This window comes from Streptomyces sp. YS415, from assembly GCF_023544665.1.
In the GTDB taxonomy this organism is placed as follows: domain Bacteria; phylum Actinomycetota; class Actinomycetes; order Streptomycetales; family Streptomycetaceae; genus Streptomyces.
The window spans coordinates 1-56,233 of sequence record NZ_JAMJFL010000036.1 but is presented as its reverse complement, the minus strand read 5'-3'; the positions used below and the strand labels follow the sequence as shown (position 1 = coordinate 56,233).

Genomic DNA, 56,233 nt, shown 5'->3' with positions numbered 1-56,233 from the left:
GAAGCGGGCGGAGACGGCGTCCAGGAAGTGCACGGAGACGTCGGCTGCGGCGAGTTCGCGGTAGAACTTGGCGCCGTGGAAGTCGTCGGGGCCCACCAGGTCCGCGCGCAGCACGGTGCGGGAGATGAGGCCGGAGACGGTGGAGTTGAGGCAGGCGGAGGGGATGAGGTAGTCCTCGCGGGTGCCGTAGGTCCGTACGCAGGAACCTGGGTCGGCGAGGACGGCGATCTCGGGGTCGAAGCCGGTGATGCCCTCGGTGGCCTCGAACTCTTCGATGGCGGCGGCGAGTTCGCGGGTGATCGCGCCCTTGCCGGTCCAGCCGTCGACGAAGACGACGTCGCGGGGGTCGTGGTGGGCGGCGAGCCAGCGCAGCGCGTTGGCGTCGATGCCGCGTCCGCGCACGATGGAGACGGCGTAGTGCGGCAGGTCGAGGCCGTGGCGGTGCTGGGCCCAGCGGCGCATCAGGACGCCGACCGGGGTGCCGGCGCGGGCCAGTGAGACCAGTACCGGGCGCGGGGACCGCTCGGCGAGCACGATCTCGGTCACCGCGCCGACCGCCTGGGCGAGCCGGGTGCCGGACTCCTCCAGTGCCGTGTGGAACAGCTGCTGGTACTGCTCGGTGGGCTGGTACTCCACCGGCAGGGACTCGGCGTAGTGGGCGCCGCCGCTCTGGATGGCTTCCTCGCGCTCCTCGGTCGGTGCCTCCAGGGTCACGTCGGACAGGTCCTGGAGCAGCCAGCCGACGTCCTCCGGGGCGTACGAGGAGAAGGCGGGGCCGCGGAGGGGCTCGGGCAGCATCGAGGGCCTTTCGGGTACGTACGAGGGGACGACCGCGAGGAGGACCTGCGGGGTGTGGGCGGTGAGCTGTGCGAGCAGGCCGTCGGGGGCGTGCAGGTGGGGGGTGTCGGCGGTCGAGTCGACCACGGCGATGACGGCGTCGAAGCCGGCGCCGGCGACGTTGTAGGCGTAGCGCTCGCCGGGGCCGTCGGCCGGATTGTCGTGGGCGGGGAAGACGAGGCGGCTGCGGATGGCGTAGCCGGGGTCGTCGACGGCGAGGACGGGTGAGCGGGTGGTGGTGGAGAAGCGGACCTCGGCGCCGGTGATCCGCTCCAGTTCGCGGGCGAGGCGCAGGGGGGCGTACATCAGCTCTTCGCAGCCGAGGACGTGCACGCGGCGCGCGTCTGCCGGGAGCGCCTCGGCCAGGCGGGCGGCCATCTGCGGCAGCGCGCTCTCCAGGCGTATTCGGTGGGCGGGGGTGAAGCCGTGCCGTCCGCCGTCGGGGAGTCCGTGGGGCCATTGCAGGTCGATGCGCTTGATCGTTGGCTGCGGGTCGGTGGGGGCTGGTCGCGCAGTTCCCCGCGCCCCTGGGACGCCTTCGTACTCGGCGACCAATCGTTGCCCCTTCTCCAGCACTCCCTCCGGCAGCCGCACCGTGCCCGAGGCCGCCGCCACCAGGTCCACCCGCGCGCCGATCTCCCGCGCGAACTCCTCCAGGCGCCCCGCGTCCGCCGCCGAGCGCATGTCCACCAGGGCCACGACCACGTACCGCCGCCTGGGGTAGCGCTGGTGCAGGTCGCGGATCGTGTTGAGGACGGTGTTGCCGGTGGAGAACTCGTCGTCGACCAGGACCAGCGGGCCGTCGCCGGCCAGCAGGGCCGGGTTCTCGGGCAGGAGCAGGTGGGAGGTGGCGTGGCTGTGGGACTCCTCGAAGCCGCCCGCCGGGGTGATGCCCGGGACCGGGCGGCGGGTGGAGTGGAGGTAGGGCGCGAGGCCGATGCCGTCGGCCACCGAGTGGCCGAGGCCGGTCGCCGTCTCGGCGTAGCCGAGGACGACCGCGGCGGCCGCTTCCTGGTCGCCCAGCAGGTCCCGCACCCGTCGGCCGAGGGCGACGCCGTGGCCGTGGACCACGGCCGGGGACTGCGGTACGTGCTTGCCGAGGACGTGGGAGACGAGCAGATGCGCCCGCTTGGGGTTGCGGCGCAGCGCCAGTCCCAGCAGCTCCTTCAGCGTGTCGTCGCCCTCCAGTTCGACCCCGAGCCGCTGTGCGACCCAGGTGCCGGACCAGACCCCGTTGTTCACTGCCTTGTTCATGCGTCCCTTGGTTTGTCAGGTGTCAGCCGGGGATTCCGGCGGCGAGCAGCTCGACGAAGCCGACGTCCTCGTTGGCGACCCCGAAGACCTCGGCGCGCAACAGGGTCCGCTCGGCCCAGGCGCGGTGCGGCTTCACCTCGTTCATCTTGTTCGTGTACGCCGAGCGCAGCACGCCCCCGCCGCCGCGTTCGGGCCGCAGGATGTCCTGCGCGTCGCTGTACTCCTCGTGGCTGACCACGGACAGCGCGTGCACGGGCAGGACGTGGGTGGGGTGGATGCAGGTCTTGCCGGTGAGGCCGTTGGCCTGGTCGAGGGCGATCTCGCGCAGGAGGCCGTCCATGGCGTGCTCGATGAGGGCCGCGCGCAGCTCCTCGGCCTGGCCGTCCAGGAAGGGGCTGCGCCGCAGCTGGGGCTTGAACATACGTTCCTGCACGCGGAAGTACTCCCACACCGGGCCGGTCACGGTGAAGCCGGTGCCGTCGGCACGGCCGAGCATGTTGACCACGTCGGCGATGACGGAGGCGACGATCTGGACGTCGTACGCCGTCATGTCGGGAGCCCGGCGCAGACCGTAGGAGGAGCAGAAGTCGGTCACGCCGAGGCGCAGCGCGAGCACCCTCTCACGATACTTGTCGACCGCCCGGGAGATCCCTTCCAGCGTCTCCACCCGGGACTCGCGGAAGAGCAGCTCGGGCGACTCCAGCACGGGCATGGCGAACAGCCGCCGTCCGCTCGCCGCCTCGGCGCCGGCCAGCGCCTCCAGGAAGGGGATGCCGCGTTCCTCGGTGAATTTCGGCAGCACGAACCCGGAGAGCAGCCGTACGGCGGGCCCGAGGCGTCGTACCAGGTCGGGGATCTGTTCGGGGGCGCGGACCCGGATGAACAGCAGGGGCAGCTCGGGGCGCTCGCGGGCGGCGAGGTCGGTGAACTGCCGGACGAGGTTCTCCTCGCCCGCCGCGACGTCCTCGTCGCCGATGGAGTCCTCCAGGCACAGCACCATGGAGACCACGCCGCGCGCCGCCTGCTTGAGGACGTCGTCGGCGAGACGGGGCCGGGTGGCCGGGCTGTACAGCGTGGCGCCCAGGGCCGTGGCGAGCAGCCGGGCCGAGGAGTCCGAGTCGAACTCGCACGGTTCCCGGTGGAACAGGCGCTTGCGCACCGCAGGGGCGATGTGCCCGAAATGACGCATAAAACTCCCCCGTGGTGATGGAGCGGCCCCTGTGATGTTCGCAGGTGGCCGGTAATAGTACGTAGATTCCTGTGTCAGGGGTTCCCGGTGGGCATGAATTCCTGGTAACGCGGATGCGGACACCCACCAGCTGATCATGTACCCCGCGTTGTCGTGATCACTACCGAGAGGGCAGGATGACCGCATGACGCACGCGATGCTGAAGGGGTCGAACGTCCCGCTCGAAGCCACGACCGTACGTGCCGTGCTCCGCTGGACGCCCGGGCAGGGGGTGCCGGATGTCGATGCCTCGGCGCTGCTCCTCGGCCCCGACGGCCGTGTGCGGTCCGACGAGGATTTCGTCTTCTACAACCAGCCCCGGCACCCTTCCGGCAAGGTCTGGCGGCTCGGCAAGAAGCGTGTCACCGAGGGGCTCACCGACACGATCCAGACAGATCTGTCCGGTGTCGAGTCCGACGTCAGCCAGATTTATCTGGTCGCTTCGGCCGATGGCGCCACGTTCGACCGCGTACGGTCCCTGTGCATTCTGCTGTACGACGCCTCGGTGGCCGACGGCGAGCCGCTGCTGCGCTTCGAGATCAAGCCGGAGACGGGCGAGGAGACGGCCCTGATCTGCGGCGAGCTGTACCGCCGCGGCGAGGGCTGGAAGTTCCGCGCGCTGGGCGAGGGCTACTCCAACGGTCTGGAGGGCCTGGCCACGGACTTCGGTATCTCGGTGGAGGAGGCGGAGCAGGCGGCCGGGCATGAGCCGCCGGAGGAGCCGAGGGCCCAGCCGCTGCCTCCCGAGCAGCCGACCACGGCGGTCCCCCCGCAGGCGTCGTACGGCTACCCGCAGTCCCCGCCTCCGACCCAGCCGGTCTACGGCTACCCCCAGTCGGCGGGCCGGCCCCCGCAGGGCGGCTACGGCTACCCGCAGCCGGTGACCCCGGTCCCGGCCCCGGCAGGCGAATTCCGCCTCCCGCCGCAGGGCCCGCAATTCGTCGGCCGGTAAGGACAGCGTCCCACCAGGGGACGGCCCGGCTGCCGGGCGGAGCTCACCGTCCCGACTTCGCCTTGTACCCCCGCCCCCACTGCAGCCCCCACCCGTACAACCGGTCGAGCTCGCCCTGGAAGCCGTAGACGAACTTGACCTCGCGGCGGACGAGGATCTCGCCCTTCACGTTCTCGATCATCACCACCGCGCAGGACCGGGCCTGCGGCTGCCGTTCGTCGAGCTGGATCTCGATCCGGGGCCCGTTGCTCGGGTAGAGCGTGACCATGGCCTGGGTCCGGTCGAACGCCGGCGTCTGGTCGTAGATGTAGACGAAGATCAGCAGCCGCTTGATGCTCTCGCGCTGGTCGAGGTTGACGTACATCGTCTCCCCCGACGCCGACCCGAACCGGTCGTCCCCGCTGAGCTTGACGTACGGCGGCGCGTTGACGTCGCCCAGGAACCCGCCCAGCGGCTGGACCACGCCCTTGGTGCCGTCGGTCAGCTCGTACAGGCACCCGAGGTCCAGGTCGACGTTGACCATGCTCATGCTGTGCCCCACGACCTCCGGCGGCTTGAGCGCCTTGAAGGGATGCCGCAGCAGGCTCTCCCGCTGCGGCCCGCCTATGTCGGAGGTACGCATCCGCCAGTTCAGGTTGATGCGCAGATGCCCGGTGGCCGCGTCCTGCTTGCTGAGGGAGACCTGGCCGTGCCGCTTGGTCAGCTCGATCGCGTTGGACGACGCGCTGCCCGAGTCGAACTGGCCGGCGCCTCCGCTCCGGAGCAACCCGTCGAACAAGCCCATTCCCGCCCCCACATGCCGTTGGACATTCCGACGGGGCGGCCGGAGACCCGGCCGCCCCGCTCAGAAGCGTTCCCTCACGAGGAGGTCGGTCACACCCCGGACGAGACCTCAGTCTTGTCCGGGTTCGAGGCTTTTCCCTCTGCCGCCGCCAGCGCGCGGTTCCGGCGCACGGAGGAGATGAAGGACCAGCCGATCAGGACGACACCGATACCACCGGTGATCAGCTCGCTGATCTCGTACTGGATGGTGACCAGCAGGATCACCGCGAGGGCGCCGATGGCGTAGTGCGCGCCGTGCTCCAGGTAGACGTAGTCGTCGAGGGTGCCCTGGCGGACCAGGTAGACCGTGAGCGAACGGACGTACATCGCGCCGATACCCAGACCCAGCGCCATCAGCACGATGTCGTTGGTGATGGCGAAGGCGCCGATCACGCCGTCGAAGGAGAAGGACGCGTCCAGGACCTCGAGGTAGAGGAACATGAAGAACGCGGCCTTGCCGGCCATCGCCACCGCCGAGCGGGGCTTGCCCTCGCGCTCGGCCGCCTCTTCCGCCTCGTGCTCGCGCTCCTCCTCTTCCTCGAGCTTGTTCTCGAAGTAGCCGGAGAGACCGCCGACGACCATGTAGGTGATCAGGCCGCCGATGCCGGAGAGGAGGACCGTCTCGGCCTTGTCCGCGCTGCCCGCGTGCAGGTGGGCGTGGGTGGCGAAGGTCATGGCGGTGCCCAGCAGCGCCGCCAGCGCGACGCAGACCGACAGCATGTCGACCTTGCCGAGCTTGGACAGCGGGCGCTCCAGCCAGCCCAGCCACTTGATGTCGCGGTCCTCGAAGATGAAGTCGAGGAAGATCATCAGCAGGAACATGCCACCGAAGGCCGCGATCGCCGGGTGGGCGTCGGTGACGAGCTGCTCGTAACGGTCCTTGTCGGTCAGAGCGAGGTCGACGGCCTCGATCGGACCCATCGACGCGCTGATGGCGACGATGACGACAGGGAAGACCAGTCGCATACCGAAGACGGCGATCAGGATGCCGATGGTGAGGAAGATCTTCTGCCAGAAGGCATTCATCTTCTTCAGGATTCCGGCGTTGACCACCGCGTTGTCGAAGGACAGCGAGATCTCGAGCACGGAGAGGATCGCCACGATGCCGAAGGCGGTCCACCCCCCGAAGAGGACCGCTGCGACGAGGCCGAGCGCGGTGACCGCGAACGACCAGCCGAAGGTTTTCAGAACCACTGGCTACCCAATCCTGTATGTACGGGTCTCCCCCGCTGCCGTACTCGGCTTTACGAACTTTTGAAGCCGAAGTCTAGTCGGAGCCCCCTGGTACCCCACGCGGCCCCGGCTTTTGCTCATATCGCGTTATGAAACATTGACCCCGAAGTCCAGCGCGATGCCCCGCAGGCCCGAGGCGTAGCCCTGGCCCACCGCGCGGAACTTCCATTCGCCCTGGTATCGGTAGACCTCGCCGAAGATCATCGCCGTCTCGGTGGAGGCGTCCTCGCTGAGGTCGTACCGGGCGAGCTCGGCGCCGTCGGCCTGGTTGACCACCCGGATGAAGGCGTTGCTCACCTGTCCGAAGGTCTGGCCCCGCTCGTCCGCCATGTGGATGGAGACCGGGAAGACGATCTTGTCGCACTGGGCGGGCACCTTGGAGAGGTCGATCACCAGCGACTCGTCGTCGCCGTCCCCCTCGCCGGTGAGGTTGTCACCGGTGTGCTCGACGGAGCCGTCCGGGCTCTTGAGCTGGTTGTAGAACACGAACCACTCGTCCCCCATCACCCGTCCGCCGGTGCACATCAGCGCACTGGCGTCGAGGTCGAAGGGGGCTCCGGTGGTGGAGCGCGCGTCCCAGCCGAGCCCGATCTTCACCTGGGTGAGGTTCGGTGCGGCCTTGGACAGGGAGACATTGCCCCCCTTGGCGAGCGTGACGCCCATGATGCTGTTCCTCCCCAGGTCAAGCTTCTTTGGTTGTTTCCCTGCGCGTCCGGCGCCGCACGCAAACCGTGCGGCGCCGGGCGGTTGGAGCGCGGTGGTGGCGGGCTCAGACGTTCACGCCGAAGTCCTGCGCGATGCCGCGCAGGCCCGAGGCGTAGCCCTGGCCGATGGCGCGGAACTTCCACTCCGCGCCGTGGCGGTAGAGCTCACCGAAGACCATGGCGGTCTCGGTGGAGGCGTCCTCGCTGAGGTCATAGCGGGCGATCTCGGCGCCGCCGGCCTGGTTGGCGACGCGGATGAACGCGTTGCGCACCTGGCCGAAGGACTGCTGGCGGTTCTCGGCGTCGTAGATCGACACCGGGAAGACGATCTTCTCGACGTCGGCCGGGACGTTCGCCAGGTCGACCTTGATCTGCTCGTCGTCGCCCTCGCCCTCACCGGTGAGGTTGTCACCGGTGTGCTCGACGGAGCCGTCGGGGCTCTTGAGGTTGTTGAAGAAGATGAAGTGCGCGTCGCTCGCGACCTTGCCGGACGAGTTCAGCAGCAGCGCGCTGGCGTCCAGGTCGAAGTCGGTGCCGGTCGTGGTGCGGATGTCCCACCCCAGACCGACGATGACCGCGGTAAGGCCGGGGGCCTCCTTGGTCAGCGATACATTGCCGCCCTTGCTGAGGCTGACTCCCACGAGTCCTCCATTGGTGTCCAGGGGCGGGGAGCCCCGCCATGCGTTTGGTACCGGATCAACGAGTCGATCCTAGTAAGGGGTTCCCGTGGGCCGCAGGCCCTGGGGCCCAAGAATCACAGGGTGTCGAGCGCCTTGACGTACTCGTTGAGGTCGCGGGCGTCCGGCAGGCCGTTGACGACGGTCCAGCGGACGAGGCCCTCCTTGTCGATGACGAAGGTGCCGCGCACCGCGCAGCCTTTGTCCTCCGCGAAGACGCCGTAGGCGCGGGAGACCTCCCCGTGCGGCCAGAAGTCGCTGAGCAGGGGGTATTCAAAGCCCTCCTGCTCGGCGAAGACGCGCAGGGTGGGGACCGAGTCGTTGGAGACGGCGAGCAGCTGGGTGTCGCGGTCGGTGAACTTCGGCAGGTTGTCCCGCAGCTCGCACAGCTCGCCGGTGCACACGCCGGTGAAGGCGAACGGGTAGAAGAGCAGCACCACGTTCCGCTGACCGCGGAAGTCGGACAGCCGCACGGCGCGGCCGTGGTTGTCCTTGAGTTCGAAGTCGGGGGCCTTTTCGCCGACCTGGAGGGCCATGTCCGGCTCGTCCCTTCGATGAGGCTGTTCGGGTGGTCGGGGCCACCCTACGCAGGGGTCACGAAGGGCCCCCGGACGGGGCCGACGGAAGTCGGCTGCCCGTCCGGTGCCTGGTGGAGGATTACTTCTTCGTGGACTTCGCCGCCTTCGGCGTCACCAGCCGGCTGCCGCTCCAGTCCTTGCCGACACTGACGCTCTTGGACGCCGACAGTCCGGCCGTCGTCGAGGCTTCGGAGATGTCGCTCGGCTCTACGTAGCCGTCGCGTCCGGTCTTCGGCGTCAGCAGCAGGATGGAGCCGCCCTCCTCGATGTACGTGGTGGCGTCCACCAGCGCATCTGTCAGGTCGCCGTCCTCGTCGCGGAACCACAGCACCACGGCATCGGCAACGTCGTCGTAGTCCTCGTCCACGAGATCGCTGCCGATGACTTCCTCAATGGCCTCGCGGAGTTCCTGGTCTACGTCCTCGTCGTAGCCGATCTCCTGGACCACCTGCTCGGGCTGGAACCCCAGCCTGACGGCAGGGTTCGTCCGCTCCTCCGCGTGGTCCGCGGTCGCGCTCACGGGTTGCCTCCTGATCATGTCTTCGGGAATAACTCAGCCACGCGCGTGCGCGAAGCATTGGCCGTAGTCCACACGGGCGGGGCGGATCGCGCAAGTACCCGGCCGCCGAGACCGCCGAAACGGTGACGTTCCGGGCCGTGTCGCCGCGATTCCCGCCATGGCGTCACACTCCAAGGTGACACACGCCACACCGTTCTGCCCTCTTTGCGCTTTTGGGAACCCTCAGGGAGGACCAGGCTTGGATTACCTCGCAGTAGAGATGACGTTTGCCGTCCCGAGGTACACGATGGGGACGGCGCAGGCAGTGCAAAACCCCAGAAACATGCCCCGAAGCAAGCCCCGAACACCAGCCCTCTGACAGGTAAGGACCAGCGTGGCTTCCGGATCCGATCGCAACCCGATCATCATTGGCGGCCTTCCGAGTCAGGTTCCTGACTTCGATCCCGAGGAAACCCAGGAGTGGCTCGACTCCCTCGACGCCGCTGTGGACGAGCGCGGCCGGGAGCGGGCCCGCTATCTGATGCTCCGGCTGATCGAGCGGGCGCGCGAGAAGCGCGTGGCCGTGCCCGAGATGCGCAGCACGGACTACGTCAACACGATCGCGACCAAGGACGAGCCGTTCTTCCCCGGCAACGAGGAGATCGAGCGCAAGATCCTCAACGCGACCCGCTGGAACGCCGCGGTCATGGTGTCCCGGGCGCAGCGCCCCGGGATCGGCGTGGGCGGCCACATCGCCACCTTCGCCTCCTCCGCCTCCCTGTACGACGTGGGCTTCAACCACTTCTTCCGGGGCAAGGACGAGGGCGACGGCGGCGACCAGGTCTTCTTCCAGGGGCACGCCTCGCCGGGCATCTACGCCCGCGCCTTCCTGCTGGACCGGCTCAGCGAAGAGAACCTGGACGCGTTCCGCCAGGAGAAGTCCAGGGCGCCGCACGGGCTGTCGTCGTACCCGCATCCGCGGCTGATGCCGGACTTCTGGGAGTTTCCGACGGTGTCGATGGGCCTCGGCCCGATCGGCGCGATCTACCAGGCGCGGATGAACCGCTACATGGAGGCGCGCGGGATCGCGGACACCTCCAAGTCGCACGTGTGGGCGTTCCTCGGGGACGGCGAGATGGACGAGCCGGAGTCGCTCGGCCAGCTGTCCATCGCGGCCCGGGAGGGCCTGGACAACCTGACCTTCGTCGTCAACTGCAACCTGCAGCGGCTCGACGGCCCGGTGCGCGGCAACGGCAAGATCATCCAGGAGCTGGAGTCGATCTTCCGGGGCGCCGGCTGGAACGTCATCAAGCTGGTCTGGGACCGCACCTGGGACCCGCTGCTGGCCCAGGACCGGGACGGCCTGCTGGTCAACCGGATGAACACCACCCCGGACGGGCAGTTCCAGACGTACGCCACCGAGACCGGCGCTTACATCCGCGACCACTTCTTCGGCGACGACCACCGGCTGCGCGCCATGGTCGAGAACATGACCGACGACCAGGTCCTGCACCTGGGCCGCGGCGGTCACGACCACAAGAAGATCTACGCGGCCTTCTCGGCGGCCAAGGCGCACAAGGGCCAGCCGACCGTGATCCTGGCCAAGACGATCAAGGGCTGGACGCTGGGCCCGAACTTCGAGGGCCGCAACGCCACGCACCAGATGAAGAAGCTGACGGTCGACGACCTCAAGCGCTTCCGGGACCGCCTCCACCTGCCGATCTCCGACAAGGAGCTGGAGTCCGGCGCGCCGCCGTACTACCACCCGGGCCGGGACACGGAGGAGATCCAGTACATGCACGACCGCCGCCAGGCGCTGGGCGGGTACGTCCCGACCCGTGTCGTGCGCGCGAAGCCGCTGCCGCTGCCCGAGGACAAGACGTACGCGACCGTGAAGAAGGGCTCGGGTCAGCAGTCGATCGCGACGACCATGGCCTTTGTCCGGCTCCTCAAGGACCTCATGCGGGACAAGGAGATCGGCAGGCGGTTCGTGCTGATCGCGCCGGACGAGTACCGCACGTTCGGCATGGACTCCTTCTTCCCGAGCGCGAAGATCTACAACCCGCTCGGGCAGCAGTACGAGGCGGTCGACCGCGAGCTGCTGCTGGCCTACAAGGAGGCGCCGAACGGGCAGATGCTGCACGACGGCATCTCGGAGGCGGGCTGCACGGCCTCGCTGATCGCGGCGGGTTCGGCGTACGCCACGCACGGCGAGCCGCTGATCCCGGTCTACGTCTTCTACTCGATGTTCGGTTTCCAGCGGACCGGCGACCAGCTCTGGCAGATGGCGGACCAGCTCTCGCGCGGCTTCGTGCTGGGCGCGACCGCCGGCCGCACGACGCTGACCGGTGAGGGGCTGCAGCACGCCGACGGCCACTCGCAGTTGCTGGCGTCGACGAACCCGGGCTGTGTGGCGTACGACCCGGCCTTCGGGTTCGAGATCGCGCACATCGTGCAGGACGGTCTGCGGCGGATGTACGGCCCGACGGCGGACGGCAGGCCCGGCGAGGACGTCTTCTACTACCTCACCGTCTACAACGAGCCGATCCAGCACCCGGCCGAGCCGGAGAACGTGGACGCCGAGGGCATCCTCAAGGGCATCCACCGCTTCAGCGCGGGCACGTCGGGCTCGGTCCCGGCGCAGATCATGGCGTCCGGTGTCGCGGTGCCGTGGGCCGTGGAGGCGCAGCGGATCCTCGCCGAGGAGTGGAACGTGAAGGCCGACGTCTGGTCGGCGACCTCCTGGAACGAGCTGCGGCGCGAGGCCGTGGCGTGCGAGGAGCACAACCTGCTGCATCCCGAGGAGGAGCAGCGGGTGCCGTACGTGACCCGGAAGCTGGCCGGGGCGCAGGGCCCGTTCGTGGCGGTGTCCGACTGGATGCGGTCGGTTCCGGACCAGATCGCGCGGTGGGTGCCGGGGACGTACCAGTCGCTGGGCGCGGACGGCTTCGGGTTCGCGGACACCCGGGGCGCGGCCCGGCGGTTCTTCCACATCGACGCCCAGTCGATCGTGCTGGCCGTGCTGACGGAGCTGGCCAAGGAGGGGAAGGTGGACCGCTCGGCGCTGAAGCAGGCGATCGACCGGTACCAGCTGCTGGATGTCTCGGCGGCCGATCCCGGCGCCGCGGGCGGCGACGCGTAGCGTTCCGCTCGCGGACGACTGGAGGGCCGAGGGGCGACTGCCCCCCGGCCCTCCCGCGTTTCCTACGATGCGGGCATGAAGGAGAGACCCGCGCAGGTCCGCTGGGAACAGCGCACACAACGGCCACTGCTGGCGCTGGCGGTGCTGTTCGCCGTCGCCTACGCCGTGCCGATCGTGGACAGTTCGGCGGGCAAGGGGCTGACGCGCGCCTGCACGGTGGTCGAGTGGGTGGTGTGGGCCGCCTTCGCGGCCGACTACCTGGTCCGGCTCAAACTCGCCGAGAACCGGCGTGAGTTCGTACGGCGGCACTGGCTGGACCTGTGCGCGGTGGTGCTGCCGCTGATCCAGCCGCTGCGGCTGCTGCGGCTGGTGTCGACGCTGATGCTGGTCGGGCGGCGGGCCCGGATGGCCTCGCAGGTCCGGCTGACGACGTACGTGGTCGGCTCGGTCGTCGGTCTGCTGATGTTCGGCTCGCTGGCCGTGCTGTCCGTGGAGCGGGACTCCCCGGACGGGAACATCAGGACGCTGGGTGACGCGGTGTGGTGGTCCTTCACCACCATGACCACGGTGGGGTACGGGGACCACGCCCCGACCACCGGTCTGGGCCGGGTCCTCGCGGTGGGCCTGATGCTGTCCGGCATCGCGCTGCTCGGTGTCGTGACGGCGAACATCGCCGCCTGGTTCATCGCCCGCTTCGAGATGGACGACGTGGAGGAGCGCCGCCAGACGGAGGCGATCCACCTGCTGACGGAGGAGGTCCGTCAGCTGCGGGCGGAGGTCGCGGCGCTGTCGGACGGGCGCCGTGACAGGTCAGAACAGACCGCCGCCGGGTGCGCCCGTACCCGCCAGCCAGACCAGGGCCAGGAGGGTGTCGATCGCACCCAGCACCACGGCGATCAGTGCCGGGACCGGGCGGGCGCCGGACCAGGATCGGTTCATCGCGAGCCAGCCGCAGACGATGGCCACCGGTCCCAGGATGATGCCCAGGACGAAGAAGCCGGCCACCGCGCAGATGGTTCCGACGATGCCGAGTGTCGCGCGGTCCGGCCCGGACCGTGACCACGTCCGGCCACGCGTGCGGGGGTGCCTGCGCGTTCCATGTCCGAAGCCCGCCATGCTGGACTCAACTCCCGGGAACCGTCGATTCGTTGGATTCGGTTCCCCGGTCGGGTACCCCGTCTTCCGGGTCTATTCCTCCGAGTCCGTTCCGTTTCGGGCCGCCGGCGCGCTGCCCCCCTCCGGCAGCGCGCCGCAGCACCGGTCGCCCTCCGTGCCGTACGAACGTGCCCGAGGAACATGCCGTACGGAGGGCTTGACCCACTGTGACCCGCGGCGCGTGCCGAGGACGAGGAATCTTTAGCCTTGTCACCCTGATAGGGGAAAGCGGGGCCGGTCTCCTTGCCGCGTCAGATGTGCGCGGCCCCCGCTCCCGCCTCCGCGTTCTCGCCCCGCTTGGTCAGGAACGCGACGGCGACGGCCACCGCCGCCACCCCGGCCGCGACCAGTGAGGCGAGGCTCATCCCGGAGATGAAGGTGTCGTGCGCGACGTCCGTGATCTTGGCGGCGATCGCGTCCGGCGTGCCCGGGGCCACCGGTGCCACACCCACCTGCACCGCCTCGGCGGCCCCTGCCTCCTGAGCCGCCGTCAGTTCCGGCAGCCCGGCGTCCGTCCAGTTGCCGGCCAGGTCGCTGTCGACCTTGGAGGCCATCACGGCGCCCAGCACGGCCGTACCGAGGCTGCCGCCGATCTGCATCGCGGCCTGCTGCAGACCGCCGGCCACACCGGAGAGCTCCAGGGGCGCGTTGCCGACGATGACCTCGGTGGCGCCGACCATGACCGGCGCGAGGCCGAGACCCAGCAGGGCGAACCAGATCGACATCACCAGGCTGCCGGTGTCCGTCTCCAGGGTGGACATGCCGTACATGGCGACGGCGGTGAAGGCCATGCCGCCCGCCAGCGGGACCCGCGGGCCGAGCTTGGTGATCAGCACGCCCGCCAGCGGCGAGCCGACGATCATCATTCCGGTGAGCGGGAGCAGGTGCAGGCCGGCGTCGATCGGGCTCATGCCGTGCACGTTCTGCAGGTAGAACGTCACGAAGAACAGGCCGCCCATGAAGGCGATGGCCATCAGGACCATCAGCACCACACCCGCCGACAGCGGGACCGAGCGGAACAGCCCGAGCGGGATCAGCGGCTCCTTGACCTTCGTCTCCCAGAACGCGAAGAGCCCGAAGAGCACCACCGACGCGACGATGAACGCCCACGTCCGGCCGTCGCCCCAGCCCCACTCCGGTGCCTTGATGAGCGCCCACACCAGGCAGAACATCGCGCCCGAGAGCAGGCCGATGCCGAGGAGGTCGAAGGAGCGCGGGGCGTTCTCGGCGCGGTGGTCCAGCAGGATCAGCACCCCGAGGACGACGGCGAGGATGCCGACCGGCACGTTGATGAAGAACACCGACTGCCAGTTGACGTGCTCGACGAGGACACCGCCGAGGATCGGGCCGCCCGCGGTGGAGGCGCCGATGACCATGCCCCAGATGCCGATCGCCATGTTGAGCTTCTCGGCCGGGAAGGTCGCCCGCAGCAGGCCGAGCGCGGCCGGCATCAGCAGGGCGCCGAACAGACCTTGCAGCACCCGGAAGGCGACGACCAGTCCGATGCTGCTGGACAGGCCGATCGCGCCGGAGGCGGCCGCGAAGCCGACCACGCCGATGAGGAAGGTCTGCCGGTGCCCGAACCGGTCGCCCAGCTTGCCGGCGGTGATCAGGGCGACCGCGAGGGCCAGGAAGTAGCCGTTGGTGATCCACTGCACCTCGGCGAAGGTGGCGCCGAGGTCCTTCTGGATGGCCGGGTTGGCGATGGCCACGATGGTGCCGTCCAGGGCCACCATCATGACGCCCACGGCGACGGTTATGAGCGTGAACCAGGGGTGCCCGCGCAGTCCGGAGGACGGGCCGGCGTCCTGGGGCGCCTTGTCGACGACGGTCTGACTAGTCATGCCGCGAGGCTAATGACAGCCTCTGACAATTGACAAACCGTTTCACAAGTCAGTAACTGACGGATATGCAAACACTGCGTGACCGCAAGAAGCAGCGCACCCGTGACGCACTGCTGCGCTCGGCCCTGGAGCTGTTCACCACCCGCGGATACGACGAGACGACGGTCGACGACATCGCCGACGCCGTCGAGGTCTCCCAGCGCACCTTCTTCCGCTACTTCACCAACAAGGAGGAGGCCGCCTTCGCCGTACAGGAGATGGCGGAGGCGCACTACGTCGAGGCGGTGCGGCTGCGGCCGGCCGGGGAGGCGCCGATGCGGGCGCTGCGGCAGGCCGTGGTGGAGGGCTGGGACGGGCTGCACGAGGTCATCGAGTCCGTGGTGCCGGTGGAGCTGTATCTGCGGATGTACCGGGTGATGGAGGCGACGCCCGCGCTGCTCGCCGCGCATCTGCGGCGCTCGGCGGAGACCGAGGAGCGGATCGCGCGGGTGCTCGCCGAGCGGGAGGGCGTCGACGTGGACGCCGATCCGCGGCCCCGGCTCGCGGTCGCGGTGTTCGGCGGGGTCATGCGGGTCACCGGGCGGCAGTGGAGCATGAGCGAGGACGTCAGCCTGGAGGGCATCCGGGCGCTGACCGTCGCCTATCTGGAGCAGGTGGAGCCCGCTCTCACCCAGAGCTGGCGCAAAACGTGATCCCCGTCACTCGGTTACCGCGAGACACGTTCGTTCTCCTAGTGTGTCCTCCCAGTGACTTCCTTCGACACGTCCCCGCAACTGAACGTGTGGCGCGTTCTGCTCGCGCTGGCCGTGGTGTTCGTCATGCTGGCGACCACCGGCTGGACCGCGCTGCGCGACCAGCGCCCCACGCCCGCGCTCGAGGTCTCGCGTTCCGCCTGGGAGCACGGCCGGATCGGCGGCCGCGAGCTGCCGGACACGGACTCCGCCCCGGCCCGGCTGACCCGCTTCTTCGCCTCGCTCACCGCTGACCAGCGCACCGCCCTGGTGCGCCGCTATCCGCTCGCGGTGGGCAACATGAACGGCGCCCCGGTCCGGCTGCGCTACCGCGCCAACCGCCTCGCGCTGGCGCAGGCCCGCAAGCCGGAGCGCAAACGCCTGCACGACAGCCGGCTCACGCCCGCGGGACAGCGCGAGGCCGGCCGCCGGATGGACCGCTACGAGGCCCTGATGAGCCCCGGCCGGCGCATCCTCGCCTTCGACCCGGCGGGCTCCGGCCGGGTCGCCGAGGTCTTCGGCAACCTGGACCGGGCCGAGCGGGTCTCGGTGGTCGTCCCCGGCGTCGACACCGATGTGCTCACCTTCCAGCGCACCTACCGCAAGTACTCGGCGCCGGTCGGCATGGCGAAGTCGCTGTACGCGGCCGAGCGCCGGGCGGACCCGTCGACGCGTACGGCCGTGATCGCCTGGGCCGACTACACCGCCCCCGGCGGCCTCGGCCTCGACTCGGCCACGGCGGGGCGCGCCCACGGCGGCGCCGTACGGCTGAACGCGCTGGTGCGGGCGCTGCCCGGCAGCTCGCCGGTCTCCCTGTTCTGCCACAGCTACGGCTCGGTGGTGTGCGGGGTCGCGGCGCGGACGCTGCCCGGCCGGGTCGCGGACATCGCGGTGGCGGGCAGCCCCGGCATGCGCGTGGCGAAGGCGGCCAACCTGGGCACCTCGGCGCGGGTGTGGGCGATGCGGGACGCGGACGACTGGGTGCAGGACGTGCCGTACCTGGAGCTCGGCGGGCTCGGGCACGGGGCGGATCCGATGTCCTCGGCGTTCGGGGCGCGGGTGCTGTCGGCACGGGAGGCCGAGGGGCACAGCGGGTACTTCGAGCCCGGCACGGACAGCGTGCGCAACCTCGCGCAGATCGGGGTCGGCGCGTACGACGCGGTGGCCTGCGCGGGCGATGACGAAGCCTGCCGGGAGGGTTTGTCCGGCACCACACCGGTCGGACGCGCGTAGAGGGCGCAGAAACTACGGTCTGCGCGGGGAGGCGACGGAGGAGCTCGTGCCGCATACGATGAGCCGCATGGGTGACGTACTGGCCGGATTTCATGCCGCCTGGGAGTTCGAGTCCGACTCCGTGCTCATCCGTTACGAACGGGGGATTCGGACACCCAAGCTGTTCCAGGCGCTCGGGGAGCGGCGGGTGCCGCTGGCGGCGATCTCGGCGGTGACGCTGACGCCCGGCCGACGCGGGACCGTGGTGCTGCGCGCCGAGCCGAGGGCCGGGGCCGATCCGCTGATGGAGGCGGCCGGCGGGCAGCTGAAGGAAGGCTGCGATCCGTACCGGCTGGTGCTGCCGGCCGAGCGGGAGACGCTCGCCGAGTACTACGCCGACGAACTGCGGGCGCAGCTGAAGGAGTCCGGTCCGGCGGACCGGTTCCTGGTGGCGGCGCCGGAGGCCCCGCGGTCCTTCAAGGCCTACGACGCGAAGGCGTCCTTCGACGGGCGGACGGTGGCGTTCCGCTGGTTCTGGACGGGCGCGTCCTCCGCGAAGTGGAAGGCGGGGGACCAGTCCTTCACGATCGGCGACCTGAGCGGGGTCGAGTGGCGCTCCCCCGAGGTCTTCGAGGGGCATCTGCGGCTGCTGCGGCGCGACGTGGCCGCGCCGCCCGCGCAGGTCGACCAGGACCCGGCCGCCGTGGTGTTCGGGCTGGGATACGGGCCGGTGCACGAGTCGCTGCCGTTCGCCGCGGCCGTGCTCGCCGCGGTGCGCTCGGCGGGGCCGGCCGTCCCGGCGGTGGCCGCGCCGCGCCGGGACCCCGCCGACATCGCCGAGCGGATCCGCCATCTCGGGGAGCTGCACGAGGCCGGGCTCGTCACCGACGAGGAGTTCTCCTCCAAGAAGGCCGAGCTGCTGGCCGAGCTGTAAAGAACTACGCGCGTCCCGCGGACGTGAACGTCATGTCCGCGTACCGGTCGCCCGCCACCCGCTCCGCGATCGGCTCCAGCCGCCCCAGTTCCTCCTCCGTCAGGACGATCCGGGTGGCCGCCGTGTTCTCCTCCACCCGGCTCGGCTTGCGGGTGCCCGGGATCGGGACGACCGGGAGGGCGTGGACCGTCGCCTGCTGCTGCACCCAGGCCAGGGCGATCTGGCCCAGAGAGGCGCCGTGGGAGTCGGCGATCTCGCGGATGGGCGCCAGCAGGGCCGCGTTCGCCGCGGCGTTCTCGCCGGTGAAGCGGGGCTGCGCGCGGCGGAAATCGTCGGCCGTGAGGTCCTTGTCGGCGGAGCCGAAGGAGCCCGCGAGGAAGCCCCGGCCGAGCGGGGAGTACGGCACCAGCGCCACGCCCAGCTCCCGGGTCGCCGGCACCACCTGCGCCTCGATGTCCCGGCTGAACAGCGACCACTCCGACTGCACGGCGGCGATCGGGTGCACGGCGTGCGCGGCCCGCAGTTCGGCGGCGGTGACCTCGCTCAGGCCCAGGTGCTTGACCTTGCCCTCGCGCACCAGCTCGGCCATGACGGCGACGGTCTCCTCGATGGGGACGTTCACGTCCCGGCGGTGCATGTAGTAGAGGTCGATGACGTCGACGTCCAGGCGCTTCAGGCTCGCCTCGACGGCCTGGCGGACGTAGGGCGCGTCGTTGCGGATGATCCGGCGCGTCGGGTCGTCCGGCGGGATCGACAGGGCGAATTTGGTCGCGATGACGACCTCGTCGCGGTGGGCGTTGAAGAAGGGGGACAGAAAGCGTTCGTTCTCGCCGGCGCCGTAGGCGTCCGCCGTGTCGTACAGGGTGACGCCCAGTTCCAGGGCCCGTTCCAGGGTGGCCCTGGACTCCTTCGCGTCCGAGGGGCCGTAGGCGAAGCTCATGCCCATGCACCCGAGGCCCTGGACCCCGGTCTCGGGGCCGGTGTCGCCCAGGCGTGCGGTCGCGATCGTGCTGTTCTCGGTCATCGGGGCCTCTCCGACGCCAGGGCGCGCCCGGCGTCGCCGTAGAAAGCGATCTTGCGGTCGAGCACGGCGAGCGTGTCCTGGAGTTCCGCGATCCGGGCCAGGACGTCCCGGCGGGTCTCCTCCAGCAGTTCGTAGCGCGCGCCGTAGGTGTGGTCGCCCTCGCGCACCAGCTCGGCGTACCGGACCATGTCGGCGACCGGCATACCGGTCAGCCGCAGCTTGCCGACGAGGTCGAGCCAGTCGAGGTCGCGGTTGCTGTAGCGGCGCTGGCCGGTGTGCGAGCGGTCGATGTGCGGCATCAGGCCGATGCGCTCGTACCAGCGCAGGGTGTGCGCGGTCAGGCCGGTGAGCGCGGCGACCTCGCTGATCGTGTAGCTGTCCTGGCCGTCCGGGCGCCGGTCGGACTGCGGCGGTCCCGCGCAGGTGTCGGCCTGGGTGCCCGTGGTCTCCATCACCGTCATGGCCTCAACGCTATGGCCTTCGAGTGCACTCCAAGCAAGCGGAACAGGGCAGAAAACCACGGGACATGACGTGATCGCCGTGACTAGCGTGCCGGCCATGAGTCTCGTACGCCGTGCCACCGCCGAGGACGCCGCCGAGGTGCTCCGGCTGCGCCAGGTGATGATCGATTCGCTGCCCGGAGCCGACACCTCCACCGATTGGCACCCGGCCGGGCTGGCGGGCCTGCGGGCGCGGCTGGCCGAGCCGGACGGCGGCTTCGCCGCCTTCGTCGTCGATCATCCGGACCGGCCGGGCGCCCTCGCGGCGCTGGTGGCGGGGACGGTGGAGTACCGGATCGGCAAGCCGGCCAACCCGCGCGGAGTGTCCGGATACGTCTTCAGCGTGGCCACCGATCCGGACGCCCGCCGCCGCGGCTACGCCCGCGCCTGCATGGAGGCACTGCTGGAGTGGTTCCGCGAGCGGGGCGTCGGCCAGGTCGACCTCACGGCCTCCCCCGACGCCGAGCCGCTGTACGCCTCGCTGGGCTTCGGGCGTACGCCGGACCCCTTCATGCGGCTGATGCTCTGAGCCCCTTTAGGCTCGGTGCCATGAAGAGCCTCGCGTTGATCGACAACTGGCCGGTCACCACCGCCGCCGCGGCCGTCGTACGGGCCGACGGAACGGTCCTCGGGTCGCACGGTCCGGGCGCGCACCGCTTCCCGCTCGCCTCGGTCACCAAGCCCTTGGCGGCCTACGCCGCGCTGGTGGCGTACGAGGAGGGGGCGGTCGAGCTCGACGAACCGGCGGGTCCGGCCGGCTCGACGGTCCGTCACCTCCTCGCCCACACCTCGGGCCTGGCCTTCGACGAACACCGGGTAATGGCTCCTGCCGGGGAGCGGCGGCTGTACTCCAACGCCGGTTTCGAGCAGCTCGGGGACCACATCGCGAAGGCCACGGACATCCCGTTCGCGGAGTACCTGCGGCAGGCGGTGCTGGAGCCGCTGGGGATGACGTCGACGTCCCTGGAGGGCTCTCCGGCGAAGGACGGCGTCTCCACGGTGGACGACCTGGCCCGCTTCGCGGCGGAGGTGCAGGCGCCGCGGCTGCTGGACCCGCGGACGGTGGCGGAGGCGATGACGGTGCAGTACCCGGGCACGAAGGGCGTGCTTCCGGGGTACGGCCACCAGAACCCGAACGACTGGGGCCTCGGCTTCGAGATCCGCGACGGCAAGTCCCCCCACTGGACCGGCTCCTCCTCCTCGCCGCGCACCTTCGGCCACTTCGGCCAGTCCGGCACCTTCCTGTGGATCGACCCGGCGGCCGGGGCGGCGTGCGTGGCGCTCACGGACCGGGCGTTCGGGCCCTGGGCGGTGCAGGTGTGGCCGGAACTCACCGACGCGGTCCTGGCCGAGCTGCGCTAACCGGCCATGTCCCACATCAGCAGCTCCGCGCCCGTCAAACCGACCGCCTCCACGTCCTTCGCCCCGCTGATCCGCGCCGCGTCCCCCGCCCCCAGCGTCTGCCCGGCCAGCCGTACCTCGCCGCGGACCACGTGGACGTAGACGTACGCCCCGTCCGGGACCGCGGTGCGCTCCCCCGCGGCCAGGCGGCGGACGTGCAGCATCGCTCCGGCCTCGGGGATCGCGTACGGCGTGGAGTCCGCGATGCCGTGGACGATCTCGTACGCCGGGTCGCCGCCCGGGGCCAGCGGGGCCAGCCAGGTCTGGACGAAGGTGAGGGGGACGGTGCCGTCGTTGCGCTCCACGTGGCGGACGCCCGCCGCCGCGCTCAGCCGCTGCACGTCCCCGGGACGGACGACCGTCTCGTGGCCCGTGGAGTCGCGGTGGGTCAGCTCGCCCTCCACGACCCACGTGACGATCTCGGTGTGGCTGTGCGGGTGCTCGTCGAAGCCCGCTCCGGGGGCCAGCCGCTCCTCGTTGCAGGCGATCATCGTGCCGAAGCGGAGGTTGCCGGGGTCGTAGTGCGGGCCGAAGGAGAAGGCGTGCCGGGAGTCGATTCCTGCCGCCGGGTCGCCGCCTGGGTAGCGCTCGTCGGCGCGCCGTACGTCCATCACGGATCCCACCGTAGACCCCGCCAGCGCACGCTCCCGTCCGGATAAGGCACTCTTGTCCCCGTGCCCGAACCCGAAGCCCACGAGCCCGAAGCCGCAGCGCACGCCGCCCACCCGCACCCCGCCACCCTGAAGCGGCTGGAGAAGTCCTCCGGCAGCCTCGCCGCGCAAGCGATCACGCGCATGGACGAGACGCTGCCGTGGTACCGGGCCATGCCCCCGGAGAACCGTTCCTGGATCGGTCTCGTGGCGCAGGCCGGCATCGCCGCCTTCACCGAGTGGTTCCGGCACCCCGACGCCCCGCAGGCCATCTCCACCGACGTGTTCGGCACCGCCCCGCGTGAGCTGACCCGGGCGATCACCCTGCGGCAGACCGTCGAGATGGTGCGGACGACGATCGAGGTCATGGAGTCCGCCATCGACGAGGTGGCGGCCCCGGGCGACGAGTCGGTGCTGCGCGAGGCCCTGCTCGTCTACGCCCGGGAGATCGCCTTCGCCACCGCCCAGGTCTACGCCCAGGCCGCCGAGGCACGCGGTGCCTGGGACGCCCGCCTGGAGTCCCTGGTGGTCAACGCCGTGCTCAGCGGCGAGGCCGACGAAGGCGCCGTGTCCCGGGCCGCCGCCCTCGGCTGGAACTCCCCCGAGCATGTGTGCGTCGTCCTCGGGACCGCCCCCGACGGGGACTCCGAGCTGACGGTGGAGGCCATCCGGCGCGCCGCCCGGCACGCCAAGCTCCAGGTGCTCACCGGGGTGCTCGGCGACCGGCTCGTCGTCATCGCCGGCGGCAGCGACAATCCGCTCGCCGTCGCCAAGTCGCTGATCGGCCCTTATGCCGCCGGACCCGTCGTGGCCGGGCCCATCGTGCCCGATCTGCTGGCCGCCACCCGCTCCGCGCAGGCCGCCGCGGCCGGCCTCAAGGCCTGTTCCGCCTGGCAGGACGCGCCGCGCCCGGTCCTGGCGGACGACCTGCTTCCGGAACGTGCCATCGCCGGGGATCCCAGTGCGCGCGAGCAGCTGGTGGAGGAGATCTACAGACCGCTGGAGGAGGCCGGGTCCGCGCTCCTGGAGACCCTCGCCGTCTACCTGGAGCAGGCGAGCAGCCTGGAGGGCGCCGCCCGGATGCTGTTCGTCCATCCCAACACCGTGCGCTACCGGCTTCGACGTGTGACTGACGTCACCGGGTGGTCGCCTTCCGATGTACGTTCCGCGTTCACGCTGCGGATCGCGCTCATCCTGGGGCGTCTGGTCGACGGCGATCTCCAGTCGTAGGGTTTTGTCGGGGTTCCACAAAACCCCCTGCTGTTCTTCGTCCTTGTCCCCACGGGCGGCCGTGGCCGTCCCCAAGAGAGAGTGTGAGAGTGCTCGTACTCGTCGCTCCCGGCCAGGGCGCCCAGACGCCCGGCTTCCTGACTCCCTGGCTCGACCTGCCCGGCGCCGCCGACCGCGTCGCCGGCTGGTCCGACGCCGTCGGCCTCGACCTCGTCCACTACGGCACCAAGGCCGACGCGGACGAGATCCGGGACACCTCCGTGGCCCAGCCGCTCCTCGTCGCCGCCGGAATCCTCTCCGCCGCGGCACTGGGTGCCGTCACCCCGGGCGCCGTCGCGGGCCACAGTGTCGGTGAGATCACCGCCGCCGCCTTCGCGGGCGTGCTGGACGACACCGCCGCCCTCACCCTCGTCCGCAAGCGGGGCCTGGCCATGGCCGAGGCCGCCGCGATCACCGAGACCGGGATGTCGGCGCTGCTCGGCGGCGACCCGGACATCTCCGTGGCGCACCTGGAGAAGCTCGGCCTGACCCCGGCCAACATCAACGGCGCCGGGCAGATCGTGGCCGCGGGCACCATGGAGCAGCTCGCCGCGCTCGCCGAGGACAAGCCCGAGGGCGTGCGCAAGGTCGTCCCGCTGAAGGTCGCCGGCGCCTTCCACACGCACCACATGGCACCCGCCGTGGACACCCTCGCCGAGGCCGCCAAGGCGCTCTCCGCGGGTGACCCGACGGTCCCGTACGTCTCCAACAAGGACGGCCGGACCGTCGCCACCGGCGCCGAGGTGCTCGACCGGCTGGTCGGCCAGGTCGCCAATCCGGTCCGCTGGGACCTGTGCATGGAGACCTTCAGGGAGCTCGGCGTCACCGCGCTGCTGGAGGTGTGCCCCGGCGGCACCCTGACCGGCCTCGCCAAGCGCGCGCTGCCCGGTGTGAAGACGCTCGCCCTGAAGACCCCCGACGACCTCGACGCGGCTCGCGAGCTCATCGCAGAGCACAGCGGCTGACAAGGAGCCCGAAGAGCATGTCGAAGATCAGGCCCAGCAAGGGCGCCCCGTACGCGCGGATCCTCGGTGTGGGCGGCTACCGCCCCACCCGGGTCGTGCCCAACGAGGTGATCCTCGAGAAGATCGACTCGTCCGACGAGTGGATCCGCTCCCGCTCCGGCATCGAGACCCGGCACTGGGCCTCCGACGAGGAGACCGTCGCCGCCATGTCGATCGAGGCGTCCGGCAAGGCGATCGCCGACGCCGGGATCTCCGCCGAGCAGATCGGCGGCGTGATCGTCTCGACCGTCTCGCACTTCAAGCAGACCCCGGCCGTGGCCACCGAGATCGCCGACAAGCTCGGCACCGCGAAGGCCGCCGCGTTCGACATCTCGGCCGGCTGCGCGGGCTTCGGCTACGGCCTCACCCTCGCCAAGGGCATGATCGTCGAGGGCAGCGCCGAGTACGTCCTCGTCATCGGCGTGGAGCGGCTCAGCGACCTGACCGACCTGGAGGACCGCGCGACGGCCTTCCTGTTCGGCGACGGCGCGGGCGCGGTCGTCGTGGGCCCCGCCAAGGAGCCGGGCATCGGCCCCACCGTCTGGGGTTCCGAGGGCGACAAGTCCGAGACGATCAAGCAGACCGTGCCGTGGACGGACTACCGCACCGGCGAGGTCGACAAGTTCCCTGCGATCACGCAGGAGGGCCAGGCGGTGTTCCGCTGGGCCGTGTTCGAGATGGCGAAGGTCGCCCAGCAGGCGCTGGACGCGGCCGGGATCAGCTCGGACGACCTGGACGTCTTCATTCCCCACCAGGCCAACGAGCGGATCATCGACTCGATGGTGAAGACGCTGAAACTGCCGGAGCACGTCACGGTCGCCCGCGATGTGCGCACCACCGGCAACACCTCGGCCGCCTCCATTCCGCTCGCGATGGAGCGGCTGCTGGCGACCGGCGAGGCCAAGAGCGGCGACACCGCGCTCGTCATCGGCTTCGGGGCGGGTCTCGTGTACGCCGCCACTGTCGTTACCCTCCCCTAGGCACTCCGTGCCGGATCATGCGATCCGGCACGGCTGTACTTACCCGCCGCTTCCGCGGCGGGGACTGCCAAACCCTCTGGATCACTAAGAAGGAGCGCCTCACATGGCCGCCACTCAGGAAGAGATCGTCGCCGGTCTCGCCGACATCGTGAACGAGATCGCCGGCATCCCGGTCGAGGACGTCCAGCTGGACAAGTCCTTCACCGACGACCTGGACGTCGACTCCCTGTCCATGGTCGAGGTCGTCGTCGCCGCCGAAGAGCGCTTCGACGTCAAGATCCCGGACGAGGACGTGAAGAACCTCAAGACGGTCGGCGACGCGACCGACTACATCCTCAAGCACCAGGCCTGAGTTTCCGCTTAGGCCGGACGTGCCCGGCCCCGCCACCCGGCGGTGGCGCCGCTGAATCCTCGTATCCCGTTGGAGAAAGAATTCCCGTGAGCTCGACCAATCGCACCGTGGTCGTCACCGGTATCGGCGCAACCACACCGCTGGGTGGCGACGCGGCCTCTACCTGGGAGGGCCTCGTCGCCGGACGTTCCGGTGTCAAGTCCCTGGAGCAGGAGTGGGCCGCCGACCAGGCCGTCCGCATCGCCGCGCCGGTCGCCGTGGAGCCGACCGAGGTGATCGCGCGCCCGCAGGCCCGCCGTCTGGACCGCTCGGCGCAGTTCGCGCTGATCGCGGCCAAGGAGGCCTGGGCCGACGCCGGGTTCACCGACAAGGCGGGTGAGGACGGCAACGTCGACCCCGACCGGCTCGGTGCCGTCATCGCCTCCGGCATCGGCGGCGTGACGACCCTGCTCGACCAGTACGACGTGCTGAAGGAGAAGGGCGTCCGCCGCGTCTCCCCGCACACCGTCCCCATGCTGATGCCGAACGGCCCCTCCGCGAACGTGGGCCTGGCCGTGGGCGCCCGCGCGGGCGTGCACACGCCGGTCTCCGCGTGCGCCTCGGGCGCCGAGGCCATCGGCTACGCCATCGAGATGATCCGTTCCGGCCGTGCCGACGTGGTCGTCGCCGGCGGCACCGAGGCGGCGATCCACCCGCTGCCCATCGCCGCGTTCGGCAACATGATGGCGATGTCCAAGAACAACGAGAACCCGCAGGGCGCGTCGCGTCCCTACGACGTCGACCGTGACGGCTTCGTCCTCGGCGAGGGCGCCGGCGTGGTCGTCCTGGAGTCCGCCGAGCACGCCGCCAAGCGCGGGGCGCGGGTGTACGCCGAGGCGGTCGGCCAGGGCGTCTCCGCCGACAGCCACGACATCGTGCAGCCGGAGCCGGAGGGCCGCGGCATCGCGCACGCCCTGCAGAACCTGCTGGACCGCACCGACCTCGCGCCGTCGGAGATCGTGCACGTCAACGCGCACGCCACCTCGACGCCGGCCGGTGACATCGCCGAGCTGAAGGCGCTGCGGAAGGTGTTCGGCGACGACGCCGACCACATCGCGGTGTCCGCGACCAAGTCGATGACCGGGCATCTGCTCGGCGGCGCGGGCGGTGTCGAGACCGTCGCGACCGTGCTCGCCCTGTACCACCGGGTGGCGCCGCCGACCATCAACGTCGAGAACCTCGACCCCGAGGCCGAGGCCCACGCGGACGTGGTCCGCGGCGAGGCCCGCAAGCTGCCGGTCGAGGGCCGCATCGCCGCGCTGAACGACTCGTTCGGCTTCGGCGGGCACAACGTGGTGCTGGCGTTCCGCACGGTCTGAGCGGCGCCGGTACGAACCCGAAGGGCCCCCGCCTCGTGAGGCGGGGGCCCTTCGGGTGTCCGGGTCTCAGAGGGTGTCCGGGTCTCAGACCACCTGGTGCAGCCAGCGCACCGGGGCGCCCTCGCCCGCGTACCGGAACGGCTCCAGTTCGTCGTCCCAGGGCTTGCCGAGGAGCTTGAGCAGTTCGGCCTCCAGGTCCGTCTCCCCCCGCTGGCTGCGCAGCAGCGCGGCGCGCAGCCGGTCCTCGGGGATCAGGATGTCGCCGTGCATGCCGGTGACGGCGTGGAAGATGCCGAGGTCGGGGGTGCAGCTGTAGCGCTCGCCCTCGGCGGTGGGGCAGGGCTCGGCGGTGACCTCGAAGCGCAGCAGGTGCCAGCCTCTCAGGGCCGACGCCAGCTTGGAGGCCGTCCCCACTTCGCCCTTCCAGGAGAACTCCGAGCGCCAGGTGCCGGGCGCGGCGGGCTGCCGGATCCAGTCGAGGCTGACGCGTGTGCCGAGCACCCCGGCGACGGCCCACTCGACGTGCGGGCACAGCGCGCGCGGCGCGGAGTGCACGTACAGAACTCCACGTGTCGTCACCGGGACCTCCGGGCAGAGCGGGACATCTTGCGAACTGCGGACGGCAGTGGCCGGGCAGCCACGCTGATGGCGAGGCTACCGTGCGGCGGCGCAAGGAGTGTGACGTACCGTCGGTCCCGGTGCCGGGAAACGCCCGCCATTCACCCGGCAGGACCCCTGTGGGGGGTGGATCCGTCGCCTCGCGCGCGCTCGGGAACTCCCACGCGTTGTATGGGGAGGGGAGCAGTAGCCGACGAGCGAGGGGATCAGCAGCGGATGCGGAAGACCGGTCGCCGCTCACGAGCCGTGCTCGCCGTGTTGTCCGCGGCCGTCCTGGGCCTCACCGGCTGTGATGCCGTGGGGGGCAACTCGCCGGGGCCGTCGGGGACGGACGCGCAGCGCGTGAAGCCGAAGCCGACCCCCGTGTGGGACCGCAGCCCGGAGTCGGTCGCGGCCGTCGGGGACTCCATCACCACCGGTTTTGACGCCTGTTCGGTGCTCTCGGACTGCCCCGAGGTGTCGTGGGCGACCGGCAGCAGCGAGAAGGTGGACAGTCTCGCCGTACGGCTGCTGGGCGAGTCGCGGGCGGCCGGGCGGAGCTGGAACTATGCGGTGACCGGGGCCCGGATGGCGGACCTGCCCGGGCAGATGGCGCAGGCGGCGACCCGCAGGCCGGAGCTGGTCACGGTGCTGGCGGGGGCGAACGACGCCTGCCGGGCCACCACCGCGGCGATGACGCCGGTGGCCGACTTCCGGGCGCAGTTCGAGGAGGCGATGCGGACCTTGCGCGGGGCGCTGCCGAAGGCGCAGGTGTATGTGGCGAGCGTGCCGGACCTGAAGCGGCTGTGGTCGCAGGGGCGGACCAGTGCGCTGGGCAAGCAGGTGTGGGAGCTGGGCATCTGCCCCTCGATGCTCGGGGACGCGGACGCGCTGGACGCGGCCGCCACCCTGCGCCGGGAGACGGTGCAGAAGCGGGTGGAGGACTACAACGCGGTGCTGAGGGAGGTCTGCGCGAAGGATCGGCGGTGCCGGTCCGACGAGGGCGCGGTGTACGCGTACCGGTTCGGGACGGACCAGCTGAGCCGCTGGGACTGGTTCCACCCGAGCGTGAACGGCCAGGCGCGGCTGGCCGAGATCGCGTACCGGGCCGTCACGGCGAGAACCCCGTGATTTAGGGTTCCGCACATGAACGAACTCTTCGGCACACTTCCCGACGGAACGGCCGTGCACCGCTGGACGCTGGAGCGGGCCGGGGTGCGGGTGCGGGTGCTGACGTACGGCGGGATCGTGCAGTCGCTGGAGGTGCCGGACCGGGACGGGGCCGCCGGGAACGTGGTGCTGGGGTTCGCCGACCTGGACGGCTACCCGGCGCATCCGGGGCCGTACTTCGGGGCCCTGGTGGGGCGGTACGCCAACCGGATCGCGGGCGGCCGCTTCACGCTGGACGGGCGGACGTACGCGCTGCCGCGCAATGACGGCCCGAACTGTCTGCACGGCGGGGAGCGCGGCTTCGACGAGCGGGTGTGGGACGCGGAGCCGGTCGAGCACGGGGTGCGGCTGAGCCGGGTCGCCGGGCACGGCGAGGAGGGCTTCCCGGGCCGGCTGGAGGTGTCGGCGACGTACACGCTGGAGGACGGCGGGGCGCTGCGGATCGCGTACGAGGCGGTGACGGACGCGCCGACCGTGGTGAACCTGACGAACCACAGCTACTTCAACCTCGCCGGGTCCGGGGCGGGCAACGCGGGCGGGCACGAACTGCGGATCGCCGCCTCCCGGTTCACGTCCGTGGACGGGGACATGATCCCGGTCGGCGTGGAGCCGGTCGAGGGCACCCGGTTCGACTTCCGCGCGGCGCGCAAGGTGGGCGCGGGCTACGACCACAACTACGTCCTCGACAAGGGCGTGACCGAGTCCCCGGTGGAGGTGGCCGAGCTGCACGACCCGGCGTCCGGCCGGGTCCTCACGGTGTCGACGACCGAGCCGGGACTGCAGCTCTACACCGCCGACCACCTCGACGAGCCCTGCGCGCCCGGCGACGGCATCGCCCTGGAGACCCAGCACTTCCCCGACTCCCCGAACCGGCCGGAGTTCCCGAGCACGGTGCTGCGGCCGGGCGAGGTGTTCCGCTCGGCGACGGTGTACGCCTTCTCCACCAGGTAGGCGTGAGAGTTCTCCACCAGATAGGCGCGAGAGGCAGGGGTGAGCCCCGGTCCGGGCGTCAGGTCCCGGACCGGGGCTGTCCGTGGGGAACGTGTCCCGTTCAGACGTTAATCGTCCCGGTGAGCCTGCGGTCGGCGATCGAGCGACCGGCCTGGATCTCGTACGAACCCTTCACAAACGACCACGAGTTGGTCTTCTCGTCCCAGACCTCGAAAGCGCGGCGCGGAATCTCCACGACGGCCTCGGCCGTCTCCCCCGGCTCCGCCGCCACCTGCGCGAATCCGGCCAGCACCCGCGCCGGCCGCTCGGCGTCGCGCTCGACCGGGGCCAGATACAGCTGCACGACCTCGCGCCCGGCCCGGTCACCGGTGTTGCGGACGCGGATCCTGGCGGTCCTGCCGTCGAGCTCCAGCGACTGGTAGGCCCACTCGGTGTAGCCGAGGCCGTGCCCGAAGGCGTACGAGGGCGTGCGGCCCGCTCGGTCCCAGGCCCGGTAGCCGATGAAGACGCCCTCGCTGTAGGGCAGTTCGCCGTCCGTGGGGACGACCTGGGTGACCGGGGCGTCGGCCAGGGCGCCCCAGGTGGTGGGCAGCCGGCCGCCGGGCTCCCGGACCCCGGTCAGGACGTCGGCCAGGGCCGCGCCGCCCTCCTGGCCGGGGAACCAGCTGAGCAGGACGGCGGCGACGTCCTCGCGCCAGGGGAGTTCCACCGGGGAGCCGGAGTTGACGACCACGACGGTGTTCGGGTTGGCGGCGGCGACGGCGCGCACCAGGTCGTCCTGGCGGCCGGGGAGGTTCAGGTCGGCGCGGTCGAAGCCCTCCGACTCCACCCGGTCGGTGGTGGCGACCACGACCACGGCCGTGTCGGCGGCGCGCGCGGCCTCGACGGCCTCGGCGATCAGCTCGTCGGGGTCGCGCCGCGGCTCCTGGTGGGCGAGGGCGAAGCCGACGGCCTTGACGGGGGCGTCCTCGGGGAAGCTCACCACATGGGTGAGGGAGACGTCGACGGGCTGTCCGGCGGTCAGTCCGGCCTCGGCGCGGGGCTCGGGGGCGCCGAAGAAGCTGATGAAGGGGTCGTCGCCGTCGGTGCCCTGGACGTCGTCGTAGTGGGTGGTGCCGGCGACGGTGAGGGTGAAGGCGCCGAGACCCTTGATGCCGAAGGTGTGCCGGCCGGTCTCGCGGGGGGTGTAGGTGCCGGTCAGTTCGATCCTGTGCAGGGTGTCGTGGGTGACGCCGTCGGGGAGGTCGGCGCCCATCCACTGGATCTGGCCGTTGGGCGCGGAGGCGGTGCCGATGACCTGTCCCGCTCGGTCGCGGCAGATGGCCCGCAGCGCGAATCCCTGCCCGGCGACGGCGAGTTCGGTGGCGGGGTCGGCGCCGACGGCGTAGCGCAGGCTGCCCTCGGGGAGGGCGGCGGTCAGGCCGTCGAGCGGGGAGACGGTCCGGGCGGGGAAGACGGTGGCGGAGCCGCCGCCGAGGATCCGGGCGTCGCGGGCGGCGGCGCCGATCAGCGCGACCGTGCCGGGCTTGAGCGGCAGCGCCCCCTGGTTGCGGACCAGGACGAAGGAGCGGTGGGCGATCTCGCGGGCCAGCGCCTCGCCGTCGACCTGCGCGGGCGGCTCGGTCACCGCCGGTTCGGCCCCTTCCAGGGCGCCGACCCGGGCGGCCAGCCGCAGCACATTGCGTACGGCGGTGTCGACGGCGGCCTCCTCGACCTCGCCCGCGCGTACGGCCGCCGCCAGGGCCTCGCCGTACACCGTGCCCGGGCCCGGCATGGCGACGTCGAGGCCGCCCTCGATGGCACCGGCCGTGGAGCGGGCCGCCGTCCAGTCGGAGACGTTGCAGCCGTCGAAGCCCCATTCGCCGCGCAGGATCTCGTTCACCAGGTAGCGATGCTCGGTCATCGTGGTGCCGTTGACCGAGTTGTAGGCGGTCATGACGCCCCAGGGGCGGGCGTTCTCCACGATGGTCTCGAAGGGCGCCAGGTACAGCTCGCGCAGGGCGCGCTCGCCGACCAGGTTGTTCACCATGAAGCGGTCGGTCTCGGCGTCGTTGGCGACGAAGTGCTTGACGGTGGTGCCGACGCCGCCGGACTGGACGCCGCTCACATAGCCCGCGCCGATCAGCCCGGTGAGGTACGGGTCCTCGCTGTACGCCTCGAAGTGCCGGCCGCCCAGCGGTGAGCGGTGCAGGTTGACGGTGGGCGCCAGCAGGACGTGGACGCCCTTGCGGCGGGCCTCCTGGGCGAGGAACGCACCGGCCCGGCGGGCGAGCTCCGGGTCCCAGGTGGCGGCGAGCGCGGTCGGGGAGGGCAGCGCGACGGAGGGGTCGTCCGCGGTCCAGCGCACGCCCCGGACGCCGATCGGGCCGTCGGACATGACCAGCGACCGCAGGCCGATCTCCGGCAGGGCGGGCAGCGTCCACATGTCCTGGCCGGCGAGCAGTCGGGCCTTGGCGTCGAGGCCGAGCCGGGCGAGGGCTGCCTCGACGGCCGTCTCACGTGCTTCGTCGGCCTGGGTGCGGGTTCCCGCCATGGCGGTGCCTCCTCGTTGAGTCCGTGCTGTGCCTCCATCCTGCAACGGCCACCTGTAGACAGGTAGGTTTCGTTATTCTGCTGTAACATTGGAGGTCCGTCGATGCCGTACGGTGACGCCATGAACGCGAGGGTCAGGAGTCAGGAGCGCCGCGCCGAGATCGTGCGGGCGGCCCTGGCGGTGATCGCCGAGCGCGGTTACCGGGGCGCCAGCCTCGCCGCGGTGGCGGAGCGGGTGGGGCTCACCCAGCAGGGACTGCTGCACTACTTCCCGACGAAGGACGCGCTGCTGGTCGCCGTGCTCACCGACCGCGACCAGTGGGACGCGCTGCCGGACACCCGGTGGCGGGTCGACCTGCTGACGTCGCTGGTGGAGTACAACGCCATGCGGCCCGGCATCATCCAGACCTTCTCGGCGCTGCTCGGCGAGAGCGTCACCGAGGGCCATCCGGCCCGCGAGTACTTCACGCGGCGCTACACCCGCGTCCGCGCCGGCATGGCGGAGGTGCTGCGCGCCGAGTACGGCGACCGGCTGCCGAACGGCCTCACCCCCGAGCGCACCGCGCCGCTGCTGGTGGCCGTCATGGACGGGCTGCAGTACCAGTGGCTGCTGGACCCGGAGTCGGTGGACATGCCGGGCGCGTTCCGCGACTTCCTCACCCTGCTGGGCGAGGAGTGACCGCGGCCACCACCTCGATCTCGATCATCGCCTCCGGCCGGAACAGCTTCGGCACCTCGAAGGTCATGCTGGTCGGCGGCGTCCCGGTGATCAACTCCCGGCGGACGGCGGCGTATTCGGCGAGCCGGGAGATGTCGGTGAGGTAGGTCCGGATGCTGATGATGTCGGCCAGGGTCGCGCCGTGCGCGCCGAGGAGGGCCTCCAGGGTCGCGAAGACGCCCCGGCTCTGCTCGGCCAGCGTCCGGCCCTCGGCGATCTGGCCCGAGACGAACAACAGCGCGCTGCCGTCGGCGTGTTCGACCCGGGCGACCTGCGAGTAGGCGGGGCTGTAGGGCTGGGGGGCGTCGGCGGGGTTGTCGAGGGTGACCTTCATGCGGTGCTCCCGGCTCGGATGCGGAGTGCTGCTGCGGAGAGATCGGCGTCGGGGACACCGGCTGTGCGGTACTGCTCCCGTACGGCTTCCAGGACCGGCAGCCGCACCGCCGCGGTGGCCAACTCGACGTCCTTCAGGGCCAGTCCGGTGCTGAAGTGCACCCCCTCGGCGAAGGCGCGGGCGACCGCTCCGCCGAGCGGGCCGGCGGCCAGGGCGCCCCGGGCGACGGTGTCGTCGAGGCCGAGGGCGTCGGCCAGGCGCAGTGTCTCGGCGACCAGGGCGACGCCGCCGACGACGGCCGAGTTGGCGACGAGCTTGAGCGCGGCGCCGCTGCCGAGGGGGCCGGTGCGGACGACCTCGCCGAGCACCGCGAGCACGCCGAGCACGCCGTCCGCCGCGCCGCCCGCCAGGATCCGCAGCCCCCCCGAGGCCGCCTTGTCCGTGCTCCCCAGCACGGGCGCGTCGACGAGGGTCGCCGCGGAGCCGAGGCGGACGGCCAACTCCCGTACCGCGCCGGGTCCGACGGTCGACATGTCGATCCAGTGGGTGCCGGGACGCAGGGCGGGCACGGCGGCGTCCGCGACCGCGGCGAGGGCCCCCGGACCGGCGAGCATCGTGACGACGACCTCGGCGTCCCGCACCGCGTCGGCCGGGCTTGCGGCCAGCGCCGCGCCCGCGGCGCCGAGCGGAGCGGCCTTCGCCGCCGTGCGGTTCCAGACGGTCAACGGGTGCCCGGCGGCGAGGAGTCGACGGGCCATGGGCGCGCCCATGTGCCCGAGCCCGAGAAAGGCGATCTTCTGCATGCCGACGACGCTAGGTCCGTCGGCATCGATGCGACAAGCGAATGTCTAGCATGGCTGCCATGCCGAATCAGCATCACGCGAGCGCTCCCGACCTGTCGACCGTCTGGCTCCGGGTCTTCCTGGAGGTCGCCCGGCACGGCTCCTTCACCGTCGCCGCCCGCACCCTCGGCTGGACCCAGTCGGCGGTGTCCCGGCAGATCTCCGCCCTGGAGGGGGCGCTCGGCGGGGCCCCGCTGTTCGACCGGCTGCCCCGGGGCGTACGGCTCACCGAGGCCGGACGGATCCTCGTCCCGTACGCCGAGTCCGTCACCGAGGCCCTGCACGGCGCCGGACGGGAGCTGGCGGCCCTGCGCCAGGCGGCCGGCGGACGGCTCCGGTTCGGTGCCTTCGCCACCGCCGACGCGGCCCTGGTGCCGCAGGCGCTGGCCGCGTTCCGGGCCCGGCACCCGCGGGTGCGCGTCTCCCGCGAGGAGGGCCGCACCCCGGCCCTGCTGGACCGCCTCACCGCCGGGCAGCTCGACCTCGCGGTGGTCTCCACGACGGGCGGCGCCCCACTGGAGGCGTACGACCTGCACCACCTCCTCGACGAGTCGCTGTACGTGGCGGTCCCGGCCGGTCACGAGCTGGCGGGCCGGGGCCCGGTGCGCCTGGCCCGGCTCGCCGACGCCGACTGGATCTCCGGCAGCCCGCGCCCCGAGGGCACCCTGCTGGACGCGGCCCTGCGCCAGGACTTCCGGCCCCGGGTGGCCCACGTCGTCGGCGAGTGGACCGCCAAGCAGGGGTACGTCGCCGCCGGCCTCGGCGTGACCCTGGTCCCGGCGCTGGCGGCGGCGTCCGTACGCCCCGACATCGCCCTCCTCCCGGTGCTCGACGAGGACGCGCCCAGGCGGGCCGTGTACGCGGCGACGGCCCGGGGGCGCTCGCTCACCCCGGCCGGTGCGGCGTTCCTGGCGGCGCTGCGCGAGGCGGCGGGGACGGTTCCGGCGCCGTGAAGCGGGGAAGCGGGCTATCACCACGCCCCTCCACCGCACCGGAAGGACCCGAAACCCCTTGAACTCCATACGAGTTGGGATGTGCGCCCTGGGACTGGCGCTGGCCGCCACGCTGACCGCCCCCACCAGCGCGACCGCCGCGGAGTCACCCACCGTCGAGGAGCAGCGGCTCGACCGCGCGGTGCCGCAGGAGATCCTGCGGCGCTCCGGATTCGACGCCCTGACCGCGCGGTTCGCGCGCGAGCTGGCCGGGGCGCGCTCCTACGCGCAGGCCCGCGCCGTCGTCGTACGCGAAGGGTCCGCGCTGTGGCGGCGGGCCGTCGAGCGGGCGCAGGGGCGGGGGCCCGGGGCCGGGGAGCTGAGCCGGGACGACGACCGGCCGCTGTACTGGGCGCGGCTGGGGATGACGCGGGAGGTGCGGTCCTGGGAGCCGGGATTCGGGCTCTCCGCGGCACAGCGGGCCGAACTGCTGGGGCAGTTGGAGCGGACCTCGCGCGGGCAGACCGCGATCCGCTTTCCGCACGGCAAGGGGCTGAAGCGGATTCTGCTCACCGGGTTCGACCCGTTCACGCTGGACCGGGACATCCGGATCTCCAACCCGTCCGGGGCGACCGCGCTCGCGCTCGACGGGACGGTGATCGAGACCGCGCAGGGGCCCGCGCGGATCGAGACCGCCGTGTTCCCGGTGCGCTGGCGGGACTTCACCGACGGAACCGTGGAGCGGACGCTGCGGCCGTATCTCCGGGGCGTCGATCTGCTCACCACCGTGAGCCAGGGGCGGGTCGGCCGGTTCGACATCGAGCGGACCAACGGGGCCTGGCGGGGCGGCTTCCCGGACAACGACACCATCGGCCGTACCGAGACGGTCCCGGTGAGCGATCCGGCCTCGCAGCCGCAGTGGACGACGACGACCCTGCCGTACGAGCGGATCGTGGCCGCGGCGGCCGGGCCGTTCCCCGTCCACGACAACACCGCCGTGACCGAGATCCCGGCGGGAGGGACGGAGCCGGTGGTGCGGCCGGAGGGGCCGACGGCGGGGTCCACCGCGCGGGCCGGGGGCGGCGGGAACTACCTGTCCAACGAGATCGCCTACCGGGCGACGCTGCTGCGGGACCGGCTCGGGCTGCACGAGACGCTGCCCGCCGGGCATGTGCACACGCCCGTGCTGCAGTTCGCGGCCGGCAACACCTCCGAGGTCACCGACCCCGAGTTCGTGCGCAACCGGCTGGACATCATCGCCCAGGTACGGGCGATCCTGACGGCCGCGATGAGCGGGCCCGTCACGCGCTGACGCCCTTGTGCGCCCCCTCGCCGTTCTCCCCCAGGCTCTCCTCGCCGAGAAGGTCACGCGCCATGAGGGTGGCCCCGGCCACCGCGCCCGGCATCAGGAAGATCGCGACGAACGGCACCACGAAGGCGACGGCGAGGGGCGTGCCGAAGCCCCACACCAGGGTCTTGCGGGAGCGCAGCAGGCGCAGCCGGTCCCGGGCCTCGACCCGGCGGCGCTGCAGGGCGACCGAGGTGAGCTCCTCGGTGAGGAAGAAGCCGGTGACGACGAACCCGATCACCGGTACGACCGTCTGCCCGACGACCGGGACGAAGCCCGCGGCGAAGAGCAGGACGCCCCAGAGCAGGGCCCGTACGACGATCCGGAGGCTGTCGCGGGCCGAGATCCACAGCTCCCGCCACAGCGGCAGCCCCGACTCGGGGGCGGTGCCGTCCGGGGAGACGTCCCGGTCGACCTTCTCGGAGAGGTTCTCGTAGAAGGGCTGGCCGATCAGGAGCGTGACCGCGGTGAAGGTGATGGCGGTGAGAAGGAGGGCGAGGGCGAAGAGCAGGCCGGTCAGGAAGCCGCGGAAGAGACCGAGCCACGGGTTCGACCAGTCGTCGGCGAACGGCGTCGACCAGGCGACCAGGTCGTCGCCCCACAGCACGAGACAGACGAGCGCCGCCGCGTACAGCACGAGTGTGATCAGGCCGGGAACCAGCCCGAAGCCGTACTGCTTGCCGTGCCGGGCCACCCACCGCTGGCCCTTCAGGAAATAGCGGAAACCCACCCCAAGATCGCGCATGACCGCACTCTATCGGCAACGGCGGGTCACCTTACGGCCACGGCTGCCGCCACCCGGACGCACCACGGGCGGCCCCGCCCGGCGTCCCCGGATACGCCATCCGGGGCCGTGGGGGCGCCAACTCCCTCTTGTTGTAGTTGAGTCGAACAGGTACACCTCGCCGTACCGATCTCAGGAAGTCCCGGAGGAGGTACGTGTGCGCACCGCGAGAACCGTCCCCGTGCTCGCCCTAGTGACCGTCGGATCCCTGTTCCTCACCCCGCACAGCGCCGTGGCCGACCGGCCCGCGCCCACCCGGGAGCGCGCCGCCCCCGACGACCGGGCCGCCCGCACCCCGCAGAGCGCCGCCCAGCGGGCCCTGGCCGGGCACGCCCCCGCCCTGGACCGGACCGTGCGCGGCTACCCGCGCGAGCAGGTCCTGGCCCCCGACCCCGAGAACCCGGCCGACAAGTCCCTCAAGCTGGGCCTCACCCCGTACCACGCCATCGCGCCGAAGCTGAACGCCCTGCAACGGCTCGGCGACCGGGTGAGCGTGGAGATCGCGGGCCGTTCGGCCGGCGGGCACCGCCTGTACCTGGTCACGGTCACCGCTCCGGAGACCCACCAGCAGGCCCGTGCCCAGGAGCGGATGCGCGACCTCATCGAGAACGCGCCCAGGACAGCCGCCAAGTCCCCCGAGATCAAGAAGAGCTACAAGACCCCTGTCTTCGTCAACAACAACATCCACGGCAACGAGTGGGAGGGCACCGACGCCTCCCTGCGCCTGATCGAGCGGCTCGCCACGGCGGACGACCGCGCCACCCGGGACCTTCTCGCCCGCAACCGCCTCTACTTCAACGTCACCGCGAACCCGGACGGGCGGATCGCGGGCGCCCGGGCCAACGCCGGCGGCTTCGACCTGAACCGTGACTTCGTGACCGCCTCGCAGCCCGAGACGCGGGCGATGCGGCAGATCCTGCTCGACAAGCAGCCGGCCGTCATGCTCGACCTGCACGGCTACGTCAACGGCACCCTCATCGAGCCCACCACTCCCCCGCACGGCGAGAACTACGAGTACGACCTGTTCCTGAAGAACACCTACGCCAACGCCCTCGGCATGGAGGCCGCGGTCAACGGCCTCGGCTACACCCCCCAGCGGGACGGCGTGCAGCCCGCGCAGATCCCGTTCCGGGACCAGGAGGAGGGCTGGGACGACTGGCCGCCGATCTTCACCCCGCAGTACGCCGCCTTCCACGGCACGGTCGCCGCGCACACGGTGGAGATCCCGCTGCGGGTGAACAACACCGCCTACGACACCCTCCCGGCCGAGGAGTTGCGCCGCCGGTCCGCGATCAACGTCGCCGTCGCCGGTGCCGCGCTGGACGCGACCCTCGACTTCGCCCGCGCGCAGCGGACTTCGCTGATCGCCGACCAGATCGAGGTCTTCCGCCGGGGAGCGGCCGGCGCCGCCCAGGTGCCGGTCTCCGCGGAGACGGTCCCCGGTGTCCCCGGGATCGGACCCGAGGACGTCTACACGACCACCTTCCCCCGCGCCTACGTCATCCCCGGCGCCACCACCGCCGCGGCCCGCCTGGTCGACCACCTGATCGCCAACGACGTCCGCGTCACCCGGGCCACCCACTCCTTCCGGCTGGCCGGGAGGACGTACCCGAAGGGCGCGTACGTCGTCGATCTGCACCAGCCCAAGCGCGGCATGGCGAACGTCCTGCTGGCCGACGGGCGGGACATCAGCGACAAGGTGTCGGCGATGTACGACATCTCCGGCTGGAGCCTCGGCAGGCTGTGGGGCGCCGACGTGCATCCGGTGACCTCCACAAGCCTGAAGGGCCTGCCCCTGCGGGCCGTGGGCGAGGCCGCGCCCGTCGGCCGGGTCGCCCCGCGCGGCGACCTGCGGCTGCGGCTGACCGACCCGAACGAGGTGGCCGCGCTCAACCACCTGCTCCGCCAGGGCGTTCCGGTACGGCAGGCCGCGGACGGCACCGCGCTCGTGCCGGGCTCGGCGCGGGCGCAGGCGGCGAAGGCGGCCCGGCGGTACGACGTCGTCCTCGACACGGCCCGGCTCGGCGGCGGCACCGCACTGCGCCCGGTGCGGGTGGCGGCGGCCGTGACGGCGGGCGAGCTGTTCGCGCTGCGGGAGATGAACTTCGACGTCGTGCCGGTCTCCACGGCCGTGCTCAACGCGGGATTCGACTGGTCCTCGGTGGACGTGCTGTTCGTGTCGGCGGGCCTGGACCACGCGGGCCTCACCCCGGCCGCCCGCACCGCCCTGGACGCCTTCCTCGCCGGGCACGGGCTCGTCGGGCGGGGCACCGTGGGCGCCGCGCTCAACACGGCGGCCGGACTGCCGGCGGCCACGCCGGTGGAGGGCAACCCGAACGCCAACGGCGTGGTGCGGCTGGTGAGTTCGGGCGGCGGCCCGGATTACGGGTTCGTGTACGCGCCGGTGTGGTTCACCGATCTCGGGCCCGGGATGCGGGTGGAGCAGTCGTACGCGACCGGGAATCCGCTGCTGTCCGGGCACTGGCGGCCGGACGAGGACGGCTCGGGCGGGCCGGCGGACGCGGCGGGCCGGGCGGCGGTGGTCAGCGGGGAGCGGGCCGTGCTGTTCGGCACCGAGCCGCTTTTCCGGGATCATCCCAAGGGAGAATTCGCCCAGGTGGGAAGGGCGCTGTTCACCATGGCACACGCGCACAGCGGTTAGTCGAGTACGAGGAGAGCGGATGACGCTGGAGATCCACGGCACCGTCGCGGACGGGTTCGAGGCGGTGCGCGAGGCGTTCGCCGCGTGCGTCGCGGAGGAACGGCCCGACTACGAGGGGCAGTTGTGCGCGTACGTGCACGGCCGCAGGGTCGTCGACCTGTGGGCCGGGGACGGCGCGGACGGGGAGTCGCTGTACGGCGTGTTCTCCTCGACCAAGGGGGCCGCCCATCTGGTGGTCGCTCTCCTCGTCCAGGACGGCACCCTCGAACTGGACCGCAAGGTCACCTACTACTGGCCCGAGTTCGCCGCCGAGGGCAAGGGCGGTCTCACCCTGCGCGACCTGCTCGCGCACCGGGCGGGCCTGGTGGGCCTGGACGCCGGGTTCACCGCGGAGGAGCTGGCCGACGACCGGGCCATCGCGGAACGGCTCGCCGACCAGCGGCCGTTCTGGCGTCCGGGCACCGCCTTCGGCTATCACGCCCTGGTCATCGGGGCGCTGACCGGCGAGGTCGTCCGCCGGGCCACGGGCCGTACGCTGCAGGAGGTGTACGAGGAGCGGGTGCGCGCGCCGTACGGGCTCGACTTCTTCCTGGGTCTGCCCGCCGCCCTGGAACCCCGCTTCCGCCCGGTCCAGCCGATGGCGCCGACGCCGACGCAGCAGGCGCTGCTGGACGCGACGCCGAAGGGCCCGCACACGCTCTCCTCGATCGCCTTCAACACCCATGTGCCGGAACCGGGTGAGCTGGTCGACCACGCCAACTCCCGTACCGTGCGCACCAAGGGCCCGGCCTCCGCGGGCGGAGTGGCCGCCGCCCGCGGACTCGCCGGGATGTACGCGGCGGCGATCAGCGAGGTGGACGGACGGCCTCCGCTGCTGAAGCCGGACACGGTCGCCGAGGTCGGCCAGATCCACTCCGCCGGCTACGACCTGGTCGCCCGCGCGCACAAGGCGTTCGGCCTGGGTTTCCAGGCCACCGCGGACGTCTGGTACCCCTTCCTGGGCGCCGGCGCCTTCGGCCACAGCGGCGCCGGCGGCTCCCAGGCCTTCGCCGACCCCCGCAGCGGCCTGGCCTACGGCTACACCAGGCGCCGCTGCGCCTTCCCGGGCGGGGCGGCCCCGGAGAACGTACGGCTGGTGCGGGCGGTGCACACGGCGGCCCTCGCGGTCTGACACGGGCGAAGGCCGCACCCCGGGTCCAGGGGTGCGGCCTTTCGTACGCAAGGACCTGCGTCAGGCCAGCGTCACGCTGATGTTCCCCCGCGTCGCCTTCGAGTAGGGGCACACCTCGTGGGCCTTCTTCAGCAGGCTCTGCGCCGTCTCCGCGTCCACGTTCGGGATGCTCGCCGAGATCTCGACGATCAGCCCGAAGCCGTCGTCGTTCTTGCCGATGCCGACCTTCGCGGTGACGGTCGAGCCGGAGATGTCGGCCCTCTCCTGGCGAGCGACGACGCCGAGCGCGCCCTGGAAGCAGGCGCTGTACCCGGCGGCGAACAGCTGCTCCGGGTTGGTGCCGGCGCCGCTGCCGCCCATCTCCTCCGGGGGGTTCACGACGACGTCGAGCTTGCCGTCGTCGGTGGCGACCCGGCCGTCGCGGCCGTTCTCGGCGGTGGCGACGGCGGTGTACAGGACATCGGTCTGCTGGATGGCCATGCGGTGTCTTCTCCTCCTCGGTCCGCCGCGACTCGCGCCCACGATCGACGGCGGTTTCGGAAAGAAGTTACCGCATACCGGAAAGCGGCAGAAGAGCTCAGAGCTTGACGATCATCTTTCCGGTGTTGTCGCCGCGCAGGACCCCGAGGAACGCCTCCAGGTTGTTCTCGATGCCCTCGACGACCGTCTCGCGGTACTTCAGCTCGCCCGAGGCGACCCAGGGGCCGACCTCCTGGACGAACTGCGGCTGGAGGTCGTAGTGGTCGCCGACCAGGAAGCCCTCGATGCGGCCGCGGGTCTGGATGAGGCGGGCGAGGTTGCGGGGACCGGGGGCGGCCTCGGTGTTGTTGTAGACGGAGATCATTCCGCAGACCGCGATACGGCCGTCGCGGTTGAGCCGGCCGATGGCGGCCTCCAGGTGGTCGCCGCCGACGTTGTCGAAGTACACGTCGATCCCGTCCGGGGCGGCCTCCTTCAGCTGCTGTGCGACCGGGCCGTTCTTGTAGTTGAAGGCGGCGTCGAAGCCGTACTCCTCGACGAGCAGCTTGACCTTGTCGTCGGAGCCGGCCGAGCCGATCACCCGGGAGGCGCCCTTGAGCCGGGCGATCTGGCCGACCTGGCTGCCCACGGCGCCCGCGGCGCCGGAGACGAAGACCGCGTCGCCCTCCTTGAAGGAGGCGGTGCGCAGCAGGCCCGCGTAGGCGGTGAGGCCGGTCATGCCGAGGACGCCGAGATACGTCGACAGCGGCGCGGCGTCCGCGTCGACCTTGACCGTCTGCGCGGCGCCGACGGTGGCGTACTCGCGCCAGCCGCCGAAGTGCAGGACGTGGTCGCCGGGGGCGATGCCGTCGACGTTCGAGGCGAGCACCTCGCCGACGGCGCCGCCCTGCATGGCCTTGCCCAGCTCGAAGGGGGCGACGTAGGACTTGGCGTCGCTCATCCGGCCGCGCATGTACGGGTCGACCGAGAGGTACGCGTTGCGCACCAGGACCTCGTCCGGTCCGGGCTGCCGGATCTCCGCCTCCACGAGGGCGAAGTCCTCGGGCTTGGGCCAGCCGACCGGACGGCTGAGCAGGTGCCACTCACGGCTGACGGCGGGGAGGGCGGGGGATGCGGACATGACGGGTGACCTTCCTGAATACTTCAGTACCTGAAACAACCATGCTCCTGAATATTTCAGGAAGTCAAGTAACCGGTTACGCTGGTTGCCATGGCCACACCGCACACGCCCGACCGCCCCGATGAGCTGACCATGGAGGTCGTCGACCTGATCGGGTCCGTGGTGGCGCGGTACCACGAGGAGTACGAAGAGGCGGCCGGCACGCATGCGCTGACCGGGGCGCAGGCCCGGCTGCTGGGGCTGCTGTCGCTGGAGCCCCTGCCCATGCGGAAGCTGGCGCAGCGGCTCAAGTGCGAGCCGTCGAACGTGACCGGGATCGTCGACCGGCTGGAGTCACGGGGACTGGTGGAGCGGCGGCCCGATCCCGCGGACCGGCGCGTGAAGGTCGCGGCGGCGACCGAGGAGGGGCGGCGGGTCGCCCGGGACCTGCGGGAGTCGCTGCGGTTCGCCCGGGAGCCGCTCGCGGGGCTCTCCGAGGACGAGCGGCTGGCGCTGCGGGATCTGCTGCGGCGGATGCTGCGGTCCTGATAGGGGGCGCGGCCTTCACCTCAGCCGTGCGGTCCTCAGCCGGCCGGGCCCCTCACCTCAGCCGCACCACCACAGGAAGCGTGTGCACGTCTCCTCCGGGTCCGGCTCGGGTTCCTGGGTCGTCGGGGCGGCCGTCGGCGTGGGGTCCGGGGCCTCCGTGGTGGGCTCCGGGGCCTGGGAGGTCTCGGGGACCGCTCCGTCCGTCTCCGACGACTGGGCGTCCTTCGTCGGCTTGTCCTCCGGCTGCTCCGACTCCTCGGCCTTCTCGGACTCCGACGGTGACGGCGACGGGGAGGCGGAGGTGCTCGGGGACGCCGTGGCCGGTGCGCCCGTGGTGTCGCTGACCGGCTCCGCCGCCTCGGCCACCTCCTCCTCGGCGCCGCCGTCCGTCGAGGTGTCGCCCGCCGCGGCCGGGGCGGGGGACGAGCCCGGGGCGTCCAGACCGAGTTCGGCCAGGCTCAGGCCGCCGGCGGCGAGCAGGAAGCCGGCCGTGACGAGCAGGGTGCGGCGGCGACGGCGGCGGTGCGCGGCCGCCTTGCGGTCGCGACGGCTGGCGCCGGGGCCACTCTCGGGCGGGTCCTCGCCGGTCCCGGGCCCGGCGGTGTCCGCGCCGCGTGCGCCCCGGGCCGTCCGGCGGGCCGCCGCCCGGCCCCCGGCCCCCGCGCCCACCGCGACCGGCTCCGGCGCGTGCTCGGCCTCCTCGTACGCGTCGTACGCGGCCGGCTGCGGGTCCTCCTCGCTCGGGTACGCGGGGAGTTGGCGGGCCGGTGCGCCGCAGCCCGGGCAGGCGAGGGCGCCGTTCAGGTGCCGTCGGCACGGGTGGCAGTAGTCCATGACGCGGGAAGACTAAGTTCCGGGGAGATCACGTTCATAGGGCAGCCTGTGAAAGTTGTGTGCGGAACTACCCGTTCCGGCGCACCCGTTGAGGTATACGCCCCATCCGTCACCGATGCCGCACCGAAAGCCGTGTCGAAAGCGGTGTCGAAACCGTTATGCGTGCGACCCATTGACACCCCCGCCACCCCCTCCCTACTGTCACGTCAGCATTTCGAACGTGTGTCGAAATATCGAACACACACTCATGAGCCGACGACGCAGCAAGGGACAACTGCCGTGCGCATCACCGGAATCAGCACACACGTGGTCGGAACGCCGTGGCGCAACCTGACCTATGTACAGGTGCACACCGACGAGGGAATCACCGGAGTCGGCGAGACCCGGATGCTGGGCCACACCGACGCGCTGATCGGCTATCTGCGAGAGGCCGAGGCCAACCACATTCTCGGCTCCGACCCGTTCGCCACGGAAGACCTCGTGCGCCGCATGAAGTACGGCGACTACGGCCGCGCGGGCGAGATCGTGATGTCCGGGATCGCCGTCATCGAGATGGCCTGCTGGGACATCAAGGGCAAGGCGCTCGGGGTGCCGGTCTGGCAGCTCCTGGGCGGCAAGGTCACCGACCGGGTCAAGGCGTACGCCAACGGCTGGTACACCACCGAGCGGACGCCCGAGGCGTACCACAAGGCCGCCCAGGGGGTCATGGAGCGCGGGTACAAGGCGCTGAAGATCGACCCCTTCGGCACCGGGCACTTCGAACTGGACCACGAGCAGACCCTGTACGCCGTCTCCCTCATCGAGGCGGTGCGGGACGCCATCGGTCCGGACGCGGAGCTGATGCTGGAGATGCACGGCCGGTTCTCGCCGGCCACCGCCGTCCGGCTCGCCCACGAGCTCGCGCCCTTCAAGCCGGCCTGGCTGGAGGAGCCCTGCCCGCCGGAGAACCTGAAGGCGCTGGAGAAGGTGGCCGCCAAGGTGGACATCCCCCTCGCCACCGGTGAGCGGATCCACGACCGGATCGAGTTCCGGGAGCTCTTCGAGAGCCAGGCCGTCGACATCATCCAGCCCGACGTCGGTCACATCGGCGGCATCTGGGAGACGCGCAAGCTCGCCGCCACCGCCGAGACCCACTACATGCTGGTCGCCCCGCACAACGTGGGCGGGTCCGTGCTGACCGCGGCCTCCCTCCAGGTCGGCTTCAGCTCCCCCAACTTCAAGATCCTCGAGCACTTCAACGACTTCGCGGACTCCGAGATCAAGAAGGTCGTCAAGGGCGCTCCGCAGGTCGTGGACGGCTACTTCCACCTCTCCGATGCCCCCGGTCTCGGCGTCGAGCTGGACGTCGACGCCGCCGCCGAGTTCCCGCAGCAGCAGGCCCGGTTCGACCTGTGGGCCGAGGGCTGGGAGCGGCGCCAGCCGAAGGGCACCCAGAAGTGAGCAGCGCCGTCGTCGTCGAGGCGCCCGGCGAGCACCGGCTGGCCGAGCACACGCCGCGCGAGCCCGGTCCCGGGGAGGCGCTGGTGCGCGTCCACGCGGTCGGCATCTGCGGCAGCGACCGCGAGGTGTACCAGGGCAACCGGCCCGAGGGGTACGTGCGGTACCCGCTCACCCCGGGCCACGAGTGGTCCGGGACCGTGCAGGGGGTCGGCGCCGGGGTGCCCGGGTCCCTCGTCGGCCGCAAGGTCGTCGGGGAGGGCTTTCGCAACTGCCAGGTCTGCGACCGCTGCCACGCCGGTGAGACCACGCTGTGCACCGCCGGGTACGAGGAGACCGGGTTCACCCAGCCCGGCGCGATGGCCACCACGCTCACCCTGCCGGCCCGGCTGCTGCACGTGCTGCGCGACGACTGCGATCTGACCGCCGCCGCCCTGCTGGAGCCCGCCGCCTGCATCGCCGCCGCGGCGATCAAGGCGAACGCCCGCCCCGGCGAGCGGGTCGCGGTGGTCGGCACCGGGACGCTCGGCATGTTCGCCGTGCAGTTCCTGCGTGCCGGGTCACCGGGCGAGCTGCTGGTGGTCGGCACCCGGCGGGACCGGGAGGCGCTGTCGCGGGAGTTCGGCGCCACCGACTTCCGTACCCGGGACGAGGACCTGCCCGGCAGCTTCGACGTGGTCATCGAGACCGCCGGGTCGGCGTCCGCCGCGCGCACCGCGGCCTCCCTGCTCCGGCGCGGCGGACGGCTGGTCCTGACGGGGATCCCGGCGCCGGGCGCCGAGGGTCTGGACCCGACGGACCTGGTCGTACGGCAGCTGGAGGTGCACACCGTCTTCGGCGCCCCGCCGGACGCCTGGGCGCACACCGCGCGGGTGTTCGCGGCCGGGCTGCTCGATCCGCTGCCGCTGGTCACGCACGAGCTGCCGCTGGAGGGGTTCGCGCGCGCCATCGAGCTGGTCGGGTCCGGCGATCCCAAGGTCGGGAAAGTCCTGCTGCGCCCCTAGCCGTGCGCCGGTGCGAGGGCGACCTGACGGCCCCCGCACCGGCGTACACCCAAGCCTTTGCCGTACCCAGAGCCGCGAACTCCGTCCGAAATACCGAACAAGAAGGACAGCTTGTGACCGACGCTTCCGCCACGGCAGCCCGTCGACCCGGTGAGCAGGCGCTCGCCGCCCTCGGCCTGGGCGCGCCCGACCTCTCCCCCGCCGACGCCTCGCCCCACACGTTCCCGGGCGGCGGCCGCTGGCGCACCGAGATTCCCTCGTGCGAGGGTCCCGAAGCGCTGGCCGTTGTCCTGAAGGAAGCCTCGCGTCTCGACGTGCCGATCCACCGGATCAGCCAGGGCAGCGGCGTGTGGATGCTGACCGACGCCGAGATCACCGAGATGGTCGAGGCCACCGGCGAACGCGACATCGAGCTCTGCCTGTTCACGGGCCCGCGCGGCACCTGGGACATCGGCGGCTCCACCCGGACCGACTCCCGGGGCGCGGGGCTGCGGGCCCGCGGCCACGACGCGGTGGCCGGCTGCGTCGAGGACGCCGTGCGCGCCACCGAACTGGGCGTGAAGTGCCTGCTCGTGGCCGACGAGGGCGTCCTGTGGACCCTGCACCGGGCGCGCGCCGCCGGGATCCTCCCGGCCGACACCACGCTCAAGGTGAGCGCGCTGATCGGCCCGGTCAACCCGGCCGCCTACGCGGTCTACGAGCGGCTCGGCGCCGACTCGGTCAACGTGCCCAGCGATCTGACGCTGCAGCACCTCACCGAGATCCGGCGGGTCTCCGCGGCCCCCATGGACATGTACATCGAGGCCCCCGACGATCTCGGCGGTTATGTCCGGATGTACGAGGTCGCCGAGCTCATCCGGCGCGGCGCTCCGCTGTACCTGAAGTTCGGCCTGTCCAAGACGCCCGGGATCTACCCCTACGGCCACCACCTGCGGGAGCTCACGCTGACCACCGCCAAGGAACGGGTGCGGCGGGGACGGCTGGCGCTGGACCTGCTCGCCCGGCACGGGGCCGACGGGGACATGGCTCCGCTCGGCTCACGACTGCCCGGGGATCTTCGACGTTTCGAAACATATTCATAAAGGTTTCGGCGTCCCCTTCACAGAAGACGACGCAGTCAAACAGAATCCCACACACCCAGCCGTGCTGAGACATCAAGGAAGATGACTATGCGCAACCGCAGAGCCGCTCTCGCCGCGATAGCCACCGCCGCCTCCCTCGCCCTGACCCTGACCGCGTGCGGCCAGGACAGCGAGGGCGGCAGCGAAGAGGGCAAGGGCAGCACCGAAGGTGCCACCATCGGCATCGCGATGCCGACCAAGTCCTCCGAGCGCTGGATCGCCGACGGCAAGAACGTCGAGACGCACCTGAAGGACATGGGCTACAAGACCAAGCTGGTCTACGGGGAGGACGACCCCGACCAGCAGGTCTCGCAGATCGAGAACCTGATCACGCAGGGCGTGAAGGCGCTGATCGTGGCGGCCATCGACAACAAGTCGATGAACAACGTCCTGCAGCAGGCCAAGGAAGCCGACATCCCGGTCATCTCCTACGACCGCCTGATCCTGGGCACCGAGAACGTCGACTACTACGCCTCCTTCGACAACGAGAAGGTCGGCGAGCTGCAGGCCGGCTACATCGTGGAGAAGCTCGGCCTGAAGGACGGCTCGGAGAAGGGCCCGTTCAACATCGAGCTGTTCGCCGGCTCCAACGACGACAACAACACCCGCTACTTCTTCCAGGGCGCGATGAACGTCCTGCAGCCGTACATCGACAAGAAGCAGCTCGTCGTCCGCTCGGGCCAGACCAACCTGACCCAGGTCACCACCCTGCGCTGGGACGGCGGCACCGCCCAGAAGCGCATGGACGACATCCTGACCTCGGCCTACAAGTCCGAGCGGGTCGACGCGGTGCTCTCGCCGTACGACGGCATCTCCATCGGCATCCTGTCGGCGCTGAAGTCGGACGACTACGGCTCCAAGTCCAAGCCGCTGCCGATCGTCACCGGCCAGGACGCCGAGGTCGCCTCGGTGAAGTCGATCATCGCCGACGAGCAGTCGATGACCGTCTACAAGGACACCCGCGAGCTGGCCAAGGTCGCCTCCAACATGGTCGACGCGGTGCTCAACGACAAGAAGCCCGAGGTCAACGACGAGGAGACCTACGACAACGGCTCCAAGGTCGTGCCCGCCTTCCTGCTGGAGCCGGTCAGCGTCGACAAGGAGAACTACCAGAAGGTCGTCGTCGACTCCGGCTACATCAAGGAAAGCGACCTTTAAGAAACCGCCGGCACCCACTGATTGGAAGGCACGACCATGGCGGGACCCGTCCTGGAAATGCGCTCGATCGTCAAGACCTTTCCCGGCGTCAAGGCGCTGTCGGACGTCACTCTGACCGTCCGGCAGGGCGAGGTCCATGCCATCTGCGGGGAGAACGGCGCCGGCAAGTCGACCCTGATGAAGGTCCTCTCCGGCGTCCACCCGCACGGCACGTACGAGGGCGAGATCCTCTTCGAGGGAGAGGCCTGCGAGTTCAAGGACATCCGGGCCAGCGAGCAGCACGGCATCGTGATCATCCACCAGGAACTCGCGCTGATCCCCTACCTGTCCATCGCCGAGAACATCTTCCTCGGCAACGAGCACGCCACCCGCGGGATCATCAGCTGGACCGAGACGCTCCGGCACGCCACCGAGCTGCTGCGCCGGGTCGGGCTGAGCGATCACCCCGACACCCGCGTCGCCGACATCGGTGTCGGCAAGCAGCAGCTGGTGGAGATCGCCAAGGCGCTCTCGAAGAAGGTGAAGCTGCTCATCCTGGATGAGCCGACCGCAGCCCTGAACGACGAGGACAGCGGCAAACTCCTCGATCTGATCCTGGAGTTGAAGAAGCAGGGCATCACCTCGATCATCATCTCGCACAAGCTGAACGAGATCCGCAAGGTCGCGGACTCGGTGACGATCCTGCGCGACGGCCGGACCATCGAGACCCTCGATGTGAAGGCCGAGGGGACCACCGAGGACCGGATCATCAGCGGGATGGTCGGCCGCGACCTGGAGCACCGCTTCCCCGAGCGGACTCCGCACCAGCCGGAGGAGGGCGCGGCGCCGGCCCTGGAGATCCGCAACTGGACCGTGCACCACCCGATCGACCAGCAGCGCAAGGTCGTCGACGACGTGTCGATCGAGGTGCGGCGCGGCGAGATCGTCGGCATCGCCGGCCTGATGGGCGCGGGCCGCACCGAACTGGCGATGAGCGTCTTCGGGCGGACCTACGGCCGGTACGCGGGCGGCACGGTCCTCAAGGACGGCACCGAGATCCGTACCAAGTCCGTCCCCGAGGCGGTCAAGCACGGCATCGCCTACGTCACCGAGGACCGCAAGCACTACGGCCTCAACCTCATCGACACCATCAACCGCAACATCTCGCTCAGCGCGCTGGGCAAGGTCGCCAAACGGGGCGTGGTGGACGAGCACGAGGAGCGGCAGGTCGCCGAGGGCTTCCGCAAGTCGATGAACATCAAGGCGCCCACCGTCTTCGAACCGGTCGGCAAGCTGTCGGGCGGCAACCAGCAGAAGGTCGTCCTCAGCAAGTGGATCTTCGCGGGTCCCGATGTGCTGATCCTGGACGAGCCGACGCGTGGCATCGATGTCGGCGCCAAGTACGAGATCTACACCGTCATCGACCAGTTGGCCGCCCAGGGCAAGGCGGTCGTCTTCATCTCCTCCGAGCTGCCGGAACTGCTCGGCATGTGCGACCGCATCTACACGATGGCCGCGGGGCGGCTGACCGGTGAGTTCTCGCGGGCCGAGGCCTCGCAGGAATCGCTGATGCGCCAGATGACCAAGGACAAAGAGGTATCCCGATGAGCACGGATGTGACCGCGAAGACGCCGGCCCCGGCGCCGCCCGGCAAGGGCGGCTCGGCCACCGGCGACGGACTGTTCCAGCTGGTGCTGGACGGCATGCGCCGCAATATGCGCCAGTACGGCATGCTGTTCGCGCTCGGTCTGATCGTGGTGCTGTTCGCCGTCTGGACCGACGGTGACCTGCTGCTGCCCCGCAACGTCTCCAACCTGGTGCTCCAGAACAGCTACATCCTGATCCTCGCGATCGGCATGATGCTGGTGATCATCGCGGGCCATATCGACCTGTCGGTGGGATCCCTGACGGCGTTCATCGGGTCCATGGCCGCCGTGTTCATGGTCAAGAACGATCTGCCCTGGCCGGTCGCCGTCATCCTCTGCCTGGCCATGGGCGCGATCGCGGGCGCGGTACAAGGGTTCTTCATCGCCTACGGCGGCATACCCTCCTTCATCGTCACCCTCGCGGGCATGCTGATCTTCCGCGGTCTGACCGAGATCTTCCTGGAGGGCCAGACCCTCGGCCCGTTCCCGGAGGGGCTGCAGAAGGTCTCCAACGGCTTCATGCCCGAGATCGGCCCCAACACCAACTACCACAACCTCACCCTGTTGCTCGGGTTCGCGCTGATCGCGTTCGTGATCTTCCAGGAGTACCGCGACCGGCGCCGCCAGCAGGAGTTCGCACTGGAGGTCGCACCCCGCAACCTCTTCCTGCTCAAGCTGGTCGCGCTGGGCGCCGCCATCCTCACCCTGACGATGCTGCTCGCCAGCTACAAGGGCGCCCCGTACGTCCTGTTGGTCCTCGGGGTGCTGCTGGTCGGCTTCGGCTACCTCATGCGCAACGCGATCATCGGCCGCCACATCTACGCCATCGGCGGCAACCTGCCCGCGGCCAAGCTGTCGGGTGTGAAGGACAAGAAGGTCACCTTCCTGGTCTTCCTGAACATGGGCATGCTCGCGGCCCTGGCGGGTCTGGTCTTCGCCGCCCGCTTCAACGCGGCCTCGCCCAAGGCCGGCCTCAACTTCGAACTGGAGGCGATCGCCGCCGCGTTCATCGGCGGCGCGTCGATGAGCGGCGGTGTCGGCACGGTGCTCGGCGCCATCATCGGCGGCCTGGTCCTGGGCGTGCTGAACAACGGTATGAACCTCGTCGGCATCGGCACCGACTGGCAGCAGGTCATCAAGGGCCTGGTCCTGCTGGCGGCGGTCGGGTTCGACGTGTGGAACAAGCGCAAGGTCGGTTCGTAAGTCAGCTCGGGCCCCGCCGGAAGGCGGGGCCCGCTTCCTTTGCAGGAGCCGCAACATGGAACTGAGCAGACGTACCGTCATCGCCGGGGCCGCAGCCGCCGGTGTCACCGCCGCCATGAGCGGCACGGCCCATGCCACAGGGGGACACAAGCCGGTGAAGTCGCTCTTCGGCAAGCTCGCCGACGGCACGAAGATCCACCGCTGGTCGCTGGAGAACGGGGGGACCCGGCTGAAGGTCCTCTCCTACGGCGGCATCGTCCAGTCCCTGGAGATCCCCGACCGGCGCGGCCGCCGGACGAACGTCTCGCTGGGCTTCGACACCATCGAGGAGTACGTCGCCTCCAGCCCCTACTTCGGCGCCCTGATCGGCCGCTACGGCAACCGCATCGGCAAGGGCCGCTTCACCCTGGACGGCAAGGACTACCAGCTGTCCGTCAACGACGGCGAGAACAGCCTGCACGGCGGGTCCAAGGGATTCGACAAGGTCGTCTGGGACGTCGAGCCGTTCACCAAGGGCTCGGACGTCGGCCTGTACCTCCACTACACCTCCGCCGACGGCGAGATGGGCTACCCCGGCACGCTGCGGACGAAGGTGACGTACACCCTCACCCGCTCCGGCGACTGGCGCATCGACTACGAGGCCACCACCGACAAGGCCACCGTCGTCAACCTCACCAGCCACGTCTACTGGAACCTGGCCGGCGAGTCCAGCGGCACCATCTACGACCACGAGCTGTCCATCGCCGGCTCCCGCTACACGCCGGTCGACTCGGGGCTGATCCCCACGGGCGAACTGGCCAAGGTGGCCGGCACCCCCTTCGACTTCCGTCGCACCAAGACCGTCGGCGAGGACATCCGCGTCCCGCACCAGCAGTTGCTGTACGGCAAGGGCATCGACCACAACTGGGTGCTCGACAAGGGCATCACCGCCAAGCCGGAGTGGGTGGCGACACTGCGGGACCCCTCCTCCGGCCGCACCATGAAGATCGCCACCACCGAGCCGGGGCTGCAGTTCTACTCGGGCAACTTCCTCGACGGCACCCTGGTCGGCAGCGGCGGCTCCATCTACCGCCAGGGCGACGCCCTGTGCCTGGAGACGCAGCACTTCCCGGACTCGCCGAACCAGCCGTCGTTCCCGTCCACCACCCTGCGCCCCGGCCAGACGTACCGGACGACAACGGTGCACTCCTTCAGCGCCTGAGCCGCTGAGCGACTGAGCCCTCACGGCGTGTTCACAACTTCCCGACAAATTCACAGAGGTTGAACAGCGCCACACAGGCATCCGTATCCCTGGGTGGCCCGTGCTCCCCCGCGCGGGCCACCCGGACCCGGAGGTTGCCTTGGCTGAGAACGTCACCTCGCTGTTCCGCAGCACGGCGGCGCACAGCCCCTCGATGGCCGCGCTGACCCGTGAAGGCGGTGAGGGTGCCGGGCCGATCGACTTCTGCATCCCGTGCAACCCGTACTTCCCCACACCCGCCATGTTCGACGACATGGCAGGCCGGCTGCGCGACATCATCACGTACTACCCGAGCAGCGCCGACACCATCACGGCCGAGCTCTGCAACCTCCTCCAACTCCCCCCGCAGGCCGTCGCGATGGGCAACGGCTCGACCGAGCTGATCACCTGGATCGACCATCTGCTGGTGCGGGAGTCCCTGGCCGTCCCCGTCCCCACCTTCGGCCGCTGGACCGACCAGCCCATGGAGACCGGCAAGCGGGTCGACATGTTCCCGCTCCAGGAGTCCAGCGGCTTCGCCCTCGACCTCGCGCAGTACGCCGAGTTCATCCGGGCCCGCGGCACGCGTGTCGCGGTGATCTGCAACCCCAACAACCCCGACGGCGGTTTCCTGCACCGGCACTCCGTCGTGCAGTTCATGGACGCCATGGCCGACCTCGACCTCGTCGTCATCGACGAGTCGTTCCTGGAGTTCGCCGACGCGGAGGCCGAGCCGTCGGTCGTGCAGGAGGCGATGCTGCGGCCCAACGTGGTCGTGCTGCGCAGCCTCGGCAAGAACTTCGGCCTGCACGGCGTACGGTTCGGCTACCTGGTCGCGAACCCGGCGCTCGCGGGGCGCGTCCGCTCGATGCTCCCCAAGTGGAACCTCAACGCCTTCGCCGAGCACGTGGTGTTCATGCTGAAGAACCACGGCCAGGAGTACGCGGAGAGCCTGCACCAGGTGCGCCGGGACCGGCTGGACATGGCGAGCCAGCTGGCCTCGCTGCCCGGGCTCACGGTCTACCCCTCGCAGGGCAACTTCCTCTTCGTACGGCTGCCCGTCGGCGCCGAAGGCACGGTCGTGCGGGACCGGCTGCTCACCGAGCACCGGATCCTGGTCCGTGAGTGCGGCAACAAGATCGGTTCGTCCAGCCGCTTCCTGAGACTCGTGGTGCGCCCCCAGGTGGACGTGCGTCGCCTGGTGTCCAGCCTGGAACAGGTGCTCTACGGGACCAGGAGGGGAGCGGCCGCCGTGCCCGAGCTGGCTAACGGGACCAGCTACAGCTCGGGTACGGCGGCCGTGGACCGGTTGGTGGGGTCCACGAACGGGGCGGGTATGGCGATGCCGATGCCTCCGGCGGCGGTACCGGCTCCGGTGGCTGTACCAGCTCCGGCACCGATGCCTATACCCGCGCCGATGCCTATGCCTGCGCCCATGCCTGCGGCGGCGGCTTTCGAGCCTACGCCGCCTGGGGTTCCTGCCCGGGGTGGGCTTACGGCGGCGCAGGTTCGTGGGACGACGGGGCCCGGGCTGACCCCTGCGCCGGCCACGGGGTGGCCGAGTGGCGGGTGGCCCAACGCCGCTGGAATGGGGTGAACCTGTTGTCTGGCGAGTGCAGGTGCGTCGTGGTCGGTCGCGCAGTTCCCCGCGCCCCTGGGTAGCTCCGTCTACCCCGCGTTTACGTGCCACTGTTGGCAGTTGTTGGACAGCCATGCCCACTGGCGTACGTCCGCTCCGTCTGCCGTGCCGCAGTTCGTCACGTCCGCCACCCCCCCGCTCGCCTGGTTGACGATCCGGACGTAGCCGTCGGTTGTCGCGACGAAGCGGAAACGCTGGCAAGCGTTGTTCAGCCAGGACCACTGGCGCAGGTCGGCGCCGTCGGCCGCGGAGCAGTTCTCGGTGTCGAGGACCTTGCCGGTGCCGACGTTCACGAGCCGGTGGGTGTCGTCGCCCAGGTCCTCCAGGCGCCAGCGCTGGTTGGTGCCGCCGTTGCACGTCCACTGCTGGACATTGGCGCCGTCCGCCGTCGAACCGCCGGCCACGTCCAGGCACTTGCCGCTGTTGCGGTTGCTGAGGGTGTACGTGGTCGACGCGGATGCCGGTTCCCCCGAGGGGCCCGCCAGGCTCGCGCCCAGGGCCACCGGGGTGCCGAGGTTCGGCGAACCGTCGGCGTTCCAGGTGAACTTCTGCGCCCTGGTCGTACGGCCGTTGTCGCAGCCCTCGGACGCCGCGTCGTTGGCGTGGTAGACGATCCAGTTCTCCGTGCCGTCCGGCGAGGTGAAGAAGCCGTGGTGGCCGGGGCCGTACACGCCCGCCGCGTCGTTGCGCTGGAAGACCGGCGTGGGCTTCTTCGTCCAGGCGGCGGCGGACAGCGGGTCGGAGCCGGTGAGTCTGAGCTGGCCGAGTTTGTAGTCGGGCGTCCAGCAGCCGCTCGCCGAGTAGACGAGGTAGGTCTGACCGCCCCGCTGGAGGAGCTCGGGCCCCTCGTTCACGGTGCCGCCCGACCGCTCCCAGTCGTGGGTCGGCGTCGAGATCGTGGAGAAGCCCGTGGCCAGGGTGTACGGGTTGGACATCCGGGCCGCCACCAGGTTCTGCGTGCCTCCGCTCGCGCTGCCGAACAGATAGAGCCGGCCGTTGATCGTGCCGACGGTCGGGTCCAGCATCCAGGCCGAGTTGAGCTGGTTGCGGTAGGTGTAGGGGCCCATGGGGTCGGAGCCCGCGCTCTCCAGGACGTGCGTGCGCTGGGTCGGGACGTAGTCGGGGACGTTCTGTCCGGCCACGTAGTAGAGGTACCAGCGGCCGTCGAGGTAGTGCAGCTCCGGCGCCCAGATGTTGCAGCAGCGGGAGGCCGCGTCGCCCTGCCAGACCTGCACGCTGGGTGCGGTGGCGAGGCCGGCCAGGGTGGTGGACCTGCGGATGGTGATCCGGTCGGTCCAACTGGTCGTCACCAGGTAGTAGTTGCCGTTGTGGTACGAGATCCAGGGGTCGGCGCCCTTGACCGACTTCACGGGGTTGCTGAACGAGGCGGCACTGGCGGGGGTCTGTCCCAGGGCGAGCAGGAAGACCAGCGCGGCCAGCAGGGTCAGTACGCGACGGGCCATCCGCTGCTCCAGTTCAGGAGGTTGATGCCGAGCTTGGGCGTGCCGTTGTCCTGACCGTCGTAGTAGTGGTAGACGATCAGGTCGCCGTCGACGTCGTTCATGATCGACTGGCCGCCGGGGCCGATGTACCGGCCGTGGGACTCCAGCACGGGCGTCCCGCCGTTGTTCATCATCGGCACGCCGTTCCTGTCGTGGTACGGCCCGGTGACGCGGGTGGCGCGGCCGACCTTGACCTTGTACGTAGAGCTGGTGCCGGCGCAGCAGGTGTCGTACGAGGCGAACAGGTAGTAGTAGCCGTTGCGCTTGACGATGTACGGCGCTTCCACGGCCTTGGTTCCGGTCGGGCGGGAGGCGAGTGAGTAGCGGGTGGTGTTCGTGGAGAGCTGCTTGCCGGTGGCGGGGTCGAGCTGGATCATCTTCAGGCCGGTCCACCAACTGCCGAAGGACAGCCACCACTTGCCGTCGCTGTCGACGAAGAGGTTGGGGTCGATGGCGTTGTAGTCGCTGGCGGAGCCGGAGGTGTAGACGGTTCCCTGGTCCGTCCAGCTGCCCGGCCGGCCGGTGCCGGAGGTGGCGAGCCCGATCGCCGAGGTGTTGGAGCCGAACTTCGAGACGGAGTAGTACATCAGGTACCTGCCGCCGTGGTAGGAGATGTCCGGCGCCCAGGCCTCCGGTACGGAGGAGTACGCCGACCACCAGCCCGGGCGGGCGGAGAAGGCGTCGGCGCCTGCGGTGAAGGCGATGCGGTTGCCGGACGTCCTGGCGGCCAGGCCGCCGCCGGTGGCGTACAGCAGGTACTCGCCGGACGCGGTGCGGATCATCGTCGGGTCGTGGACGACGGTGGAGCCGGTGACGGTGCCGGGGTTGGGGTAGGCCGACGCGCTGGAGGGGATCAGGGCCAGCAGGACGGCTGCGGGAAGGGCGAGGAGAGCGGTTCTGGTGCGGCTCACGTGAACGCTCCTGTTCCGTATGTCGAACATCGATCGTCCCATCGGACGGAACGTAGAATCGAACCCCTTGC

General features: G+C 70.9%; 51 protein-coding genes and 1 pseudogene (1 of these 52 cut by a window edge). 29 read left to right on the top strand and 23 right to left on the bottom strand.

All coding sequences use genetic code 11. The features are described from left to right. Positions 1-2,091 carry the 5' portion of a phosphoribosyltransferase gene (locus tag M8H82_RS31820; RefSeq protein ID WP_250078565.1) on the bottom strand. Its footprint begins 360 nt before the window's first position, so 2,091 of the gene's 2,451 nt are visible here — the first part of the coding sequence; it begins with the start codon at positions 2,089-2,091; the stop codon falls past the left edge of the window. A 22-nt stretch (positions 2,092-2,113) separates the two neighbouring features. Continuing rightward, complete coding sequence (locus M8H82_RS31815) at positions 2,114-3,280, bottom strand: HpcH/HpaI aldolase/citrate lyase family protein (RefSeq protein WP_250078564.1); 1,167 nt, start codon at positions 3,278-3,280, stop codon at positions 2,114-2,116. Between the two features lie 184 nt (positions 3,281-3,464). On the opposite strand from M8H82_RS31815, the gene M8H82_RS31810 reads away from it, so the two are divergent. After that, positions 3,465-4,271 (top strand): TerD family protein, encoded by an 807-nt coding sequence (locus M8H82_RS31810; protein WP_250078563.1) that lies wholly within the window; start codon positions 3,465-3,467, stop codon positions 4,269-4,271. A gap of 43 nt (positions 4,272-4,314) precedes the next feature. On the opposite strand, the gene M8H82_RS31805 is transcribed toward M8H82_RS31810, so the two are convergent. From M8H82_RS31805 to M8H82_RS31780, 6 genes are all read right to left on the bottom strand, one after another. Beyond that, entirely contained in the window at positions 4,315-5,055 is a 741-nt protein-coding gene (locus M8H82_RS31805) for a Tellurium resistance (RefSeq protein ID WP_250078562.1), read from the bottom strand. 89 nt (positions 5,056-5,144) lie between these two features. Beyond that, entirely contained in the window at positions 5,145-6,287 is a 1,143-nt protein-coding gene (locus M8H82_RS31800; protein ID WP_250078561.1) for a DUF475 domain-containing protein, read from the bottom strand. 126 nt (positions 6,288-6,413) lie between these two features. Next, positions 6,414-6,989 carry a TerD family protein gene (locus M8H82_RS31795; RefSeq protein WP_250078560.1) on the bottom strand — a complete coding sequence of 192 codons (576 nt, stop codon included), beginning with the start codon at positions 6,987-6,989 and terminating at the stop codon, positions 6,414-6,416. Between the two features lie 106 nt (positions 6,990-7,095). Then, positions 7,096-7,671, bottom strand: coding sequence for a calcium homeostasis/redox stress adaptation protein (locus M8H82_RS31790; protein ID WP_250078559.1), 576 nt, complete (start codon positions 7,669-7,671; stop codon positions 7,096-7,098). 113 nt (positions 7,672-7,784) lie between these two features. Beyond that, positions 7,785-8,243 (bottom strand): peroxiredoxin, encoded by a 459-nt coding sequence (locus M8H82_RS31785; RefSeq protein ID WP_250078558.1) that lies wholly within the window; start codon positions 8,241-8,243, stop codon positions 7,785-7,787. 121 nt (positions 8,244-8,364) lie between these two features. Beyond that, positions 8,365-8,805, bottom strand: a complete 441-nt coding sequence (locus tag M8H82_RS31780) for a DUF3052 domain-containing protein (protein ID WP_250078557.1) — start codon at positions 8,803-8,805, stop codon at positions 8,365-8,367. 373 nt (positions 8,806-9,178) lie between these two features. Here M8H82_RS31780 and aceE point away from each other — a divergent pair, with 373 nt between their 5' ends. Both aceE and M8H82_RS31770 read left to right on the top strand, forming a co-directional pair. Continuing rightward, the gene (aceE, locus tag M8H82_RS31775; protein WP_250078556.1) at positions 9,179-11,926 is read left to right on the top strand and encodes a pyruvate dehydrogenase (acetyl-transferring), homodimeric type; all 2,748 of its coding nucleotides are present in this window, start codon (positions 9,179-9,181) and stop codon (positions 11,924-11,926) included. A gap of 75 nt (positions 11,927-12,001) precedes the next feature. Next, positions 12,002-12,718, top strand: a pseudogene (locus M8H82_RS31770) (potassium channel family protein); the annotation flags it as partial. Between the two features lie 18 nt (positions 12,719-12,736). Here M8H82_RS31770 and M8H82_RS31765 read toward each other — a convergent pair. Next, on the bottom strand, positions 12,737-13,042 hold the full coding sequence (locus tag M8H82_RS31765; RefSeq protein WP_250078555.1) for a small hydrophobic protein: 306 nt from the start codon (positions 13,040-13,042) through the stop codon (positions 12,737-12,739). Positions 13,043-13,332: 290 nt separating this feature from the next. Further along, a complete protein-coding gene (locus M8H82_RS31760) occupies positions 13,333-14,925 on the bottom strand; it encodes an MFS transporter (RefSeq protein WP_250078554.1) in 1,593 nt (530 codons plus the stop codon). A 65-nt stretch (positions 14,926-14,990) separates the two neighbouring features. Here M8H82_RS31760 and M8H82_RS31755 point away from each other — a divergent pair, with 65 nt between their 5' ends. From M8H82_RS31755 to M8H82_RS31745, 3 genes are read left to right on the top strand one after another with little or no spacing between them, the layout of a single operon-like run. Continuing rightward, the gene (locus M8H82_RS31755; RefSeq protein WP_250078553.1) at positions 14,991-15,617 is read left to right on the top strand and encodes a TetR family transcriptional regulator; all 627 of its coding nucleotides are present in this window, start codon (positions 14,991-14,993) and stop codon (positions 15,615-15,617) included. 54 nt (positions 15,618-15,671) lie between these two features. Then, a complete protein-coding gene (locus tag M8H82_RS31750) occupies positions 15,672-16,889 on the top strand; it encodes an alpha/beta hydrolase (RefSeq protein ID WP_250078552.1) in 1,218 nt (405 codons plus the stop codon). A 58-nt stretch (positions 16,890-16,947) separates the two neighbouring features. Further along, on the top strand, positions 16,948-17,802 hold the full coding sequence (locus tag M8H82_RS31745) for a DUF4429 domain-containing protein (protein WP_250078585.1): 855 nt from the start codon (positions 16,948-16,950) through the stop codon (positions 17,800-17,802). 4 nt (positions 17,803-17,806) lie between these two features. Here M8H82_RS31745 and M8H82_RS31740 read toward each other — a convergent pair whose 3' ends face one another. Together M8H82_RS31740 and M8H82_RS31735 are read right to left on the bottom strand one after the other, a co-directional pair. Then, the gene (locus tag M8H82_RS31740) at positions 17,807-18,826 is read right to left on the bottom strand and encodes an aldo/keto reductase (RefSeq protein ID WP_250078551.1); all 1,020 of its coding nucleotides are present in this window, start codon (positions 18,824-18,826) and stop codon (positions 17,807-17,809) included. Then, on the bottom strand, positions 18,823-19,287 hold the full coding sequence (locus M8H82_RS31735) for a MerR family transcriptional regulator (protein WP_250078550.1): 465 nt from the start codon (positions 19,285-19,287) through the stop codon (positions 18,823-18,825). The genes M8H82_RS31740 and M8H82_RS31735 overlap by 4 nt, the downstream gene beginning before the upstream one ends. A gap of 97 nt (positions 19,288-19,384) precedes the next feature. Here M8H82_RS31735 and M8H82_RS31730 point away from each other — a divergent pair, with 97 nt between their 5' ends. Together M8H82_RS31730 and M8H82_RS31725 are read left to right on the top strand one after the other, a co-directional pair. Next, complete coding sequence (locus M8H82_RS31730) at positions 19,385-19,855, top strand: GNAT family N-acetyltransferase (RefSeq protein WP_250078549.1); 471 nt, start codon at positions 19,385-19,387, stop codon at positions 19,853-19,855. A 20-nt stretch (positions 19,856-19,875) separates the two neighbouring features. Then, positions 19,876-20,688, top strand: a complete 813-nt coding sequence (locus tag M8H82_RS31725; protein ID WP_250078548.1) for a serine hydrolase — start codon at positions 19,876-19,878, stop codon at positions 20,686-20,688. On the opposite strand, the gene M8H82_RS31720 is transcribed toward M8H82_RS31725, so the two are convergent. Beyond that, a complete protein-coding gene (locus M8H82_RS31720; protein WP_250078584.1) occupies positions 20,685-21,338 on the bottom strand; it encodes a pirin family protein in 654 nt (217 codons plus the stop codon). The two genes, M8H82_RS31725 and M8H82_RS31720, sit on opposite strands and share 4 nt — an antisense overlap. A gap of 63 nt (positions 21,339-21,401) precedes the next feature. Between M8H82_RS31720 and fasR the strand changes: the two genes are divergently transcribed. The 5 genes from fasR (at position 21,402) to fabF (ending at position 26,340) form a co-directional block, all read left to right on the top strand. Next, positions 21,402-22,607 (top strand): fatty acid biosynthesis transcriptional regulator FasR, encoded by a 1,206-nt coding sequence (gene fasR, locus M8H82_RS31715; protein ID WP_250078547.1) that lies wholly within the window; start codon positions 21,402-21,404, stop codon positions 22,605-22,607. 89 nt (positions 22,608-22,696) lie between these two features. Next, positions 22,697-23,611: an ACP S-malonyltransferase gene (locus tag M8H82_RS31710; RefSeq protein WP_250078546.1), complete on the top strand. Its 915-nt coding sequence runs from the start codon at positions 22,697-22,699 to the stop codon at positions 23,609-23,611. Between the two features lie 17 nt (positions 23,612-23,628). Beyond that, positions 23,629-24,630 carry a ketoacyl-ACP synthase III gene (locus tag M8H82_RS31705; protein ID WP_250078545.1) on the top strand — a complete coding sequence of 334 codons (1,002 nt, stop codon included), beginning with the start codon at positions 23,629-23,631 and terminating at the stop codon, positions 24,628-24,630. A 103-nt stretch (positions 24,631-24,733) separates the two neighbouring features. Continuing rightward, positions 24,734-24,982, top strand: coding sequence for an acyl carrier protein (locus M8H82_RS31700; protein ID WP_015660680.1), 249 nt, complete (start codon positions 24,734-24,736; stop codon positions 24,980-24,982). Positions 24,983-25,068: 86 nt separating this feature from the next. Further along, positions 25,069-26,340: a beta-ketoacyl-ACP synthase II gene (fabF, locus tag M8H82_RS31695; protein WP_250078544.1), complete on the top strand. Its 1,272-nt coding sequence runs from the start codon at positions 25,069-25,071 to the stop codon at positions 26,338-26,340. An 84-nt stretch (positions 26,341-26,424) separates the two neighbouring features. On the opposite strand, the gene M8H82_RS31690 is transcribed toward fabF, so the two are convergent. Beyond that, positions 26,425-26,919 carry a DUF3145 domain-containing protein gene (locus tag M8H82_RS31690; protein WP_250078543.1) on the bottom strand — a complete coding sequence of 165 codons (495 nt, stop codon included), beginning with the start codon at positions 26,917-26,919 and terminating at the stop codon, positions 26,425-26,427. Between the two features lie 255 nt (positions 26,920-27,174). On the opposite strand from M8H82_RS31690, the gene M8H82_RS31685 reads away from it, so the two are divergent. Then, a complete protein-coding gene (locus tag M8H82_RS31685) occupies positions 27,175-28,068 on the top strand; it encodes an SGNH/GDSL hydrolase family protein (RefSeq protein WP_250078542.1) in 894 nt (297 codons plus the stop codon). A gap of 15 nt (positions 28,069-28,083) precedes the next feature. Then, positions 28,084-29,058 (top strand): aldose epimerase family protein, encoded by a 975-nt coding sequence (locus M8H82_RS31680; protein ID WP_250078541.1) that lies wholly within the window; start codon positions 28,084-28,086, stop codon positions 29,056-29,058. Between the two features lie 100 nt (positions 29,059-29,158). Here the strand turns inward: M8H82_RS31680 and M8H82_RS31675 are convergent, their stop codons facing one another. Beyond that, complete coding sequence (locus M8H82_RS31675) at positions 29,159-31,591, bottom strand: beta-glucosidase (RefSeq protein ID WP_250078540.1); 2,433 nt, start codon at positions 31,589-31,591, stop codon at positions 29,159-29,161. Positions 31,592-31,693: 102 nt separating this feature from the next. On the opposite strand from M8H82_RS31675, the gene M8H82_RS31670 reads away from it, so the two are divergent. Continuing rightward, positions 31,694-32,269 (top strand): TetR/AcrR family transcriptional regulator, encoded by a 576-nt coding sequence (locus M8H82_RS31670; protein ID WP_250078539.1) that lies wholly within the window; start codon positions 31,694-31,696, stop codon positions 32,267-32,269. Here the strand turns inward: M8H82_RS31670 and M8H82_RS31665 are convergent. After that, a complete protein-coding gene (locus tag M8H82_RS31665) occupies positions 32,247-32,642 on the bottom strand; it encodes a RidA family protein (RefSeq protein WP_250078538.1) in 396 nt (131 codons plus the stop codon). The two genes, M8H82_RS31670 and M8H82_RS31665, sit on opposite strands and share 23 nt — an antisense overlap. Beyond that, entirely contained in the window at positions 32,639-33,445 is an 807-nt protein-coding gene (locus M8H82_RS31660) for an NAD(P)-dependent oxidoreductase (protein WP_250078537.1), read from the bottom strand. Before M8H82_RS31660 ends, M8H82_RS31665 begins: the two co-directional genes overlap by 4 nt. Before the next feature lie 50 nt (positions 33,446-33,495). On the opposite strand from M8H82_RS31660, the gene M8H82_RS31655 reads away from it, so the two are divergent. Further along, positions 33,496-34,437, top strand: a complete 942-nt coding sequence (locus M8H82_RS31655) for a LysR family transcriptional regulator (RefSeq protein ID WP_250078536.1) — start codon at positions 33,496-33,498, stop codon at positions 34,435-34,437. 79 nt (positions 34,438-34,516) lie between these two features. Beyond that, complete coding sequence (locus M8H82_RS31650; RefSeq protein WP_374211726.1) at positions 34,517-35,728, top strand: pyroglutamyl peptidase; 1,212 nt, start codon at positions 34,517-34,519, stop codon at positions 35,726-35,728. On the opposite strand, the gene M8H82_RS31645 is transcribed toward M8H82_RS31650, so the two are convergent. Further along, positions 35,718-36,509, bottom strand: a complete 792-nt coding sequence (locus M8H82_RS31645; RefSeq protein WP_250078534.1) for an EI24 domain-containing protein — start codon at positions 36,507-36,509, stop codon at positions 35,718-35,720. The genes M8H82_RS31650 and M8H82_RS31645 overlap by 11 nt on opposite strands. A 196-nt stretch (positions 36,510-36,705) precedes the next feature. Here M8H82_RS31645 and M8H82_RS31640 point away from each other — a divergent pair, with 196 nt between their 5' ends. Continuing rightward, positions 36,706-39,210: a M14 family zinc carboxypeptidase gene (locus tag M8H82_RS31640; RefSeq protein ID WP_250078533.1), complete on the top strand. Its 2,505-nt coding sequence runs from the start codon at positions 36,706-36,708 to the stop codon at positions 39,208-39,210. Between the two features lie 19 nt (positions 39,211-39,229). Then, positions 39,230-40,381 carry a serine hydrolase domain-containing protein gene (locus tag M8H82_RS31635; RefSeq protein ID WP_250078532.1) on the top strand — a complete coding sequence of 384 codons (1,152 nt, stop codon included), beginning with the start codon at positions 39,230-39,232 and terminating at the stop codon, positions 40,379-40,381. Between the two features lie 60 nt (positions 40,382-40,441). Here the strand turns inward: M8H82_RS31635 and M8H82_RS31630 are convergent, their stop codons facing one another. Next, positions 40,442-40,861 (bottom strand): organic hydroperoxide resistance protein, encoded by a 420-nt coding sequence (locus tag M8H82_RS31630; protein WP_250078531.1) that lies wholly within the window; start codon positions 40,859-40,861, stop codon positions 40,442-40,444. Between the two features lie 97 nt (positions 40,862-40,958). Continuing rightward, positions 40,959-41,981, bottom strand: a complete 1,023-nt coding sequence (locus M8H82_RS31625) for an NADP-dependent oxidoreductase (protein WP_250078530.1) — start codon at positions 41,979-41,981, stop codon at positions 40,959-40,961. A 90-nt stretch (positions 41,982-42,071) separates the two neighbouring features. Here M8H82_RS31625 and M8H82_RS31620 point away from each other — a divergent pair, with 90 nt between their 5' ends. After that, positions 42,072-42,509, top strand: a complete 438-nt coding sequence (locus M8H82_RS31620; protein WP_250078529.1) for a MarR family winged helix-turn-helix transcriptional regulator — start codon at positions 42,072-42,074, stop codon at positions 42,507-42,509. Between the two features lie 57 nt (positions 42,510-42,566). Here the strand turns inward: M8H82_RS31620 and M8H82_RS31615 are convergent, their stop codons facing one another. Further along, entirely contained in the window at positions 42,567-43,343 is a 777-nt protein-coding gene (locus M8H82_RS31615) for a hypothetical protein (RefSeq protein ID WP_250078528.1), read from the bottom strand. A 279-nt stretch (positions 43,344-43,622) separates the two neighbouring features. Here M8H82_RS31615 and M8H82_RS31610 point away from each other — a divergent pair, with 279 nt between their 5' ends. The 8 genes from M8H82_RS31610 (at position 43,623) to M8H82_RS31575 (ending at position 53,707) form a co-directional block, all read left to right on the top strand. Then, positions 43,623-44,783 (top strand): mandelate racemase/muconate lactonizing enzyme family protein, encoded by a 1,161-nt coding sequence (locus M8H82_RS31610; RefSeq protein WP_250078527.1) that lies wholly within the window; start codon positions 43,623-43,625, stop codon positions 44,781-44,783. Further along, the gene (locus M8H82_RS31605) at positions 44,780-45,784 is read left to right on the top strand and encodes an alcohol dehydrogenase catalytic domain-containing protein (RefSeq protein WP_250078526.1); all 1,005 of its coding nucleotides are present in this window, start codon (positions 44,780-44,782) and stop codon (positions 45,782-45,784) included. The genes M8H82_RS31610 and M8H82_RS31605 overlap by 4 nt, the downstream gene beginning before the upstream one ends. A 113-nt stretch (positions 45,785-45,897) precedes the next feature. Further along, the gene (locus M8H82_RS31600; RefSeq protein WP_250078525.1) at positions 45,898-46,866 is read left to right on the top strand and encodes a hypothetical protein; all 969 of its coding nucleotides are present in this window, start codon (positions 45,898-45,900) and stop codon (positions 46,864-46,866) included. A gap of 87 nt (positions 46,867-46,953) precedes the next feature. Beyond that, positions 46,954-48,063 (top strand): multiple monosaccharide ABC transporter substrate-binding protein, encoded by a 1,110-nt coding sequence (gene chvE / locus M8H82_RS31595; protein WP_250078524.1) that lies wholly within the window; start codon positions 46,954-46,956, stop codon positions 48,061-48,063. A gap of 36 nt (positions 48,064-48,099) precedes the next feature. Continuing rightward, positions 48,100-49,650: a multiple monosaccharide ABC transporter ATP-binding protein gene (mmsA, locus tag M8H82_RS31590; protein WP_250078523.1), complete on the top strand. Its 1,551-nt coding sequence runs from the start codon at positions 48,100-48,102 to the stop codon at positions 49,648-49,650. After that, the gene (gene mmsB, locus M8H82_RS31585; protein ID WP_250078522.1) at positions 49,647-50,891 is read left to right on the top strand and encodes a multiple monosaccharide ABC transporter permease; all 1,245 of its coding nucleotides are present in this window, start codon (positions 49,647-49,649) and stop codon (positions 50,889-50,891) included. Before mmsA ends, mmsB begins: the two co-directional genes overlap by 4 nt. A 55-nt stretch (positions 50,892-50,946) precedes the next feature. Next, positions 50,947-52,092, top strand: a complete 1,146-nt coding sequence (locus M8H82_RS31580; RefSeq protein WP_250078521.1) for an aldose epimerase family protein — start codon at positions 50,947-50,949, stop codon at positions 52,090-52,092. A gap of 139 nt (positions 52,093-52,231) precedes the next feature. Further along, the gene (locus M8H82_RS31575) at positions 52,232-53,707 is read left to right on the top strand and encodes a histidinol-phosphate transaminase (protein ID WP_250078520.1); all 1,476 of its coding nucleotides are present in this window, start codon (positions 52,232-52,234) and stop codon (positions 53,705-53,707) included. Positions 53,708-53,778: 71 nt separating this feature from the next. Here M8H82_RS31575 and M8H82_RS31570 read toward each other — a convergent pair whose 3' ends face one another. Then, positions 53,779-55,212, bottom strand: coding sequence for a family 43 glycosylhydrolase (locus tag M8H82_RS31570; RefSeq protein WP_250078519.1), 1,434 nt, complete (start codon positions 55,210-55,212; stop codon positions 53,779-53,781). Further along, positions 55,194-56,192 carry an arabinan endo-1,5-alpha-L-arabinosidase gene (locus M8H82_RS31565; protein WP_250078583.1) on the bottom strand — a complete coding sequence of 333 codons (999 nt, stop codon included), beginning with the start codon at positions 56,190-56,192 and terminating at the stop codon, positions 55,194-55,196. Before M8H82_RS31565 ends, M8H82_RS31570 begins: the two co-directional genes overlap by 19 nt. Positions 56,193-56,233: the final 41 nt, after the last annotated feature.

What these genes read in the sequence shown, in the direction of transcription:
- M8H82_RS31815 (WP_250078564.1), bottom strand. Translation starts at nt 3,280, where the DNA reads ATGCGTCATTTCGGGCACATCGCCCCTGCGGTGCGCAAGCGCCTGTTC.
- M8H82_RS31810 (WP_250078563.1), top strand. Translation starts at nt 3,465, where the DNA reads ATGACGCACGCGATGCTGAAGGGGTCGAACGTCCCGCTCGAAGCCACG.
- M8H82_RS31805 (WP_250078562.1), bottom strand. Translation starts at nt 5,055, where the DNA reads ATGGGCTTGTTCGACGGGTTGCTCCGGAGCGGAGGCGCCGGCCAGTTC.
- M8H82_RS31795 (WP_250078560.1), bottom strand. Translation starts at nt 6,989, where the DNA reads ATGGGCGTCACGCTCGCCAAGGGGGGCAATGTCTCCCTGTCCAAGGCC.
- M8H82_RS31785 (WP_250078558.1), bottom strand. Translation starts at nt 8,243, where the DNA reads ATGGCCCTCCAGGTCGGCGAAAAGGCCCCCGACTTCGAACTCAAGGAC.
- M8H82_RS31765 (WP_250078555.1), bottom strand. Translation starts at nt 13,042, where the DNA reads ATGGCGGGCTTCGGACATGGAACGCGCAGGCACCCCCGCACGCGTGGC.
- M8H82_RS31760 (WP_250078554.1), bottom strand. Translation starts at nt 14,925, where the DNA reads ATGACTAGTCAGACCGTCGTCGACAAGGCGCCCCAGGACGCCGGCCCG.
- M8H82_RS31755 (WP_250078553.1), top strand. Translation starts at nt 14,991, where the DNA reads ATGCAAACACTGCGTGACCGCAAGAAGCAGCGCACCCGTGACGCACTG.
- M8H82_RS31745 (WP_250078585.1), top strand. Translation starts at nt 16,948, where the DNA reads ATGAGCCGCATGGGTGACGTACTGGCCGGATTTCATGCCGCCTGGGAG.
- M8H82_RS31740 (WP_250078551.1), bottom strand. Translation starts at nt 18,826, where the DNA reads ATGACCGAGAACAGCACGATCGCGACCGCACGCCTGGGCGACACCGGC.
- M8H82_RS31735 (WP_250078550.1), bottom strand. Translation starts at nt 19,287, where the DNA reads ATGACGGTGATGGAGACCACGGGCACCCAGGCCGACACCTGCGCGGGA.
- M8H82_RS31730 (WP_250078549.1), top strand. Translation starts at nt 19,385, where the DNA reads ATGAGTCTCGTACGCCGTGCCACCGCCGAGGACGCCGCCGAGGTGCTC.
- M8H82_RS31725 (WP_250078548.1), top strand. Translation starts at nt 19,876, where the DNA reads ATGAAGAGCCTCGCGTTGATCGACAACTGGCCGGTCACCACCGCCGCC.
- M8H82_RS31720 (WP_250078584.1), bottom strand. Translation starts at nt 21,338, where the DNA reads ATGGACGTACGGCGCGCCGACGAGCGCTACCCAGGCGGCGACCCGGCG.
- M8H82_RS31705 (WP_250078545.1), top strand. Translation starts at nt 23,629, where the DNA reads ATGTCGAAGATCAGGCCCAGCAAGGGCGCCCCGTACGCGCGGATCCTC.
- M8H82_RS31700 (WP_015660680.1), top strand. Translation starts at nt 24,734, where the DNA reads ATGGCCGCCACTCAGGAAGAGATCGTCGCCGGTCTCGCCGACATCGTG.
- M8H82_RS31685 (WP_250078542.1), top strand. Translation starts at nt 27,175, where the DNA reads ATGCGGAAGACCGGTCGCCGCTCACGAGCCGTGCTCGCCGTGTTGTCC.
- M8H82_RS31680 (WP_250078541.1), top strand. Translation starts at nt 28,084, where the DNA reads ATGAACGAACTCTTCGGCACACTTCCCGACGGAACGGCCGTGCACCGC.
- M8H82_RS31675 (WP_250078540.1), bottom strand. Translation starts at nt 31,591, where the DNA reads ATGGCGGGAACCCGCACCCAGGCCGACGAAGCACGTGAGACGGCCGTC.
- M8H82_RS31670 (WP_250078539.1), top strand. Translation starts at nt 31,694, where the DNA reads ATGCCGTACGGTGACGCCATGAACGCGAGGGTCAGGAGTCAGGAGCGC.
- M8H82_RS31665 (WP_250078538.1), bottom strand. Translation starts at nt 32,642, where the DNA reads ATGAAGGTCACCCTCGACAACCCCGCCGACGCCCCCCAGCCCTACAGC.
- M8H82_RS31660 (WP_250078537.1), bottom strand. Translation starts at nt 33,445, where the DNA reads ATGCAGAAGATCGCCTTTCTCGGGCTCGGGCACATGGGCGCGCCCATG.
- M8H82_RS31655 (WP_250078536.1), top strand. Translation starts at nt 33,496, where the DNA reads ATGGCTGCCATGCCGAATCAGCATCACGCGAGCGCTCCCGACCTGTCG.
- M8H82_RS31650 (WP_374211726.1), top strand. Translation starts at nt 34,517, where the DNA reads ATGTGCGCCCTGGGACTGGCGCTGGCCGCCACGCTGACCGCCCCCACC.
- M8H82_RS31645 (WP_250078534.1), bottom strand. Translation starts at nt 36,509, where the DNA reads ATGCGCGATCTTGGGGTGGGTTTCCGCTATTTCCTGAAGGGCCAGCGG.
- M8H82_RS31635 (WP_250078532.1), top strand. Translation starts at nt 39,230, where the DNA reads ATGACGCTGGAGATCCACGGCACCGTCGCGGACGGGTTCGAGGCGGTG.
- M8H82_RS31630 (WP_250078531.1), bottom strand. Translation starts at nt 40,861, where the DNA reads ATGGCCATCCAGCAGACCGATGTCCTGTACACCGCCGTCGCCACCGCC.
- M8H82_RS31625 (WP_250078530.1), bottom strand. Translation starts at nt 41,981, where the DNA reads ATGTCCGCATCCCCCGCCCTCCCCGCCGTCAGCCGTGAGTGGCACCTG.
- M8H82_RS31620 (WP_250078529.1), top strand. Translation starts at nt 42,072, where the DNA reads ATGGCCACACCGCACACGCCCGACCGCCCCGATGAGCTGACCATGGAG.
- M8H82_RS31615 (WP_250078528.1), bottom strand. Translation starts at nt 43,343, where the DNA reads ATGGACTACTGCCACCCGTGCCGACGGCACCTGAACGGCGCCCTCGCC.
- chvE (WP_250078524.1), top strand. Translation starts at nt 46,954, where the DNA reads ATGCGCAACCGCAGAGCCGCTCTCGCCGCGATAGCCACCGCCGCCTCC.
- mmsA (WP_250078523.1), top strand. Translation starts at nt 48,100, where the DNA reads ATGGCGGGACCCGTCCTGGAAATGCGCTCGATCGTCAAGACCTTTCCC.
- mmsB (WP_250078522.1), top strand. Translation starts at nt 49,647, where the DNA reads ATGAGCACGGATGTGACCGCGAAGACGCCGGCCCCGGCGCCGCCCGGC.
- M8H82_RS31580 (WP_250078521.1), top strand. Translation starts at nt 50,947, where the DNA reads ATGGAACTGAGCAGACGTACCGTCATCGCCGGGGCCGCAGCCGCCGGT.
- M8H82_RS31570 (WP_250078519.1), bottom strand. Translation starts at nt 55,212, where the DNA reads ATGGCCCGTCGCGTACTGACCCTGCTGGCCGCGCTGGTCTTCCTGCTC.
- M8H82_RS31565 (WP_250078583.1), bottom strand. Translation starts at nt 56,192, where the DNA reads ATGTTCGACATACGGAACAGGAGCGTTCACGTGAGCCGCACCAGAACC.